The sequence below is a fragment of the Paraburkholderia monticola genome (assembly GCF_001580545.1).
GTDB classification, from domain to species: domain Bacteria; phylum Pseudomonadota; class Gammaproteobacteria; order Burkholderiales; family Burkholderiaceae; genus Paraburkholderia; species Paraburkholderia monticola.
In genome coordinates, this window is the sequence record NZ_LRBG01000036.1 from 57,672 (window position 1) to 115,342 (window position 57,671).

48 protein-coding genes (2 of these 48 cut by a window edge) are annotated in these 57,671 nt (G+C 62.3%); 30 read left to right on the forward strand and 18 right to left on the reverse strand.

What is annotated here, in order from left to right; all coding sequences use genetic code 11:
- The 5 genes from ptsP to CI15_RS23385 form a co-directional block, all read left to right on the forward strand.
- Positions 1-2,429 carry the 3' portion of a phosphoenolpyruvate--protein phosphotransferase gene (gene ptsP / locus CI15_RS23365; RefSeq protein ID WP_062131822.1) on the forward strand. 118 nt of this gene lie to the left of the window's left edge, so 2,429 of the gene's 2,547 nt are visible here — the last part of the coding sequence; its start codon lies off the left edge, out of view; the stop codon is at positions 2,427-2,429.
- 22 nt (positions 2,430-2,451) lie between these two features.
- Entirely contained in the window at positions 2,452-4,242 is a 1,791-nt protein-coding gene (ptsG, locus tag CI15_RS23370) for a PTS glucose transporter subunit IIBC (protein WP_062131825.1), read from the forward strand.
- A 164-nt stretch (positions 4,243-4,406) separates the two neighbouring features.
- A complete protein-coding gene (locus CI15_RS23375; protein WP_420915875.1) occupies positions 4,407-6,503 on the forward strand; it encodes a glycogen debranching protein in 2,097 nt (698 codons plus the stop codon).
- A gap of 88 nt (positions 6,504-6,591) precedes the next feature.
- Entirely contained in the window at positions 6,592-8,181 is a 1,590-nt protein-coding gene (locus CI15_RS23380) for an aspartate:alanine exchanger family transporter (RefSeq protein ID WP_062131831.1), read from the forward strand.
- Between the two features lie 57 nt (positions 8,182-8,238).
- A complete protein-coding gene (locus CI15_RS23385) occupies positions 8,239-9,234 on the forward strand; it encodes a 2-hydroxyacid dehydrogenase (protein ID WP_062131833.1) in 996 nt (331 codons plus the stop codon).
- Between the two features lie 8 nt (positions 9,235-9,242).
- On the opposite strand, the gene CI15_RS23390 is transcribed toward CI15_RS23385, so the two are convergent.
- Positions 9,243-9,839: a hypothetical protein gene (locus tag CI15_RS23390; protein ID WP_241495899.1), complete on the reverse strand. Its 597-nt coding sequence runs from the start codon at positions 9,837-9,839 to the stop codon at positions 9,243-9,245.
- A gap of 260 nt (positions 9,840-10,099) precedes the next feature.
- On the opposite strand from CI15_RS23390, the gene CI15_RS23395 reads away from it, so the two are divergent.
- The 3 genes from CI15_RS23395 (at position 10,100) to CI15_RS23405 (ending at position 12,150) form a co-directional block, all read left to right on the forward strand.
- Positions 10,100-10,612 (forward strand): hypothetical protein, encoded by a 513-nt coding sequence (locus CI15_RS23395; protein ID WP_062131836.1) that lies wholly within the window; start codon positions 10,100-10,102, stop codon positions 10,610-10,612.
- A gap of 89 nt (positions 10,613-10,701) precedes the next feature.
- A complete protein-coding gene (locus tag CI15_RS23400; protein WP_062131839.1) occupies positions 10,702-11,649 on the forward strand; it encodes a pseudouridine-5'-phosphate glycosidase in 948 nt (315 codons plus the stop codon).
- Between the two features lie 81 nt (positions 11,650-11,730).
- Complete coding sequence (locus CI15_RS23405) at positions 11,731-12,150, forward strand: amino acid-binding protein (RefSeq protein WP_062131842.1); 420 nt, start codon at positions 11,731-11,733, stop codon at positions 12,148-12,150.
- Between the two features lie 49 nt (positions 12,151-12,199).
- Here CI15_RS23405 and CI15_RS23410 read toward each other — a convergent pair whose 3' ends face one another.
- The 3 genes from CI15_RS23410 to CI15_RS23420 form a co-directional block, all read right to left on the reverse strand.
- Complete coding sequence (locus CI15_RS23410) at positions 12,200-12,625, reverse strand: c-type cytochrome (RefSeq protein WP_062131845.1); 426 nt, start codon at positions 12,623-12,625, stop codon at positions 12,200-12,202.
- Positions 12,618-14,186: an NAD(P)/FAD-dependent oxidoreductase gene (locus CI15_RS23415; RefSeq protein ID WP_241495900.1), complete on the reverse strand. Its 1,569-nt coding sequence runs from the start codon at positions 14,184-14,186 to the stop codon at positions 12,618-12,620. The genes CI15_RS23410 and CI15_RS23415 overlap by 8 nt, the downstream gene beginning before the upstream one ends.
- Before the next feature lie 108 nt (positions 14,187-14,294).
- Positions 14,295-15,110, reverse strand: coding sequence for a class I SAM-dependent methyltransferase (locus tag CI15_RS23420; protein WP_062131851.1), 816 nt, complete (start codon positions 15,108-15,110; stop codon positions 14,295-14,297).
- 369 nt (positions 15,111-15,479) lie between these two features.
- Between CI15_RS23420 and CI15_RS35620 the strand changes: the two genes are divergently transcribed.
- The gene (locus CI15_RS35620) at positions 15,480-15,734 is read left to right on the forward strand and encodes a hypothetical protein (RefSeq protein WP_075643759.1); all 255 of its coding nucleotides are present in this window, start codon (positions 15,480-15,482) and stop codon (positions 15,732-15,734) included.
- Positions 15,735-15,797: 63 nt separating this feature from the next.
- Here CI15_RS35620 and CI15_RS23425 read toward each other — a convergent pair whose 3' ends face one another.
- The gene (locus tag CI15_RS23425; RefSeq protein ID WP_063910566.1) at positions 15,798-16,688 is read right to left on the reverse strand and encodes a LysR family transcriptional regulator; all 891 of its coding nucleotides are present in this window, start codon (positions 16,686-16,688) and stop codon (positions 15,798-15,800) included.
- Positions 16,689-16,792: 104 nt separating this feature from the next.
- On the opposite strand from CI15_RS23425, the gene CI15_RS23430 reads away from it, so the two are divergent.
- Together CI15_RS23430 and CI15_RS23435 are read left to right on the forward strand one after the other, a co-directional pair.
- Positions 16,793-18,070, forward strand: coding sequence for an enolase C-terminal domain-like protein (locus CI15_RS23430; RefSeq protein WP_062131854.1), 1,278 nt, complete (start codon positions 16,793-16,795; stop codon positions 18,068-18,070).
- Between the two features lie 36 nt (positions 18,071-18,106).
- Positions 18,107-19,510, forward strand: a complete 1,404-nt coding sequence (locus tag CI15_RS23435) for a glycoside-pentoside-hexuronide (GPH):cation symporter (protein WP_062131857.1) — start codon at positions 18,107-18,109, stop codon at positions 19,508-19,510.
- On the opposite strand, the gene CI15_RS23440 is transcribed toward CI15_RS23435, so the two are convergent.
- Positions 19,507-20,199: a TetR/AcrR family transcriptional regulator gene (locus tag CI15_RS23440; protein ID WP_174543261.1), complete on the reverse strand. Its 693-nt coding sequence runs from the start codon at positions 20,197-20,199 to the stop codon at positions 19,507-19,509. The two genes, CI15_RS23435 and CI15_RS23440, sit on opposite strands and share 4 nt — an antisense overlap.
- Before the next feature lie 409 nt (positions 20,200-20,608).
- Between CI15_RS23440 and CI15_RS23445 the strand changes: the two genes are divergently transcribed.
- The 5 genes from CI15_RS23445 (at position 20,609) to hydA (ending at position 27,776) form a co-directional block, all read left to right on the forward strand.
- A complete protein-coding gene (locus CI15_RS23445) occupies positions 20,609-21,886 on the forward strand; it encodes a Zn-dependent hydrolase (protein ID WP_062131863.1) in 1,278 nt (425 codons plus the stop codon).
- Positions 21,887-22,001: 115 nt separating this feature from the next.
- Complete coding sequence (locus tag CI15_RS23450) at positions 22,002-23,351, forward strand: NAD(P)-dependent oxidoreductase (RefSeq protein WP_062131866.1); 1,350 nt, start codon at positions 22,002-22,004, stop codon at positions 23,349-23,351.
- A gap of 62 nt (positions 23,352-23,413) precedes the next feature.
- Positions 23,414-24,724: an NAD-dependent dihydropyrimidine dehydrogenase subunit PreA gene (gene preA / locus CI15_RS23455; protein ID WP_062131868.1), complete on the forward strand. Its 1,311-nt coding sequence runs from the start codon at positions 23,414-23,416 to the stop codon at positions 24,722-24,724.
- A 47-nt stretch (positions 24,725-24,771) separates the two neighbouring features.
- On the forward strand, positions 24,772-26,292 hold the full coding sequence (locus tag CI15_RS23460; RefSeq protein WP_062131871.1) for an NCS1 family nucleobase:cation symporter-1: 1,521 nt from the start codon (positions 24,772-24,774) through the stop codon (positions 26,290-26,292).
- Positions 26,293-26,324: 32 nt separating this feature from the next.
- A complete protein-coding gene (gene hydA / locus CI15_RS23465; RefSeq protein ID WP_062131874.1) occupies positions 26,325-27,776 on the forward strand; it encodes a dihydropyrimidinase in 1,452 nt (483 codons plus the stop codon).
- A 6-nt stretch (positions 27,777-27,782) separates the two neighbouring features.
- Here hydA and CI15_RS23470 read toward each other — a convergent pair whose 3' ends face one another.
- The 5 genes from CI15_RS23470 to CI15_RS23490 all read right to left on the reverse strand — a co-directional run bounded on the left by CI15_RS23470 (position 27,783) and on the right by CI15_RS23490 (position 33,620).
- Positions 27,783-29,045 carry a DUF3734 domain-containing protein gene (locus CI15_RS23470; protein WP_062131877.1) on the reverse strand — a complete coding sequence of 421 codons (1,263 nt, stop codon included), beginning with the start codon at positions 29,043-29,045 and terminating at the stop codon, positions 27,783-27,785.
- 22 nt (positions 29,046-29,067) lie between these two features.
- A complete protein-coding gene (locus CI15_RS23475; protein ID WP_062131880.1) occupies positions 29,068-29,850 on the reverse strand; it encodes a 3-hydroxybutyrate dehydrogenase in 783 nt (260 codons plus the stop codon).
- 35 nt (positions 29,851-29,885) lie between these two features.
- Positions 29,886-30,683 carry an acetoacetate decarboxylase gene (locus CI15_RS23480; protein WP_062131883.1) on the reverse strand — a complete coding sequence of 266 codons (798 nt, stop codon included), beginning with the start codon at positions 30,681-30,683 and terminating at the stop codon, positions 29,886-29,888.
- Between the two features lie 364 nt (positions 30,684-31,047).
- Positions 31,048-31,899 (reverse strand): glycosyltransferase family 2 protein, encoded by an 852-nt coding sequence (locus CI15_RS23485; protein ID WP_062131886.1) that lies wholly within the window; start codon positions 31,897-31,899, stop codon positions 31,048-31,050.
- 401 nt (positions 31,900-32,300) lie between these two features.
- The gene (locus tag CI15_RS23490; RefSeq protein WP_062131889.1) at positions 32,301-33,620 is read right to left on the reverse strand and encodes an epoxide hydrolase family protein; all 1,320 of its coding nucleotides are present in this window, start codon (positions 33,618-33,620) and stop codon (positions 32,301-32,303) included.
- A gap of 193 nt (positions 33,621-33,813) precedes the next feature.
- On the opposite strand from CI15_RS23490, the gene CI15_RS23495 reads away from it, so the two are divergent.
- Positions 33,814-34,758, forward strand: coding sequence for a GlxA family transcriptional regulator (locus CI15_RS23495; RefSeq protein WP_062131891.1), 945 nt, complete (start codon positions 33,814-33,816; stop codon positions 34,756-34,758).
- 80 nt (positions 34,759-34,838) lie between these two features.
- Here the strand turns inward: CI15_RS23495 and CI15_RS23500 are convergent, their stop codons facing one another.
- Positions 34,839-36,176, reverse strand: coding sequence for an MFS transporter (locus CI15_RS23500; RefSeq protein WP_062131894.1), 1,338 nt, complete (start codon positions 36,174-36,176; stop codon positions 34,839-34,841).
- 194 nt (positions 36,177-36,370) lie between these two features.
- Positions 36,371-37,702: an aminotransferase-like domain-containing protein gene (locus CI15_RS23505; protein WP_062131897.1), complete on the reverse strand. Its 1,332-nt coding sequence runs from the start codon at positions 37,700-37,702 to the stop codon at positions 36,371-36,373.
- An 87-nt stretch (positions 37,703-37,789) separates the two neighbouring features.
- Between CI15_RS23505 and CI15_RS23510 the strand changes: the two genes are divergently transcribed.
- The 5 genes from CI15_RS23510 to CI15_RS23530 all read left to right on the forward strand — a co-directional run bounded on the left by CI15_RS23510 (position 37,790) and on the right by CI15_RS23530 (position 41,511).
- Positions 37,790-38,386, forward strand: coding sequence for a DJ-1/PfpI family protein (locus CI15_RS23510; RefSeq protein WP_062131900.1), 597 nt, complete (start codon positions 37,790-37,792; stop codon positions 38,384-38,386).
- Between the two features lie 408 nt (positions 38,387-38,794).
- Entirely contained in the window at positions 38,795-39,133 is a 339-nt protein-coding gene (locus CI15_RS23515; RefSeq protein ID WP_062131903.1) for a P-II family nitrogen regulator, read from the forward strand.
- A gap of 26 nt (positions 39,134-39,159) precedes the next feature.
- The gene (locus CI15_RS23520) at positions 39,160-40,575 is read left to right on the forward strand and encodes an ammonium transporter (RefSeq protein WP_062131906.1); all 1,416 of its coding nucleotides are present in this window, start codon (positions 39,160-39,162) and stop codon (positions 40,573-40,575) included.
- Positions 40,576-40,707: 132 nt separating this feature from the next.
- Entirely contained in the window at positions 40,708-41,052 is a 345-nt protein-coding gene (locus tag CI15_RS23525) for a hypothetical protein (RefSeq protein ID WP_241495902.1), read from the forward strand.
- A 75-nt stretch (positions 41,053-41,127) separates the two neighbouring features.
- The gene (locus tag CI15_RS23530) at positions 41,128-41,511 is read left to right on the forward strand and encodes a DUF1428 domain-containing protein (RefSeq protein WP_062131909.1); all 384 of its coding nucleotides are present in this window, start codon (positions 41,128-41,130) and stop codon (positions 41,509-41,511) included.
- 246 nt (positions 41,512-41,757) lie between these two features.
- Here CI15_RS23530 and CI15_RS23535 read toward each other — a convergent pair whose 3' ends face one another.
- Positions 41,758-42,114 (reverse strand): SpoIIAA family protein, encoded by a 357-nt coding sequence (locus CI15_RS23535; RefSeq protein WP_062131912.1) that lies wholly within the window; start codon positions 42,112-42,114, stop codon positions 41,758-41,760.
- A gap of 887 nt (positions 42,115-43,001) precedes the next feature.
- Between CI15_RS23535 and CI15_RS23545 the strand changes: the two genes are divergently transcribed.
- The 4 genes from CI15_RS23545 to CI15_RS23555 all read left to right on the forward strand — a co-directional run bounded on the left by CI15_RS23545 (position 43,002) and on the right by CI15_RS23555 (position 46,847).
- Entirely contained in the window at positions 43,002-43,529 is a 528-nt protein-coding gene (locus CI15_RS23545) for a CPBP family glutamic-type intramembrane protease (protein WP_082814274.1), read from the forward strand.
- A 713-nt stretch (positions 43,530-44,242) separates the two neighbouring features.
- The gene (locus tag CI15_RS36665; protein ID WP_153041174.1) at positions 44,243-44,848 is read left to right on the forward strand and encodes a hypothetical protein; all 606 of its coding nucleotides are present in this window, start codon (positions 44,243-44,245) and stop codon (positions 44,846-44,848) included.
- A gap of 42 nt (positions 44,849-44,890) precedes the next feature.
- Positions 44,891-46,231: a hypothetical protein gene (locus tag CI15_RS23550; protein ID WP_062131921.1), complete on the forward strand. Its 1,341-nt coding sequence runs from the start codon at positions 44,891-44,893 to the stop codon at positions 46,229-46,231.
- Positions 46,232-46,250: 19 nt separating this feature from the next.
- Positions 46,251-46,847 carry a hypothetical protein gene (locus CI15_RS23555; protein ID WP_062131923.1) on the forward strand — a complete coding sequence of 199 codons (597 nt, stop codon included), beginning with the start codon at positions 46,251-46,253 and terminating at the stop codon, positions 46,845-46,847.
- A 903-nt stretch (positions 46,848-47,750) separates the two neighbouring features.
- On the opposite strand, the gene CI15_RS23560 is transcribed toward CI15_RS23555, so the two are convergent.
- Both CI15_RS23560 and CI15_RS23565 read right to left on the reverse strand, forming a co-directional pair.
- Positions 47,751-49,061, reverse strand: coding sequence for an Nramp family divalent metal transporter (locus tag CI15_RS23560; RefSeq protein WP_062132148.1), 1,311 nt, complete (start codon positions 49,059-49,061; stop codon positions 47,751-47,753).
- 146 nt (positions 49,062-49,207) lie between these two features.
- Positions 49,208-50,146 (reverse strand): SMP-30/gluconolactonase/LRE family protein, encoded by a 939-nt coding sequence (locus CI15_RS23565; protein ID WP_062131926.1) that lies wholly within the window; start codon positions 50,144-50,146, stop codon positions 49,208-49,210.
- Between the two features lie 236 nt (positions 50,147-50,382).
- On the opposite strand from CI15_RS23565, the gene CI15_RS23570 reads away from it, so the two are divergent.
- The 4 genes from CI15_RS23570 (at position 50,383) to CI15_RS23585 (ending at position 55,928) form a co-directional block, all read left to right on the forward strand.
- Entirely contained in the window at positions 50,383-51,930 is a 1,548-nt protein-coding gene (locus CI15_RS23570) for a UxaA family hydrolase (protein ID WP_062131929.1), read from the forward strand.
- A gap of 101 nt (positions 51,931-52,031) precedes the next feature.
- Positions 52,032-53,339: an MFS transporter gene (locus CI15_RS23575; RefSeq protein WP_062131932.1), complete on the forward strand. Its 1,308-nt coding sequence runs from the start codon at positions 52,032-52,034 to the stop codon at positions 53,337-53,339.
- A gap of 72 nt (positions 53,340-53,411) precedes the next feature.
- The gene (locus CI15_RS23580; RefSeq protein WP_062131935.1) at positions 53,412-54,704 is read left to right on the forward strand and encodes an MFS transporter; all 1,293 of its coding nucleotides are present in this window, start codon (positions 53,412-53,414) and stop codon (positions 54,702-54,704) included.
- A 57-nt stretch (positions 54,705-54,761) separates the two neighbouring features.
- A complete protein-coding gene (locus tag CI15_RS23585) occupies positions 54,762-55,928 on the forward strand; it encodes a mandelate racemase/muconate lactonizing enzyme family protein (protein ID WP_082814275.1) in 1,167 nt (388 codons plus the stop codon).
- A gap of 72 nt (positions 55,929-56,000) precedes the next feature.
- Here the strand turns inward: CI15_RS23585 and CI15_RS23590 are convergent, their stop codons facing one another.
- Together CI15_RS23590 and CI15_RS23595 are read right to left on the reverse strand one after the other, a co-directional pair.
- Positions 56,001-56,930: a dihydrodipicolinate synthase family protein gene (locus tag CI15_RS23590; RefSeq protein WP_062131938.1), complete on the reverse strand. Its 930-nt coding sequence runs from the start codon at positions 56,928-56,930 to the stop codon at positions 56,001-56,003.
- Between the two features lie 41 nt (positions 56,931-56,971).
- On the reverse strand, positions 56,972-57,671 hold the 3' portion of the coding sequence (locus CI15_RS23595; RefSeq protein ID WP_062131942.1) for a 2-hydroxyacid dehydrogenase. 299 nt of this gene lie beyond the right edge of the window; 700 of the gene's 999 nt are visible here — the last part of the coding sequence; its start codon lies beyond the right edge, outside the window — the gene reads right to left on this strand; it ends in the stop codon at positions 56,972-56,974.

Below are 57,671 nucleotides of genomic sequence, written 5' to 3' on the forward strand. Positions count from 1 at the left end.
TATCGATCGACCCGACCTCGGATGAACTGCTGGCGCCGCTGGCCGGCAAGGTCACGCAACTGCACAGCTCCAACCACGCGGTGACGATCACCAGCGACAACGGTCTGGAAGTGCTGTTGCACATCGGGCTCGACACCGTGTTGCTGCGCGGCGAGGGCTTCATGCCGCTGGTCAAGCAGGGCGACGCCGTCGCGGTGGGCACGCCGCTGATCCGCTTCGATCCGATCGCGGTCGGCGCAAAGGCAGCCAGCCTGCTCACGCAAATGGTGATCGCCAATGGCGATCTCGTCACGCGCTACATTCCCGCGCAGGGCCTCGTCCACGCCGGCACCGACGTCGCGCTGTACGTCGAACTGGTCGGCAACATCGCGGACAAGGAGACGGCTAGCGTCGCCGGGACGATCCTCTCCGGCGAGATCACGCTGCCGAATCCGGCGGGCCTGCATGCGCGGCCCGCCGCGGTCGTCGCCGCCGAAGCGAAGAAGTTCAAGTCCGAAATCCGGCTGCTGCGCGGCGACGCAAGCGCCAATGCCAAATCCGTCGTCGCGCTGATGGGGCTCTCCACCAGCTTTGGCGACAAGCTGCGCGTCGAGGCCCGAGGCCCGGACGCCGCCGAAGCGGCGAGCGCGCTCGCGCGTCTCCTGGCCGAGGGCTCGGGCGAAAAGCCGGGCGCCGCGCCTGCCCCCGCGGCGGACGGCGCGCCGCCACCGGCCGCGCCGGCGCCAGCGCCGGCCCGCGCGGCTGCCGCCGACGCCAACGAATTCAGCGGCGTATCCGCCTCGCCAGGGCTGGCGGTTGGCAAGATCGTGCAGTTCCGCCAGCAAGTCATCGAGGTGAAAGAAGCGGGCGAGTCGCCGCAACGCGAGCGGGCCCAACTCGAAGCGGCCCAGCACCAGGCGCACCTGCAGATCGAGGGGCTCAAAGGGACGCTGATCGATCCGTCGAAGGCGCAGATCCTCGATGCGCATCTCGAACTGCTCGAAGATCCCGACCTGAACGACATCGCGATCGGCAAAATCAGCGAAGGCAAGAGCGCGGGGTTCGCGTGGCGCGATGCGTTCCAGACTCAGGCCGGCATGCTCGAAAAGCTCGACAATCCACTGCTGCGGGAACGCGCCGGCGATATCCGCGATGTCGGCCGGCGGGTGCTCGCGCTGCTCGCGGGCGTGAAGCAGGCGCAGATCGACGTGCCGGAAGAGTCGATCCTGATCGCCGAAGAACTCTCGCCATCCGACACCACCTCGCTCGATCGCAGCAAGGTGCTCGGCTTTTGCACGACTAGCGGCGGCGCGACGAGCCACGTTGCGATCCTTGCGCGCTCGCTCGGCATCCCGGCGATTTGCGGCATCGACGAACGCGCGCTCGATCTCGCCGACGGCACGCCCGTCGTGCTCGACGGCTCGCGCGGCAGCTTGCGGCGCAACCCGAGCGCCGAGGAACTCGAAAAGGCGCGCGAACGCATCAAACGCCAGGCCGCCAAACGCGAAGACGACAAGCTCGCGGCGAGCAAGCTCGCGATGACGGCCGACGGCCACCGCATCGAAGTCGTCGCCAACATTCGCAACGCGCAGGAAGCGCGCGACGCGGTGGCGGCCGGCGCCGAAGGCGTGGGTCTGCTGCGCTCCGAGTTCCTGTTCGACGCACGCGACACCGCACCGACCGAAGACGAACAGGCCGCCGAATATTGCGCGGTGGCCGAAGCGCTGGGCCGCGAACGCACGCTGGTGGTGCGCACGCTCGACGTCGGCGGCGACAAGCCGCTCGCCTATCTGCCGCTGCCGAAGGAAGACAATCCGTTCCTCGGTCTGCGCGGTGTGCGCGTGAGTCTGGCGCGCCCCGACATCTTCCGCACGCAGTTGCGCGCGATCCTGCGCGCGGCGCCGCTCGGCAATCTGCACGTGATGTTCCCGATGATCACCACGGTCGAGGAAGTACTGGAGGCGCGCAAGCTGCTGCTCGAAGAAGCCGGCGATCGCGCGGCCAGCGTCAAGGTCGGGGTGATGATCGAAGTGCCGGCGGCCGCGCTGATTGCCGAGCCGCTCGCCCGCGAAGTCGATTTCTTTTCGATCGGCACGAACGATCTGACGCAGTACACGCTCGCGATGGACCGCGGCCATCCGCAGCTCGCGAAACAGGCCGACGCGCTGCATCCGGCGGTGCTGCGGCTGATCGGCATGACGGTCGATGGCGCGCATCAGCATGGCAAATGGGTCGGCATTTGCGGCGGGATCGCCTCGGATGCGATGGCCGTGCCGGTGCTCGCGGGCCTCGGCATCGACGAGCTGTCGGTCAGCATTCCCGCGGTCGGTTCGATCAAGGCCCAGCTCGCCCGGCTGACGATGGACGAAGCCCGCACGCTCGCCGCCGAAGTGCTGCGGATGGGCACCGCCGCCGAAGTTCGCGCGCGTCTGTCACGCTTTGCCGACTAAGCGGAACAACAGGAGACCAGCCATGTTCTCGCATGCCTTCGGAGTCTTGCAGAAAGTCGGCAAATCGTTGATGTTGCCGGTCGCCGTGCTACCCGTGGCCGGCCTGTTGCTCGGGCTCGGCGCGACCGACTTTCACGGTTACGTGCCGGCCGTCATACTCGAGCTGATGAAGAACGCGGGCGACGTGATCTTCGGCAACCTGCCACTGATCTTCGCAATCGGCGTCGCGCTTGGCTTCACCGAGAACGATGGCGTCTCGGGCGTCGCCGCGACGATTGGGTATCTCGTGATGACGGCGACGCTCGGCGTGATCGCCAAAGTGGAAGGCATCGAAACATCCGCGATCATGGGCATTCCATCCATCCAGACCGGCGTGTTCGGCGGTATCCTCGCCGGCGGCCTCGCGGCGTGGATGTTCAACCGCTACTACAGGATCGCGTTGCCGCCATATCTCGGCTTCTTCGCCGGCAAGCGCTTCGTGCCCATCGTGACGGCGATCGGCGCGATCGTGCTCGGCGGGCTCCTGTCCTTCGTGTGGCCGCCGATCGGCAACGGGATCAAGGCCTTCTCCGAGTGGGCGGCGGTTTCTGATCCGCGCACCGCGGCGACCGTGTACGGATTCGTCGAGCGTCTGCTGATCCCGTTCGGGTTGCATCACATCTGGAACGTGCCGTTCTTCTTCGAAATGGGCAGCTTTGTCGATCCGACCACCGGCAAGACGGTTCACGGCGACATCGCCCGTTACTTCGCGGGCGACCCGACCGCGGGCATTCTGGCGGGCGCGTTCCTGTTCAAGATGTTCGGCCTGCCTGCCGCGGCGATCGCGATCTGGCACTGCGCGAAGCCGGAGAAGAAAGTGGCGGTCGGCGGCATGATGGTGTCGGCCGCGCTCACCTCGTTTCTGACCGGCATCACCGAGCCGATCGAATTCGCGTTCCTGTTCGTCGCGCCGGTGCTTTACTTCATTCACGCGTGCCTCGCGGCGTCAGCGCAGTTCGTGGCGAACACGCTGGGCATGCGCATGGGCTTCACGTTCTCGCAAGGCGGCATCGACTTTCTGATGTTCAACCTGATCGGCGGCAAGGCCACGCATGCGTGGTACGTGTTCATCCTCGGCCCGATCTACGCGGTGATCTATTACAGCGTGTTCCGCTTCGTCATCACGCGCTTCAACCTCAAGACGCCGGGCCGCGAGGACGACACCGCCGAAACCGCTACGGTCGCCGCGAGCGGCACGGGCGGTCGCTCGCGCGAACTCGTGCTGGCCTTTGGCGGGCGCTCGAATATCACCAGTCTCGACGCCTGTATCACGCGTTTGCGGATTTCCGTGAAAGACCCGGCGCGCGTCGACGAGCCCAAGCTCAAGGCGCTCGGCGCCGCGGGCGTGGTGCGGGTGGGTAACGGCGTGCAGGCGATCTTCGGGCCGCTGTCGGAGAACATGAAGACCGACATGCAGGAGTATCTGAAGACGGCGGGCAGCGACGCCGATCTGCCGGTGGCCGACGCGCCAGGCGTGGCAGCGGCGGCCACGGCTGCGGCTCCAGCGGCTGCCGCCGCCGCTGCCGCGCCAGGCGAGCCGCAGGAGGCAGCGCGCGCGCAACAGATTCGCGCGGCGTTGGGCGGCGCGGCGAACATCAGGAAGCTCGACGCGCTGGCCGCCACGCGCCTGCGGGTCGAACTGGCGGACGCGTCGCGGATCGACCCGGCCGCGCTGAAAGCAGCGGGGGTCGCCGCGACACAAACGTTGCAGAACGGCGCGCTCGATCTGATCGTCGGCCTCGGCGCGCCGAACCTCGCAGGCGCGATGCGATAGAAACCAGCAGGCATCGGCTCCGGCTACCCGCCGGCACGAGGCCGAGCCAGACGGGAGAACGGGCGTGAGCGATGTCCCTACGATCGCTGCAGTCGGGAACCACAGAGCCGCCGCAAGCGAGGCGTATTGCGAGCGCATCTGGCGTACGCGCCCCGTGAGGATCGATCTTGCTCAGCCCTGAAACACCTCTTCAGACCCGCTATCGCACCCAGCCTGGGTCGCGCTTTCCGCCCGGTGCGTCGGTCGTGCCAGGCGGTGTGAACTTTTGCGTGTTCTGCCGGCGGGCGACGCAAGTCGATCTGCTGCTATACGCATCGGAAGACAGCGTCGAGCCGTTTCAGGTCGTGTCGCTCACGAGCGAGGCCAACCACACGTATTTCTACTGGCATGTGTTCGTCGAGGATCTTCCGCTGCGCTGTTGCTATACGTGGCGCGCGTACGGCCCGCTCGGCGTGCCGCAGATGAGCGACGAAGCCGCCAGTCGTGTGGAACTGCTCGACCCCCAGGCGCGGGGCGTGAACGACCGCTTCTATTGTCGCGAGCATGCCGCGCAGGAACAGGCTGTCGAGCGCGGGGCGCTCAGAGGCATCGTCACGGAACCGCTGTCACGTCGCGAGGACGACGTCGACATCCGCACGCTCGACGACGCGATCATCTACGAGCTCCACGTCGGCGGCTTTACGCGGCATCCGTCGAGTGGTGTGCGACATCCGGGCACCTTCGCGGGCCTGATCGAGAAAATCCCTTACCTGCAGGCGCTCGGCGTCACGCATGTCGAACTGCTGCCGGTGATGGCCTTCGACGAACAGGACCTGCCCGCGTTCGCGGCCGCGCGCGGCCTCTCCAACTACTGGGGCTACAGCACGCATAGCTTCTACAGCGCGCATCCGCGCTATTGCGTCGACCCGGCGTGCGGGCCGCAGGAGTTCCGCGAGTTCGTCGATGCCTTGCACTCGGCAGGCATTCGCGTGCTGCTTGACGTGGTGTTCAATCACACCTCCGAAGCGGGCCTGAACGGGCCGGTGATCCATTTCAAGGTATTCGGCAACGACGCCTTCTATCAGGTCGATCTGAGCCACCCCCAGCACTACCTCGATTACACGGGCTGCGGCAACACGGTCAACTGCAACCATCCGCTCGTGACCGCGTTCATCGTGCGCTGCCTCGAATATTGGGTGCGCGATCTCGGTGTGGACGGTTTTCGCTTCGATCTCGCGAGCGTGTTCGCGCGCGGTGAGAATGGCGAACTGCTGCGCAAGCCACCGTTGCCATGGGTCATGGAGGCCTCGCTGGTGCTCGCGCGCGTGCCGTTGATTGCCGAAGCATGGGACGCCGGCGGTCTGTATCAGGTCGGCGCGTTTCCGGGCATGGCATGGGCAGAATGGAACGGGCGCTACCGCGACGTGATCCGTCGCTACGTGCGCGGCGATCCGGGCCTCATCGGCGAGGTGTGCACCTGCATGGCGGGCAGCGCGGATCTCTATCAGGACGATGGCCGGCTGCCCGCGAACAGCGTCAACTTCGTCACCTGCCATGACGGCTTCACGCTGAACGATCTCGTGAGCTACAACGGCAAGCACAACGAGGCGAACGGCGAGGACAACCGCGACGGCAGCAATGACAATCTGTCGTGGAATTGCGGCGCCGAAGGCCACACGGACGACCGTGCGATCGTCGATCTGCGGCTTCGCCAGGCGCGCAATCTGATGGCGATCCTGTTGCTGAGCCGCGGCGTGCCGATGCTGCTGGCGGGCGACGAAACCTTGCGCAGCCAGCGCGGCAACAACAACGCGTACTGCCAGGACAACGCGATTTCATGGCTCGACTGGGATTTTTCCGCCGATGCGCTCGCCATGCTGCGTTTCGTGCGCGAGATGATCGCGCTGCGCAAGCGTCACGCGAGCCTGCGCGGCCGGCGTTTTCTGACGGGCCGTCCCGCGCCCGGGCACCTGCATGCCGATGTGACGTGGCACGGCGAACGGCTCGGCGCGCCGGCATGGCACGACTCGAACGCGCGCTTCGTCGCGTTCACGCTCGCGGGACTCGCGCCCGACGAGCCGCTGTTGCACGTGATCCTCAACATGAACGCAGAGACGCGCGACGCGGCGCTGCCGCCTCTGGGCGACGCGAGTTGGCGGCGCGTCGTCGATACGGCCGCGGCACCACCGTCGGACATCGTTGCGGAGCTTGAACTTGCGCGCGTCGAACGCGGCGCCTGCCGGGTGGAAGCGCGCAGCGTCGTGGTGCTCGAATCGGGGTGAATGTGCCGGTGATGCTGGAAGGTGCGCGACATGGCGTCTTTGATGGTCGTGTGCCGCCGGGTTGCTTTGTCCATCTAGAGGGGGCGGTATGGATGCAGTCAGAACTTTCCTCGACAGTCAGCCGCTGTTCGCGCTCTTTCTGACCATTGCGATCGGCTACCTGATCGGCGAGATCAACATCAAGGGCGTGGCGCTGGGCTCCGGGGCCGTGTTGTTCGTGGGACTGGCGATCGGCGCGTTTGCGCCGAAATCCGCGCCGCCGGCGTTGCTCGGCACGCTCGGATTGCTGCTGTTCCTGTATGGCATCGGCATTCAGTACGGTGCGCAATTCTTCCGCGGGCTCACCAGCCGGGAAGGCATGAAGGCCAATGCGGCCGCCTTTATCGGTGTGATCGCGTCGGGTCTGGTGGCGTGCGCGTTCATCCGTTTCGGCATCACGCTCGCCGATTCGCTCGGGATGTTCGCGGGCAGCGGCACCAGCACGGCGAGCCTGCAGGTCGCGATCGCATCGATGAAGAGCAACGATGCCGCCGTCGGCTACAGCATCGCGTATCCGTTCGGCGTGGCCGGGCCGATTCTATTTATCTATGCGCTAAACGCGACGCTGAGAGTGAAGATACCCAAGCCGCCGGCGAAGTTGCTGGAGACCGCGGAAATCGCGCTGAGCAATGCGAGTCTGTTCGGTCTGCGGCTCTCGGAGCTCGCGACCCGCCTGCCGGCCGGCGTGGCGATCGCGGCCGTGCGGCGCGCGCATCACAATCAGCTGCCCACCGACGACTTCATACTGCGCGCCGACGACGTGCTGCTCGCCACCGCCACCGACCGCCGCCTGCTCGACGAAACCACGGCGCTGTGCGGCGAGTTGCAGCCGGGGCGCATGGCGATTCATCGGGAAGACCTCGACTACATGCGCGTGTTCGCGTCGAATCCGTCGGTCGTCGGCATGGCGCTCGGCAATCTGCGCTTTCCCGACGGCGTGGACTGCTCGATCGCGCACGTGCGGCGCGGCGACGCCGATCTGCTGTCGAGCCCGGATCTGATTCTCGAAGCGGGCGACCGCGTCGGCTTGCTCGTCAATCGTGCGCATCAGGCGACGGTCCGCGCGTTCTTCGGCGATTCGATCAAGACGACGGCCGACCTCAGTTTCATCTGCCTCGGCATCGGCGCGGCCGCGGGGCTGCTGGTCGGCGCGATCCCGCTGCGCCTGCCCGGGCTCGGTGCCTTCAGCCTGGGTCTCGCGGCCTTGCTGCTGGTCGCGCTGTGCCTCGGCAAGGCGCGCCGCAGCGGACCGTTCGTCTGGGTGATGCCGCTATCGGCGAATCTCGTGCTGCGCAATATCGGGCTGACGATTTTTCTCGCGCAGGTCGGCATCTCCTGCGGACCGAAATTCGTCGACACCGTGGGCACCGCCGGGCCGATGCTGCTGATCTTTGGCGTGGTCACGCTGCTGGTGCTGGTCGGTGCCACCGCGGTATGCTGCCTGTGGATCTTCAGGCTGCCTTTCGATACGTCGATCGGCGTGATCTGCGGCGCGACCGGCAATCCGGCCATTCTTGCCTTCGCCAATCGCGTCGCGCCGACGGATCAGCCCGACATCATGTACGCGATGATTTTTCCGTCGATGACCATCGTCAAGGTGCTGTTCGTGCAGATCGCCATAGCGATCGCGGCGGGCTAGACGCGGCTGCGCCGCACGTGAACGGAACTCGAATTGCGGATTCAGGAGGAGCACATCATGAAAGTGGCGATATTCAGCTCGACGCGCTATGAACGGGACTATCTCGACGAGGCCAACAAGGTCGAGCAGCACCAGCTGCATAACTTCGACGTTTCGCTGAACATGGACAGCGTCGGTCTCGCCGCGGGCTTCGGCGCGGTCTGCATCTTCGTCAACGACGAGGCCGACGCGCAGGTGCTGGAGACACTGCATCAGGGCGGCACGCAGCTGCTCGCGTTGCGCTGCACGGGCTTCAACAATGTCGATCTGGAAGCCGCGGCGAGGCTCGGGATCAAGGTGGTGCGCGTCGTCACGTACCCGCCGTACTCCGTGGCGGAGCACGCGGTTGCGCTGCTGCTCGCGGTCAACCGCAAGGTGCATCGCGCCTATAACCGCACCCGCGACTCGAATTTTTCGCTCGACGGCCTGGTCGGCTTCGACCTTCACGGCAAGACGGTTGCGGTGGTCGGAACCGGCAAGATCGGCTGCGTGTTCGCGAGGATCATGCTCGGCTTCGGCTGCGAGGTGATCGGTTTCGATCCCTACCCGTCGGCGGAATTCCAGGCGCTCGGGCTGAGCTATGCGAAGACCGGCGAGATCGGCGAGAAAGCCGACATCATTTCGCTGCATTGTCCGCTCACGCCCGAGACCCATCACATCATCAATTCGAAGACACTCGAGCGGGCAAAGGGAGGCGCGATACTGATCAATACGAGCCGGGGCGGGCTGATCGATACCGAAGCCGCGATCGAGGCCTTGAAGAGCGGGCTGCTCGGCGGACTCGGGATCGACGTCTATGAACAGGAGGCGGATCTGTTCTTTCGCGATCTCTCCAGCGAAATCATTACCGACGACGTGTTCCAGCGCCTCGTATCGTTTCCCAATGTGATCGTCACCGGGCATCAGGCCTACCTGACACGCGAGGCCTTGACGACCATCTGCGAAACGACGTTGCAGAGCATCACGGCCTTCGAAAAGAATCAGCCTTTGGAGAACGAGGTCAAGGTCGGATAGAGGCGCTGCTACTGGTCTGGAACCGACTCGTCCCCCTGTTCGGGCGGCGGTTCGACGTCAGTCTGCGGCGCCGCCTGGAGTCGCTGTTCTGGAAGCGGCTCGACGCTTTGCACGGTGTCCGGCTGAACGCTCCTGATTTCGACGGGCGGTTCGGCGGCGCGCGTCGATACGCTGTGCTGGCCGGGGCCCAGGCCGCTGCTCAGGCCCGTGCCGATATTCGAGGTGGTGGTGTTGGCGCTCTTGAGGACGCCGCGCGGATTGAACAGGAAAACGGCCGCGGAGGTGCGCGTGTCGCCGCCGCCGACCAGCGACCCAATGAACGGAAGAAAGCTTTCAGGGTGGGGCCGCGATGTCACGTACGTGTAGACGAGGAGCGTCGAACCGTCGTCCAGCGCGCTCTCTACCGTTGCAGGGCCGAGCACGGCTATCACCTGTTGCAACGTCGTCACGCCAGGCTTGAAGTGCGACATCTCTTCGGGTTTCACTTCGACGCCGGCCGACAGGCAACCGGCAAGCATTACGCTGCATAGCAGTCCAGCCACGTGTGCGCGCTTCATGTTGTCCCCCTCGACGTACACGAAGCCCGGGCTTGCGATCCGCGGCATGCCCGGTCTTCCAAATAGGGGCGCCGTCGGCATTGTCCGGCTTGTCGCTGACGGCCATCGCATCGTCGGGTGTTCTGGCTGCGCTACGTCCCTTCGAATTTAAGTGTAGATCGATTGAAACGTTCCTACACGGGGACGGTTTTGTCGGAGCGGGCAGCCGTCACTTTTCCGCACGTGCAGGCAGGCGTTATGAACGCCTGAAGCGCGTAAAGTAGGACTTGCAGGTGAAAGCGGACTAAGAAACTCCGCGGGAGAGACCAATGAGAAAGCCCATTGCATTTTCGTTGGCGCATGGCGCGTGCGCCGTTGCACTCGTGCTCTGCGCTTGCGCACAGCCGCAGCAGCGCGTGCAAATCGGCATGGACCAGCAGGCGATCGTCGCGAAGCTCGGTCCGCCGAAGGAGACCTACGATCTGCCCAACGGCGGCAAGCGTCTCATGTGGCCCACGCAGCCGATGGGATCGACGACCGTCGCCGTCGACCTCGATGCGTCGGGCAAGACGACCAGTGTGCGGCAAGTGCTTCAGGACACCGAGTTTTATCGCGCCGAGGTCAACAAGTGGACGCGCGACGACGTGCTGGTCGCGTTCGGGCGGCCGTTCGAGACCGTGTACTTCAAGATGATGGATCGCGAGGTGTGGTCGTATCGATACATGGAAAGCAACATCTACCACATGCTCTTCAATTTCTATTTCGACCAGCAGGGCGTGCTCAGGAATACGCAGAAGCAGCCGGACCCGCAGTTCGATCCGAGCCAGCGCAACATGTTCTGAATGGCGAAAGACGCCCCGCGCTCCACGATGTGCCGTGAAGCGCGCCCTTGCTGCATACACAGGTTCACGATACTGGAAGACCCCAAGACATGGTTGCAGACCTCGCACACCACTGGTTGGCATTCAGTCCGTCCGTAGCCACTGCAAAGGCGGCGGGCCGCCCGCTCGTCGCGCTGGAGTCGAGCATCATCGCTCACGGCATGCCCTACCCGGAGAACATACGCACGGCGCGCGAAGTGGAGGCCTTGATCCGCGAGGCGAGAGCCGAGCCCGCGACGATTGCGCTGATCGGTGGGCGAATCCGCATCGGCCTGTCCGACGACGAGCTGGAACTGCTGGGCCGCTCGGGCAACGTACACAAGGTGAGCCGCCGCGATCTGCCCGCCGTGCTGGCCGGTGGCGGGCTCGGTGCCACCACAGTGGCGGGCACGATGATCTGTGCCGCGCTGGCCGGCATCGAGGTCTTCGTCACCGGAGGTATCGGCGGCGTGCACCGTGGCGCGCAGGAAACCTTCGATATCTCGGCGGACCTGCAGGAATTGGCGAAGACCTCGGTGGCGGTCGTCTGCGCCGGTGCGAAGTCGATCCTGGACATCGGGCTCACGCTGGAATATCTGGAAACGCACGGGGTGCCGGTGCTCAGTTGCGAGCAGGACAATTTCGCCGCGTTCTACACGCGCGACAGCGGCTTTCGCGCGGACCTCAGGCTCGACGACGCGGCGGACCAGGCGCGCTTCATCCGCACCAAGTGGGACCTGGGTCTCGAGGGCGGCGTCTTGATCAGCACGCCGGTGCCGGAAGCGGCAGCGATGCCGTCCGACGAGATCGATGCGCTGACCAGCCAGGCCCTCACCGATGCCGCGGCGCAAGGCGTTGCCGGCAAGGCAGTGACGCCTTTCCTGCTGGCTCGCATCAAGGCGCTGACTGGCGGGCGCAGCCTCGCGACGAACATCGCGATCGTGAAACACAACGCCGAGGTCGGGGCACGGCTGGCGCTGGCGTTGACACGCGCGGAGCGCGGGACAGCCGCGGCCTAGCCGCCGCAACGTCGCGCCTTGCCCGAGGGCCGTTCGTGAAGTAGATTTTTTCTAATGAAATCCGAAGCGGGAGCGACGGCCATGGAACTGAGCGTAGAACGTGTCGATGTCTGGGCAGCGACCATCGACGACAAACCGGGCGGCCTTGCGAAGGTATTAAGCGTCTTGCGGGAGGCGGGTGTCGACTTGCAATTCGTCGTGGCACGTCGCACGGAGGCAGCGGGCAAGGGGGTCGTGTTCGTCGCGCCGATCCAGGGAGACAGTGCGATCCGTGCCGCCACGCAGGCAGGGTTCAGCATCACGCCGAGCCTTCACTCCATCCGGGTGATGGGTCTGGACCAACTGGGCATCATCGGGCAATTGACCGAAATGCTGGCGGATGGCGGCATCAACCTCCGAGGCGTCTCGGCCGCTGTACTCGGCACGCAGTTCATTGCCTATGTCGCGCTCGACTCGTTGAGCGATGCCGACAAGGCGATCGACATTCTGCAAAGGGCCTGAAGCGCCCGTACCGGACCGCAGAACCCGGCGACAGCCATGCCAGGTGAGCTCAGCGCAAACACTTAACCTGGCTCGGTGTGACGCTGCCGGTAAATCGATTGCCGAAATGGGTTCGCGTGTAGTTGACGACAGCGGCGACCTGATCGTCATCCATCGTATCGCCAAACGGTGGCATTGCCGCTCGGCCGTGCAATACGTTGGTGATGACGTAGGGCGCTGCTTCGAGTGCCGGGTTGCCGGCGAGCGCCGGATAGTGACCCGCGCCCTGTGCGCCTTTTCCATCCAGCATATGGCATCCCGCGCAAGTCGCGTTGTAGAGCGCTTCGCCGGTCGTTTCGGTGAAGCGGTAGCCTGGCGAAATCGTGAAAGTGCGCGGGCTGTCCTGGGCCACATCCCGAGCCGACACCGGTGCCGTTGCCGTAGCCATCAGCAAGGCCATCAGCATCGCTTTGAGACTCAGCGTCGACCTAGCCATTGACGATTCTCCGATGCAACCGGGTGATCGCATCCAGAGACGACAGCACGGCGCCTTCCTGCCATGCCGGCAGATGGGAAGCATGCTCTCCGGCAAGGACGATTCGTCCGTCGATCTGACACAGATTCGTGTAATGCGCTTGTCTCAATTCATCCGTCCACGCGGCGAAGCAGCCATTCGTGAACGGTGATCGGCTCCAGCTCATCGCGAAGCCGTTCTGATACTCGAGCGCGTACTGCGGATGAATCTGGCTGCCCTGACTCAATGCCACCGCGATCCGTTCCGCAGGCGGCAACGCGCCCGTCTCATAGCTGGCGGGCCCCCACATGTAGGCGCCGAGCAGCACCGCGGGACCGGACGATCCGTAACCTGTCGCCGGATAGCCGATCGCCGAGATCGGCAGGTCCGTGCGCGTGATGCCGCCGTAGATCTGCTCGTCTTCCTCCCAGAATCGCCGGCCGAATTGCAGGCCGATTTTCACCGATGTCTCGTAGGGCACGGCATCGATCGCTGCGCGCATGGGTGGGCTGACCGCCATGTCGATCTGACTCAGAATCGAGAGCGGGATCGTGCACACCAGCCAATCCGCGTGCGCGTTGCGCTCGCTCCGGGTGGTCGTATCGGTATAGCGCACCGTGACGCCTTGCCCGTCCTGCAAGATGGCCGTGACCCTGGCATTGAACACGACGGCGCTCGCGACCTGCGCATGAAGCGCATGGGCAATCCGGTCCATGCCGCCGACGGGTTGGAATAGGGTGCCCTGGTAGTCCAGCTCGTTTCCGGACGACAGCCATTGCCACAAATGCGAAGCAAGCAAGGGCTCGCGCGGCAAGAGATCCGACGGCACGGCTTCGGGCATCAGCCCGCCGCCGCGCGCGGTCGCGAAGCCGCGACGGTCACTGCTTCGCTCGCCCGCCTGATAGCGACCATCGCGGTCGAGCGCGCCCCATCGGCGCAGGGATTCGAGCAGCAGCTGCGCGTCGTCGGCTGACAACGCATCGTCGAGTGCGTCTTTGCGGATCGCTTTGGAAAGCAGCTCGGCGACATAGCCTTGATAGTCGGTCTGCACCGTCCGGAATCGTTGCGGCTTGCCGCCGAAAGCCTCGGTCGAATGAAAGTAGGCGTTGTGGTTGACCTGGATGAACGGCTCGAGCGGCACCTTCAGGCGCTTTGCATAGTCGAGTACGCCCTGGTGATGGTATGGAATGCGCCACGGCCCTGGGTTCAGATAAAGGCCGTCAGCGAAATCGCAGTACTGGGTTGCGCCGCCGAGTTCCGTATATCGATCGCCGCCCCTGACCGTCCAGGACCGGCCACCCGGGCGGTCGTTGTACTCGAGCACCTGAACCTGGTAGCCCGCGTTCCTCAACTCGAAGGCCGCGACAAGGCCGGCCATGCCCGCGCCGAGCACGAGAATCCGCGTTCCTTTGGGTGCACCTTCGAGTCTGATCGGTCCGGCGTAGGTCGAGGCAGCGGCGAATCCCAACGTGTCCATGCCTTGCATCATGGCGGCCGCGCCGAGGTTCTTGCCGATCAGCGTCAGCAGGTGCCGGCGGCTCATTTTATTTGTAGTCATTCCCGACATAAGTACATGCAACCCCGACTGGAGGGAAACGATGTCGAACGAAATCAGATGGCACCCGTCCCCGTGCGGGTCAATCCGTCTCGCTCAAGTCTTGAGCGCGGAAGCCAGAACGCAGCTCATCGGCAGCCTCAGGTCCCCGGCATCGCCCCGATACGCCTCCGCATCGCGTGCGACAGCCCCTTCGATCGACGCGAGCGCGGCCGGCGTCTGGGCGTTCAGCAACGCGGCAAATCGCACGCCACCACGCAGGAGCGCATGAAAAGGTGTATCGGGAGCATGAAGCACGAGGGTGAGGTCCAGCTCCCGCACGTCCGGTTGAACGAATCCGGCATCGAGCAATACGCGCCTCGATTCCTGCCAATCGCTGAACCGGAAGAACGGTGGTCCCGGCGGGATGGCAACCTCGGTTGTCCCGTGCTGCTCGACTGCCTTCAACACCATCCCGAAACCCACCGCTTTATCCGGCGTCGCCCATACCGTGAAGGCGATTCTGCCATTGGGCTGCAGGACACGAAACGCTTCCGCGAGCGCGCGCTCGGGGTGCGGGAAATGCAACAATGCGAAGCTGATGCCCACGGCCGCGAAGCTTTCATCGGGAAATGGCAAATTCTCCGCGTCGCCGACGCGGAACTCGAGCCCTGGAAAGACGCGTCTCGCCTTGTCGACCATCGCAACCGAGAAATCCACACCAGCCACGTTCGCGCCGCGCCGCGCGGCCGCGGCAGCGAGGTAGCCAGGACCGCATGCGACGTCGAGAAAACGCGCACCCCGCCCAACGCAGAGTGACTCGAGCATTGCGTGGTTCGACTGGGCGGTCAAATCGCCGAAATACGCGTGATAGGCCTGCGCGACCCGCTCCCAACCTTCGTGCTCGAAGGCGCTGAAGTCCAGTTGTCCCATGCTTACCCCCACCGGTTCGACACGTTGGCAAGTTGTAGCGCTGGCCTATGTTCCACGTAAACAATAAGTCTGCCTATCGGGAAAACAATCCAGGCCGGCGACACAAAGAACAAACGAACATGTGATGCGGCGCATCAACAAGCATCTCCCGAAGCCGCCGAACGGGCGCTTGTGGGCTAGGTTGTTTGTGATTCCGTCTCGCTCGAACAAATACCAATGCCGACTTTTAGCACTATAGTTGAAGAGGTTTCCTGCCTTTCGATGCAGCGCGACAAACGCGCCACATCTCGAAGGCGGCCGGTGCATCGCGGCGTGTTTGCCCATCGGGCGAACGAGACTGCAAAAAGCGCCGGTGCAAGGGAGCGGCAGATGAAACACACAAAAACACCGTCACTTCGATATCAGGTCGAAAAATGGCTGGCCCCCACCGCAGCGGTGCACGTCACCGCGTTCGGGCACAGCGGCTTGGGCGGAGGGCGCTACGTCCGCGTGGAAACCTTGCTGGCGTCGGGTCCACACGCGCTGTTCTTCTTTGAACACGACGACGGCTACTGGGACGTGTTTCCACCCGCTGGTGACGCGGGGCGATGGCGCGGAAGGGGCGGGATTGCGCGCGGCGGTTAGCTTTAGCGCGGACGACGCTCGCGGCGCTCAACCACCGCCGTCGACCTTCACCTCGAACTCCGCCTAACCAATTGACGCATCCCGCGGATCTCCCCACACGCGAATCATCTCGTCGACAAATCGTTGAATGGCGAGATGGCGGCTGTGCCGCGGCTTCTGTACGACGCCGATCTCACGATAAAACGTATGAGCGCCGAGATCCAGCGAGACGACCCCCGGCGGCCATTCGCGCAACCCGGTCGTTCTTGGAACGAGCGCAACACCCGCGCCGCTCGCGACCATCTGGGCGATACCGTGCAGGTCGACGATTTCGATCGCATCATGCACGGCGATGCGCTCGCGCGACAGAAACTGTTCGACCAGTTGCCCGCCAAATGAGCTTCGCGCGTAACGAATGAACGGGGCACGCTGTAACAGCGTTCGCCACCGCGGACCCGCCATCGACTCAGGGACCAACAGCACGAACGGCTCCAACGCCAGGCGTCGCCATTCGAAACTGGCAGGCAGCGTGAACTGCGGCTGGCTCAGTACTGCGAGGTCGATGTCGCCCGCATCGAGCTGGCCGAGCAACGAGAGGCCGCCGCTCGTCACGATCTGAACCCGCCATGCCGGAAACACCTCGCGGAACGCAGCGACCGGTCGGGCCAGTACCGACTCCTGAGCTGAAGCGACCGCGCCGACCCGCAGCGTGCCGGTGTTCTCAGCAATGCTGGGCTGTTTCAGCAACCTCGCGTACACGCCCATCATCTCCTCGGCCAGCGTGAGTGCTTCCTCGCCGGCCTTTGTCAGATACGGCGTTCGACCGGACCGGTCGAATAGCGTGACGCCGAGTTCCTCTTCGAGCCGCTGGATTTGCGAGCTGACTGCCGATTGCGTCAGGCCGATGCGCGCCGCGGCCGCCGAGAAGGTGCCGTGTTCGACCACAGCCATGAAAGTCTTCAGTTCACGCAACATTTCAACACATCGAATTTTTCGATAGATCGCATAGAAATATATCGTTTTACTCAGAAATTCGATAGCTCTAACCTAGCCGGCGAGACAACCCCCGGAGCACCCGAATGAAAATCAGGCAGGTCAGAGTCACGCCGGTCGCCGTCAGGAATCCGCCTTTGCTGAACAACGGCGGCCTGTACAACCCCTATACGGTGCGATCGATCATCGAGGTCGAGGCGGACAATGGACTCATCGGCCTTGGCGAAACCTTCGGCGACAAGCTGGTGCTGGACCGCCTGAGTTCGGTTCGGGAGCATCTCGTGGGACTGAGCCCGTTCGATCTGAATGCGCTGCGGCGACTCACGCAAACGCAGGCGCCGCATCCCGGATCGGAGGCATTTCGCTTCCTGCCTGGTTCTTGGAATGGCAACCCCACCGATGCCAAGATCTTCGGCGCATTCGAGGTCGCCTTCCTCGACCTTCAGGCGCGGCACCTGGGCATCCCTCTGTGTGAGCTGCTCGGCGGCGCGGTGCGCCAGGAGGTGCCGTTTTCCGCCTACCTGTTTTTCAAGTACGGCACCGACTATGCCCGCAAGGTCGACGCGGACTATGCCGAGCACGATCCGTGGGGCGAGGTGCTGAACGTCGAACAGCTTGTCGGCGAAGCGCGACGCATGATCGACCTGTACGGGTTTCGCAGCATCAAGGTCAAGGCGGGCATCCTCACGCCGGATCAGGACGTGGCCTGCATCAAGGCGCTGAGAAAGGCATTCCCCGATCATCCGTTGCGCCTCGATACGAATGGCGGATGGTCGCAGGACACCGCGCGCCGGATGGCGGAGCAGCTCGCCGGAGACCTCGAGTATTACGAAGACCCCACTCCGGGTCTAGGCGGCATGGCGGACCTGCATCTCGCGACCGGTCTGCCTCTCGCGACCAACATGGTGGTCACGGACTTCGACGAATTCCGCCGCAACATCACCGTGAATGGCGTCCAGGTGATCCTGTCTGATCACCACTATTGGGGCGGCTTGCGCGCAACCCAGCAGCTCGCGCATCTATGCGAGATGTTCGACATCGGCCTGTCGATGCATTCGAACTGCCACCTCGGGATCAGCCTGATGGTGATGACGCACATCGCGGCCGCGACGCCGAATCTGAGCTACGCATGCGATACGCACTACCCGTGGTTCACGGAAGACTTGCTGCTCGATGGCCGGGTGCCAATCAAGGATGGTAATGTCGCCGTTCGCGATCTGCCGGGCATCGGCGTGGAGCTGGATCGACGCGCGCTGGCCGAGTTGCATCAGCAGTATTTGCGCTGCGGCTCGCACGGCCGTGACGACGCCGCGCAGATGCGTAAGTTCAAGCCCGACTGGGAGCGAAAAAAACCGCGGTTCTGATCACGCCTTGAAGCGCTGACGGAGGAGACAATCGCAATGAATAGACAGGTTTGGGCATCGGTTGCCTTTTACGGGTCGGGTGAAATCGCCAACAACTTCATCTACGCGATGGGGGCGATGTTCCTGCTGAACTACTACACGGATGTGGCCGGTATTCCGGCCGTCGCCGTGGGTACGCTACTACTCGTGATTCGCATCTTCGACGCGGGCGCGGACATCTGGGCAGGTCGGGTGGTCGACCGCACCAACACGCGATGGGGGCGCTTTCGCCCCTATCTGCTATGGTGCGCAATCCCGCTCGCTGCCGCGAACGTGCTGGTGTTCTCGGTGCCGCGCCACTGGTCAGGTGATCTCAAGCTGGTGTATGCGTACGTCAGTTACGCTCTGCTCGGCCTTCTGTTCTCGTTTGTCAGCATCCCCTATGGATCGCTATCGGCTGCAATCAGTCAGAACGCGCGGGTGAGGGCGATGCTTGGCGTGTCGCGCGAAGTGGTGGCCTCGCTGACGGCGATTTTTCTTGCGGTCGTGATTGCGCCGAAGATTCATGGCGCGGCGCATGGCGGCGAGTCGATGCACGCGATCTATACGCGCTACCTGATCGTATTCGGACTGATCGGCGTGGTGTCGTACGCGGTCTGCTTCGCCGGCACGAAAGAGACCGTCGAATACCAGAAGGAATCGCGAACGCTTGCGAGCAGCCTGCGGACCGTCTTCAGGAATCGCGCGCTGCTGTTCATCTGCTTCGCGCAGATCTGTATCGTGGCGGCGTATTTCTCGATGAACGCCACCATCATCTACTTCGCCCGCTACGTGCTGAAGAACACCGAAGTACTGGTCGAGATCGTGGTCGCGCGAAAGCTGCTCGGGCTGCTCGTCGCGGTTCCGCTGACGGCCTGGCTGGTCAGGCGTTTCGGGCGAAAGGGCGCGTTCATCACGGGACTGGGCGTATACGTGGTCGGCTTCCTGTTGCTGTATTGCTTTCGCACGACGGACGTTTCTCTGATTCTCGCGTTCTTCAGCGTGATATCGGTCGGCCAGATGCTGACTTCATCGATGGCCTTCGCACTGCAGTCCGACACCGTGGAGTACGGCGAGTACGTGAGCGGCGAACGTATCGAGGGGATGAGCTATGCGTTCTTCTCGTTTGCGCGCAAGAGCGGACAGGCTTTCGGCGGCGCGATTCCCGCGTTTGTTCTCGCGATGTCGGGGTATGTGCCCAACCTGGCCAATCAGGGCGCTGACAGTGTGTCTGGGATCTATACCGCATTGACGCTGATACCTGCATCGTTGCTGGGCCTGACGATGCTCGTGTTCGTCTTTTATCCGCTGACCGAACGGCGATATGCGCAGATCGTGGCGGAGATCCAGGCGCGACGCAAGCCGGATGAGCGGACGCCCGAACCCGTCCATGAAACCCAGCTTGCGCGGGACCTGAGCTAGGTCTTCGCGATGGGAGATTTCGCGCCGCACGCGCGAATCACAAGCTGCACGACCTGTTCGGTCGCCGCATCGAAGGCCTTTTGCGACAGCGCGCGCTTACCGCTGAGCGCGCGTATCTGCGCATCGAAATCCGCGTAGTGCTGCGTGGTGGCCCAGATCATGTACATCAGCGTTTGTGCATCCACGTTCGCGAGCAGGCCGCGCGCAACCCAGTCGTCGATGACGGTCACGCGCGTGTCGAGCCACGGCTTCACGCGATGCGCGAGGATGTCCTGCATGTGCTCGGCGCCGTGGATGATTTCGTTCGCCCATACCTTCGATCCGAGCGGCCGCCGCCGCGACAATTCCATCTTCGCGCGCACATAGCCGCCGATCGCATCGACGGGATCGTCACTGCCTTCGAACGTGTTCGCCGCGCGATGCCAGTCTTCGAACAGATCTTCGAGCACGCGCCGATAGAGCGCGAGCTTCGTCGGGAAGTAGTAATGGACGTTGGCTTTCGGTAAGCCCGCGCGTTCGGCGATCATCGCCGTGCTCGCGCCTTCGAAGCCGCGCTCCGCGAACACGGCCTCCGCGCACGCCAGAAGATGGGCTTCGTTGCTCTCGCGAATGTGCGCCTTGCGACGCCGCAAAGGCGGCGCTGCTTCGTCGTTGTCCGTCGCGCTCAACATTGTGTCGTCGTGTTTCATCGTGGGCCTCGGTGCCGCTTCGCGCTTTATTCTAGCCGCTCGTGTCCGTGTCGACATAGCCATTCGCGCCGCCTTGTCATCCGGGCAAAAACACATGCTGCATCGCAATGGCATGCTTCTCGCTCTGAGGGAGAACTGTATCGGCCCGCACAAAAGACGTTGATTTGATGATTTTAATCGGCTACAACCTGTCCAATCGGACAGGATTCGCAGTGGGCAGCATGGTCAGGGTTTACCAAGGCCGTTGATCGGATGTTGCGGGCATCGCACCACGCACGCCTGCGGTGCATCGATGCCCAACGGCGAGGCCGGTTGCGCCGCCGCTGCACCATTTTCACTTCGTCGCGAGGCCCTGCACAGTGTCTCGCGGTTGGACTGCAAAGCGTGTTGATCCAGAGGAGCACGACGAATGAATGCGGTATCCGAAGCGTTGAAGCAAGGACTCGATACGTCGATCACGGTGAACGGCAAACGCCTGTGGGATAGCCTCATGACGATGGCGAAGATCGGCGCGACGAAGAAGGGCGGCGTCTGCCGTCTCGCGCTCACCGATCTCGACAAGCAAGGGCGCGACCTCATCGTCAGTTGGGCGAAAGAGGCGGGTTGCACGGTGAGCGTCGATCAGATGGGCAATGTGTTCATGCGGCGCGCGGGTACGAACCCGAACGCGTTGCCCGTGCTGACGGGCTCGCACGCGGACTCGCAACCCACGGGCGGGCGCTTCGACGGCATCTACGGCGTGCTCGGCGGGCTCGAAGTGATTCGCAGCCTCAACGACCGCAACATCGAAACCGAGCATCCGATCGAAGTCGTGATCTGGACCAACGAGGAAGGCTCGCGCTTTGCGCCCGCGATGGTGGCATCGGGCGTGTTCGCGGGTGTCTTTACGCTCGACTATGGCCTGTCGCGCAAGGACGTCGACGGCAAGACGATCGGCGCCGAGCTCGAACGGATCGGCTATGCGGGCGATGTGCCGTGCGGCGGCCATCCGCTGCACGCGGCGTTCGAATTGCATATCGAGCAGGGTCCGATACTCGAAGCCGAACAGAAGACGATCGGTGTCGTCACCGATGCGCAAGGACAGCGCTGGTACGAAATCACACTGACGGGCCAGGAAGCGCATGCGGGCCCGACACCGATGCCGCGCCGCAAGGACGCGTTGCTCGGCGCGGCGCGCGTCGTCGATCTGGTCAACCGGATCGGCCTCGCGCACGCCCCGCTTGCGTGCGCGACGGTCGGCATGATGCAGGTGCATCCCAACTCGCGCAACGTGATTCCCGGCCGCGTGTTCTTCACGGTCGATTTCCGTCATCCGGACGATGCCGTGCTCGCGAAGATGGACGCCGAATTGCGCGAGGGGGTGGCGAAGATCGCCGGCGGCATCGGCCTCGAAACGGAACTCGAACAGATCTTTTACTACGAGCCCGTCAAGTTCGATGCGGCGTGCGTGAAGTCCGTGCGCGCCGCTGCCGAACGCTTTGGTTATTCGCATCGCGACATGGTGTCGGGCGCGGGTCATGACGCGTGCTATCTCGCGCAGGTCGCGCCGACATCGATGGTGTTCGTGCCTTGTGTCGATGGGATCAGTCACAACGAAATCGAAGACGCGACGCCCGAATGGATCGAGGCCGGCGCGAACGTATTGCTGCACGCGATGCTGGAGCGCGCCTGCGAGAGTGCGCCGTAAGCGCCCGATGATGCCGTAGCACTGCAACGCTTCACCGATAAAACATGCCGTCCCGGCTTCGTTCACGCGAAGCCGGCGGGCACGGCTACGTCCTCACTTTGACGAAGGAACGTGTATGGCCATCAAGCAAACCGGCGACATCGCCGCGCACCGCCTGTCGTCCGAACAGCTGTCGTGCGAATTTGCCGATATTGCGCCGCTGCTCGACCCGACGGCTGCCGCCGCGGCTGCGAGCCGCTGTCACTACTGTTACGACGCGCCGTGCGTGCAGGCCTGTCCGACACAGATCGACATTCCGGGCTTCATCCGCAAGATCGGCAACGGCAATCTGAAGGGCGCCGCCACCGATATTCTTTCTGCAAATCCATTGGGCGGCATGTGCGCGCGCGTGTGCCCGACGGAGATCCTTTGCGAAGGCGCCTGCGTGCGCAATCATCAGGACGCGCAGCCGGTGGCGATCGGCGCGTTGCAACGTCATGCAACCGATTGGGCGATGGCGCGCGATGCCGTGCAATTCAAACGCGCGGCGGCAAGCGGGCGGCACGTGGCCGTCGTCGGCGCGGGACCGGCGGGACTTGCGTGCGCGCATCGTCTTGCAGTGGCGGGTCATCGCGTGACGATCTACGACGCGCGCGCCCAAGGCGGCGGCCTCAACGAGTATGGAATCGCCGCCTACAAGACCGTCGATGACTTCGCGCAGCGGGAAGTGCAGTGGCTGTTGTCGGTAGGTGGAATCGAGTTGAAGACTGGCGTCGCGTTGGGCCGCGATATCACACTCGATACGCTGCGGCAGCAACACGACGCCGTGTTTCTTGCGGTCGGACTCGCTGGTGTGCGCGCTTTGGAACTCGAAGGCGAGACGCTCGACGGCGTGATGAACGCCGTCGATTTCATCGAACAGGTGCGTCAGGCAAAAGACCTGTCGACGGTGCCGGTCGGGCGCCGCGTGGTCGTGATCGGCGGCGGCAATACGGCTGTCGATGCAGCCGTGCAAAGCCGCAAGCTCGGCGCGACGAGCGTGACGATGGTGTATCGGCGCGGCGTCGAATCGATGAGCGCGACATGGGCCGAGCGCGAATTCGCGCAGAAGCAGGGCGTGACGCTGATCACGCATGCGAAGCCGGTGCGCCTGGTCGGTAGTGATGGATCCGTGACGGGCGTCGAATTCGAGCGCGCCGTAGATGGTCGCGGCGTGGAGCGCTTCACAGTGGAAGCCGACATGGTGCTCAAGGCAATCGGTCAGACGCTGGTATCCGTCGGGCTCGATCATGAACTGTTGACGCTCGATCAAAGCCGCATTGCGGTCGATGCGGACATGCGTACGTCGTTGGACAAGGTCTGGGCGGGCGGCGATTGTGCGGCATCGGGCGGCGTCGATCTGACCGTCCAGGCCGTGCAGGACGGCAAGCTCGCGGCGGCATCGATCGATGCGGCTTTCGCGCTCGCGGCCGTCAAGGCGGCCTGAAACCCCAACGCGAGCGAACGCACTCGACGTCACACAAAAATCGAATCCCCACGGAGCCGAACATGGCCGATCTACGTTGCACGATTGCCGGCATTACTTCGCCGAATCCTTTCTGGCTCGCCTCCGCGCCGCCGACCGACAAAGCCTATAACGTGAACCGCGCATTCGAGGCGGGCTGGGGCGGGGTCGTGTGGAAGACGCTCGGGCTCGATCCGCATGTGGTCAACGTCAGTTCGCGTTACGGCGCGGTGCAATGGAACGGTCAGCGCATCGCCGGCCTGAACAACATCGAACTGATCACCGACCGTCCGCTCGACGTCAATCTGCGCGAAATCAGGGAGGTCAAGCGCGACTGGCCCGACCGTGCGCTGATCGTCTCGCTGATGGTGCCTTGCAATGAGCACGACTGGAAATGGATTCTGCCGCTCGTCGAGGATACCGGCGCCGATGCGGTCGAACTGAACTTTGGTTGTCCGCACGGGATGAGCGAGCGCGGCATGGGTTCGGCGGTCGGCCAGGTGCCCGAGTATGTCGAGATGGTCACGCGCTGGGTGAAGGAAGGCACGAAGCTGCCGTGTCTCGTGAAGCTCACGCCGAACATCAGCGACATCCGCATGGGCTCGCGTGCCGCGTACAAGGGCGGCGCGGACGGCGTGTCGCTGATCAATACGATCAACTCGATCGTCGCGGTCGATCTCGACCAGATGGCGCCGATGCCGACCGTCGACGGCAAGGGCACGCACGGCGGCTATTGCGGTCCCGCCGTGAAGCCGATTGCGCTGAACATGGTCGCTGAAATCGCGCGCGACCCGGAAACACCGAATCTGCCGATCTCTGGCATCGGCGGCATTTCGTCGTGGCGCGATGCGGCCGAGTTCATGGTGCTGGGCGCCGGCAGCGTGCAGGTGTGCACGGCGGCGATGCACTATGGCTTTCGCATCGTCTCCGATCTCGCGGACGGCCTGTCGAACTGGATGGACGAAAAAGGCTACGCGACGCTCGACGATATCCGCGGCCGCGCCGTGCAGAACGTCACCGACTGGAAGTATCTGAATCTCAAGTACGACATCAAGGCGCGCATCGATCAGGACAAGTGCATCCAGTGCGGCCTCTGCCATATTGCCTGCGAGGACACCTCGCACCAGGCGATCACGCGTGAGAAAGACGGCAAGCGGCATTTCGAAGTGATCGATGCGGAATGCGTCGGGTGCAATCTTTGCATGCATGTCTGCCCGGTCGAGCAATGCATCACGATGGAGCGTGTCGATAGCGGCGAATATGCGAACTGGACCACGCATCCGAACAATCCGGCGCGGGTCATAGCGGACGCACCAGAATCGACCGATGCACAACAGACGGCCAAAGCAGCCTGAAAAAGGCGGCACCCACAGTCAACGAGCGTTCAAGTGGAGATCCATCGATGAAGCAGACAGCGCAATCCGCCGACGCGTCTCACGCACCCCCCGCGGCCGGCGCGCACGGCAGCAGTCTCTATAACGAAGACCTCGCACCGACGGGTCCGGCGCAGCGCACATGGAGGTGGTATCACTTCGCCGCGTTGTGGGTCGGCATGGTGATGAACATCGCGTCGTACATGCTCGCGGCCGGTTTGACGGAGCAGGGCATGTCGCCGTGGCAGGCGGTGTTGACGGTGTTGCTCGGCAATATGATCGTGCTGGTGCCGATGCTTCTGATCGGACACGCGGGCGCCAAGCACGGCATTCCGTACGCGGTGCTCGTGCGTTCGTCGTTCGGCACGCAGGGCGCGAAGCTGCCCGCGCTGCTGCGCGCGATCGTCGCGTGCGGCTGGTATGGCATCCAGACGTGGCTCGGCGGCAGCGCGATCTTTACGCTGCTCAACATCCTGACGGGTAATGCGTTGCATGGCCCGGCGCTGCCGTTCCTCGATATCTCGATCGGTCAGCTCGCGTGCTTCCTCGCGTTCTGGGCGTTGCAGATCTACTTCATCGTGCATGGCACCGATTCGATCCGCAGGCTCGAAAGCTGGTCCGCGCCGATCAAGGTCGTGATGTGCATTGCGCTGGTGTGGTGGGCAACTTCGAAAGCGGGCGGCCTCGGCTCGATGCTGTCGGCGCCGTCGCAGTTCGCGCCCGGGGGCAAGAAAGAGGGGCTGTTCTGGTTGACGTTCTGGCCGAGCCTGACCGCGATGGTCGGCTTCTGGGCGACGCTCGCGCTGAATATCCCTGATTTCACGCGCTTTGCGAAGACACAGCGCGATCAGGTCGTCGGCCAGACGATCGGCTTGCCCGTGCCGATGGCGCTGCTGTCGATGATTTCGGTCGTGGTCACGTCGGCCACCGTCGTGATCTACGGCAAGGCGATCTGGGACCCGATCGATCTGACGAGCCGGATGACGGGGATCGGCGTCGGCGTTGCGCTGATCATCCTCACGCTCGATACGATGGGCTGCAATCTCGCCGCGAATCTCGTGGGCCCTGCCTACGACTTTTCGAGCCTGTGGCCGAAGCGCGTTTCGTATCGCACCGGCGGCCTGATGACGGCGAGCCTTGCGATCGTGATGATGCCGTGGAAGATTCTCGCGACGACACAGGGCTACATCTTCGTTTGGCTCGTCGGCTATTCGGCGCTGCTGGGTCCTGTCGCGGGCATCCTGATGGTCGACTACTTCTTCATTCGCGGCACGCGGCTCAACTCGCGCGAACTGTTCGACGAGAGCGGCGAATACAGCTATACGGGCGGCTGGAACATGGCCGCCGTCGTCGCGCTCGCGATCGGCGTGCTGCCCAATCTGCCGGGCTTTCTGCACACGGCGTTTCCCGCATCGTTCCCGAACGTGCCGGGGTTCTTCAACACGCTCTACACATACGCGTGGTTCGTGGGACTGGCGCTCGCATCGATCGTGTACGGCACATGGATGAAGCTGCGCCGCAGTCCGGGCGCGAGCATGGCGAACGCGTGAATGACGTGATCTGACGAAGGAGGAGGCAACAGATGACAACCCTGATTCGCGGCGGCACGGTGATCGATTCCGACCGCATGTACAGAGCCGACGTGTTGATCGCGGACCCGCAGGACGGCGGCACGATCCTGCAGATCGAGCGCACGATCGATCCGCCCGCGGGCGCGAAGGTCGTCGATGCGCACGACCAGTACGTGATGCCCGGCGGCATCGATCCGCACACGCACATGGAGCTGCCGTTCATGGGCACGACGGCCAGCGACGATTTCTATACGGGCACGGCCGCGGGCCTGTCGGGCGGCACGACGAGCATCATCGACTTCGTGATTCCGAGCCCGAAGCAGCCGTTGATGGACGCATTCAAGGAGTGGCGCGGCTGGGCGGAGAAGGCCTCGGCCGATTACGGCTTTCACGTGGCCGTGACCTGGTGGGACGACTCGGTCTATCGCGACATGGGCACGCTGGTGCAAGAGCACGGCGTGTCGAGCTTCAAGCACTTCATGGCCTACAAGAACGCGATCATGGCCGATGACGAAGTGCTCGTGAACAGCTTCTCGCGATCGCTCGAACTCGGCGCGCTGCCGACCGTGCATGCGGAGAACGGCGAGCTCGTGTTCCAGTTGCAAAAGCAGCTATTGGCGAAAGGCTTCAGGGGACCGGAGGCGCATCCGCTGTCGCGTCCGCCCGAAGTGGAGGGCGAGGCGGCCAATCGCGCGATCCGCATCGCGCAGGTGCTCGGCGTGCCTGTGTACATCGTGCATGTCTCCTCGAAAGAGGCGGTCGAAGCGATATCGCGCGCGCGCAACGAAGGGCAGCGCGTGTTCGGTGAAGTGCTGCCGGGGCATCTGGTGATCGATGAATCCGTGTATCGCGACCCCGACTGGACGCGTGCCGCCGCGCATGTGATGAGCCCGCCGTTTCGCACCAGCGAGCATCGCGAGGCGCTGTGGCGTGGCCTGCAAGCGGGCCAGTTGCACACGACGGCCACCGACCACTGCGTATTCTGCGCATCGCAGAAGGCGATGGGACGCGAGGACTTCACGAAGATCCCGAACGGCTGTGGTGGCGTCGAAGACCGGATGTCGGTGCTATGGCACGAGGGCGTAAATCACGGACGCATCACGCCGAACGAGTTCGTGCGCATCACGTCGACGAATGCCGCGCAGATTTTCAATCTGTATCCGCGCAAAGGGGCTGTGCAGGTGGGCGCCGACGCGGATCTCGTGATCTGGGACCCGGCGGCGACGAAGACGATCTCGGTGAAGACGCATCATCAGAAGGTCGACTTCAACGTCTTCGAAGGGATGACGGTGCAGGGCGTGGCGATGCACACGTTCACACGCGGCGCGCATGCGTGGGCGGACGGCGATCTGCGCGCGCAGCGTGGCGCGGGACAGTACCTGAAGCGCCCGCCGAACGCTGCCTACTACGACGCGGTGCGGGTCGCGAACAAACTGAAGGAGCCGCACCCCGTCGAACGCTGAGCAGGCCTACGCGACCTTGCGAGGCAATTCCACTTGACCCGAAGCGCCGGCGCTCAGCCCGGCGCGATCCGACTCAGGCACCTCGCCCGCCCGGCGATGGATGTCGTGGGTGACGAAGCCTTGCTCGCGGCTCGGCACCGCGAACCAGTCGGGATGAGAAAACGAGGCGCGAATGTCGTCGAGACCGCTCGACCAGTGCTCCTTCATGGTGTCGGCGCTGAACTCGTAGTCCTTGTAATGCCCTTCGTAGGGCTTGTTCTTGTAGATCAGGTGCACCACGTTGATCGACGATCCATCGGCCACGGTCTCCGCGAGCTGGAACAGGGGATCGCTGCGGCGCGCCTCGGCCGGTACGCGCTCGAGTAGCTCCTTGATGAAGCGCGCATGTTTCTGCCGGTCGGCCAGCATATTGGTGACGGCGCGCGTGCGGCTCGAATATTGAATGTCCTTGGCACGTTCGGCCACGTCCATGAAATTGGCCGGCGCCTGTCCGCTGGCGCTCCATAGATCGACCTGGAATACGAGTGTGTCTTTGTGGTCTGCGTCGCGAAGCACCTCGGTGAGCGGTGTGTTCGACACGAGGCCGCCGTCCCAGTAGTACTCGCCGTCGATCTCCACCGCCGGGAAGCCGGGCGGCAGCGCGCCCGAGGCCATGAAATGCTCGGGCTCGAGCCGCATTTTCGCGTTGTCGAAATACACGAGATTGCCGCTGCGCACGTTCACGGCACCGACCGAAACGCGGATCGGGCCATCGTTGATGCGATCGAAATCGGCGAAGCGTTGCAGCGTCGCTTTCAGGGCGGCGGTGTCATAGTAGCTGACCGAGGTCGGCAGCTCCCGGTGCCAGCCCGCGATGGGCAGGGGTCTGCGCGGCGCGAAGAAACCCGGCTGGCCCTCGACGAGCGCCCGGCCCGCGGCCCACATGCTGGCCCAACGGCGGGACAGCTCGTGATGGCCGAGCAGTGGCAGCGCAAGCGAGCCGAGGTTGCCGAACCAGTCGACCGGATGGCAGATCGACTCCCAGAAGCCGCGCAGCGCTTCGACACGCCGCGCCGGCTCGTTGCCCGCGATGATCGCCGTATTGAGCGCGCCGATCGACACGCCCGCGATGCGATGCGGTTCCACGCCCGCGTGCGCGAGCCCCTCGAACACGCCGGCCTGATAGGAGCCGAGCGCGCCGCCGCCCTGCAGGACGAGAGCGATCTCGTCGTAGCGCGGCAGATCAAACGGCTTGCGCTCCGTGCGTACGATCGTATTGCTGCTGCGCATACGTTCTCCTTTTTTTCTTTGGTTAGTGCATCGACCAGCCGTGCGTGACGAGCACCGATTGACCCGTCAACGCCGTCGATCCGAAGCCCGCGAGGAACGCGACCGTGTTCGCCACGTCGTCGAGCGAGGTGAACTCGCCGTCGACGGTCTCCCTGAGCATCACGTTCTTGATGACGTCGGCTTCCGAAATGCCGAGCGCCTTGGCCTGCTCCGGAATCTGCCGGTCGACGAGCGGCGTGCGCACGAAGCCCGGGCACACGACGTTGGCGCGCACGCCGCGCGGGCCGCCTTCCTTCGCGACCACGCGCGCGAGGCCGAGCAGGCCATGCTTCGCGGTCACATAAGCGGCCTTCAGTTTCGACGCCTCATGCGAATGCACTGAGCCCATATAGACGATCGAGCCGCCCTTGCCGCTGGCATACATATGCTTCAGCGCGGCCTTGGTGGTGAGAAACGCGCCATCGAGATGGATCGCGAGCATCTTCTTCCAGTCGGCGAACGGAAACGCCTCGATGGGGCTGATGATCTGGATGCCGGCGTTCGAGACGAGCACGTCGATCCCGCCCAAAACTTCCGCCGCTTCGTTGATGCCGGCGTTCACGGCTTCTTCGTTGGTCACGTCCATCTCCACCGCGAGCGCTTTACCGCCCGCGGCCACAATGCTGTCAGCGACCTGTTTCGCGTTCGCGAGATTGAGGTCCGCGATCACGACCGCCGCACCCTGGCTCGCAAATGTGCGCGCGCAATGTTCGCCAATGCCGCTCGCGGCACCCGTGATAACTGCAACTTTACCGTTCAACGACATGGGTACTCCTTATGAATCTGGAAAACATAAATCGATCAGGCGAGCGCGGCCTCGGATTCGTCCAACGCGGTGCGGTTGCGCGGTACCTCGGCGAGATAGTCGAAAGCGACTTCGCCGATATCGAGCGTGAGGTCGGCGATCACGTGACGCGCGCCCACCACGCGGCGTACCGGCAGATCGGCGACGGGTGCAAGCGCGTGCGGATGCAATTCGAGTGCGGCCGGCCCGCTCCATGCGCCATGCACCGTCACGTCGCGCAGATAGAAACGCACGAGTTCGCAAACGCGCGCCGTGCCATCGACATGCGGAATGATCTTGAGCAGATAGTTGGGTGTGTCGGCGAGCTTGTGGCGCTCGTCCTCGCTGTTGAGAACGTGATGCTTGTAGCCCATCGTGCCCGTGGCGATACGCTGCGTGCCGTAGTCGAGTGTGCCAAGCAGCGTGTCGTTGCCATCGACGGCGAGCACGGGGCGCGCGAGCTTCTTCGGAAAGCCCCAGATTTCGCGGCCACCTGCGATCGGGCCTTCGTCGTCGAGATACATCGAATGCGTGTAATTGCCGAGGCGCCCTTGCGGATCGCGCACGGAGATCACCTGACCGCTTTCGGTGTAATCGCCGAAACCCGATGAATCGGGCATGCGGATAAATTCGTAGTGGACGAGATTGTTTTCAGGCCGAAGCGGCGCTGGCACGATAGCGCGCAAAGCATCGGGATCGGTCTCGTACGAAATGATGAAATATTCGCGATTGACGAAGCGAAACGGGGGCCGCGGGTACGCGGGATTGTGCATCGGCATCGCGAACGCTTCGCGACGGATTTTTGCCAGATCCATACGACTGTCCTCCAGGCTGAACTGCGTAAATGCGTCGGGACAGATCTTAGAGGTAAACCATGAGTGGTGGAATTTTTGAGATGCAACACACTGTTTCCGATTCGTTAACTGAAAATCAGTTTGAAAGGAATGGGGTGGTTTTTCTCGGGTTTCATTCGCTTGATCTTCAGACGCGAATGCGGAATTTCCTCGAATAATCGAGGGATTAACGTCGATGAGGGAGCAGACGTCGAGAAATGAAACTCAAAATGCGCAATAGACTCGTGCGCCGGATGGGGCGAGGAGCCTGAGTTATTGCACTGCCAATTGCAAAGGGGACGCAAAGCCGGCTGTCGCCGATCGCGACAGCACAGGAATCGCTTTTCTAGCCCGCCGCGATGAGCAGCGCGATTACACCCACCAGGCCCAAAACGACAATGCCATATCCGACGTGAAGGTAACGGGCCTGCCGCTTGTAGCGCGCGGTGTACATCGGCGCGAAATCCTTCATACGCTGGCCAAAGACGCTGATTGGGTTTGCCGCATGTTCGGCGTACCGGTCGCGGTTGCGCTCATAGATGAGGCGTTGCGACTCCGCGACCTTGTCCTGTTCCACCCGGTCGGTCGAGCGCGAGCTTTTCTTGATGCGGTGGAGGTAGAGCGGCTCCTTGATGTACTGGACATGGGACTCTGGGCGCAACATGCGCACATAGAATTCCCAGTCTTCGAAGCCGTAGAACATTTCAGGCGAGTAGCCGCCCGCGCGCAGGAACGCCTCGCGGCGGTACATCGTCGTGTTGACGAGCATGTTTTGCCACAGCAGCTTCTCATAGCTGTATTCGGGCAAGCGCTCCACCTTGCGACTCTCCCCAAAGCGCTGCGTGCCGGTATGCACGAGCACGGTGTCGGGGAACGCCTCGAAGCACTCCACCGCGAGTCGGAGATAATCGGAGTGAATCTTGTCGTCGCCATCGAGAGGCACAAAGAGCGTGCCGCGCGCCTGGGCGAAACCGACGTTGCGCGCTGCCGCGACGCCACCGTTTTCCTTGGAAAGCGACGAGAACCGGCGATCTTTCTTCACGTATTCCTGGATGATGGCTTGCGAGCCGTCAGTAGAGCCGTCATTAACGACGATGCATTCCCAGTCGCTATAGGATTGGGCGAGCACCGATTCGAGCGCGTCAGCAATGAAGGCTTCCTGATTGAAGCAGGGGACAACGATGGAGACTGTAGGCATTGGGCAATGGAATTTTTTCCGGCCGCTTTGCTGCGGCTTGAGAGGATGCCACGAAGTTTAACCGATCGACACCTTGGGGCTTGCCCCGGGGCGATGTGAGGGGTTGAGACCCACTTGCTAACGGCTCTGATGCAACCAGGTCCACCGGAGGAGTTTGGTTCAACCAGAAGGAATTGCTCATCGGGCAGACAGGGCCGAACGGTGTGTCCGCAGTCCTGCAGGCGCGGGGCCCATTAATGAGTGCTGGGGCAGCCTTGCATGCCGCATCGGTGAGGGCGCCGCACTGGTCCTTCCGGTAGTCCGACAGCGCTCCATGCTGAGCGCGTCGCTTGCCAGAAGGCGCCGACGGCGCCTGTCGATTTCACTGGACATGGGAGTCACTCCGCATGCGACACGCGACATCAACGCTGGGCGGTTTGCACAGGCGAGCGCAAAGTCCTGAACGCGGCCCTGATCTCTTGCGAAAAGAGTTGAGGCTGTTCCCATGCCGCGAAGTGACCGCCCTTGTTCACTTCGTTGAAGTAGATGAGCTTGTGGTAGCTTCGCTCGGTCCAGCTGCGCGGCGCCTGATAAATCTCGCCGGGGAACACGGTGACCGCCGCGGGAATCGAGATGTCGACGGCATTGAAGTTATTCGCGTTGTTGGTCCAGTAGAGCTGCGCCGCCGACGTCGACGTGTTGGTCAGCCAGTACAACGTGATGTCGTCGAGCATCTCGTCTTTAGTCAACGCGCGCTCGGGATCGCCACCGCTATAGGTCCAGTCGGCGAACTTGTCGTACATCCACGCGGCCTGGCCGACCGGCGAATCGGCAAGCGCGTAGCCGACGGTCTGCGGCCGCGTCACCATCATCGCAGCGTAACCGCCGCCCCGCGTGTAGAGATTGTCGAGCGATCGATAGGCCGCCGTTTCCTTTGCGTTGAGCCCGGCCGGCGGGGGATCACCCGCCTTCAACGATTTCGCGATTTCCGGCGGCACCGTCGCCGGCATGTTGACGTGAATGCCGAGCAATCCCGGCAGTTTCTGTTCCGCCATCTTGTCGGCGATCACCGAGCCCCAGTCGCCGCCTTGCGCCACATAGTGTTGATAGCCGAGCCGATGCATCAGCTCATCCCACGCGCGTGCAATGTGATCAGGTGTCCAGTCGGAAGTCTTTGGCTTGCCGGAGAAGCCGTAGCCGGGCATAGACGGCAGCACGAGATCGAACGAATCGTCGGCGCGTCCGCCGTAGGCCGCGGGATCCGTCAGCGGCCCGATCACCTTCAATTCCTCGAGCACCGATCCCGGCCAGCCATGCGTCATGATCAGCGGCAGCGCGTTCGGGTTCTTTGAGCGCACCCAGATGAAATGAATATCGACGCCGTCGATGGTGGTGACGTATTGCGGTAACGCGTTCAGCTTCGCCTCCGCGCGTCGCCAGTCATAGCCATTGCCCCAATAGCTGACGAGGGCCTGCAACCGCGCGAGTTGCGCGCCTTGCGATCGGTCCGTGACCGTTTCGGCGTCCGGCCAGCGCGTCGCGGCGATCCGCTGGCGTAGATCGGCGAGTTGCGCGTCGGAGATGTGTGCCTTGAACGGGCGAATGGACGCATCCTCGGCGGTCGCGGTCGCGGGTGCGGTCGCAGTAGCAGGGGCGTCGGCGGCACGGGTGGGCGCAATGGTGTTGGCGAGCGCTGCCCCCGCAACGGCGGCGGTGATGACGGTGAATTTCAAGCCTTTCATGATGATGATTTCCTGACCTGAGAACGAATGAACGAGAACTAGAATGGAGATGGATGGCTCAATCGATGTACTAACGATGTTGCTTGAACGCTCGATCGGGTTCCGCGTTTCCATAGTGCAGTTATATGGCCCGCCGCCGATGTCGCAAAGGACGTAGAACCTACGTTTTCAGGACGTGATCAAAGGAGTCGCCATGCCGGCAATCGCATTCGTCGTTTTCGACGGGTTCAACGCGATGGCGCTCGCCGCACAACCGGTGTTCTCGTCCGCCAATGCGAAGGTTGGCGACGCGTACTACGAGACCCTCACGCTGTCCGAACATGGCGCGCCGGTTCGACCGATCGGCGGTCCCACGGTCATGACCGAGCCGTTCGGCGATCGCACGTTCGACACGGTCATCTTCGCGGGCGGTGAACCGGATGAGATGCACGCGTCGCCGGGCCTGCTCGCCTTCGTGCGCCATAGCGCGGCAACGGCACGGCGGGTCGCGTCGATCTGCACCGGCGCGTTCGTGCTCGGGGAGGCGGGCTTGCTGGATGGCCGTCGTGTGACCACCCACTGGCGGTACGCGCGTAGTCTGGGTGAGCGCTATCCGAAGGTGCGCGTCGAAGAGGACCGGATCTTTGTGATCGATGGCCCGGTGTGGACATCGGCTGGAATGACAGCGGGAATCGACCTCGCGCTCGCGATGGTCGAAGCGGATCTCGGTATGGATCTCGCGCGAGCGGTGGCGCAAGCGCTCGTCGTTTCTTATCGCCGCGCGGGTGGACAATCGCAGCATTCCGCGCTGCTCGAAATGGACGCGAAGTCGGACCGCATTCAATCCGCGCTGAGCTACGCGAAGAAGAATCTTGCGCAGCCGCTATCGGTGGAGCACCTGGCCGAGGTCGCGCGGCTCAGTCCGCGCCAGTTCAGCCGCGCGTTTCGTGCGGAGACGGGACAGTCGCCCGCGAAGGCCATCGAACGATTGCGTCTGGAGGCCGCGCGGCTGATGCTCGAACGAAGCCGCCATTCGGTCGAACAGATCGCGCAACAGACTGGCTTTTCCGACTCGAGACGGATGCGCGAGGCTTTCACCCGTGCGTTCGGTCAGCCGCCTCAGGCGATTCGCCGAATCGGCCGCGCGCTGGCGGCGTGACAGCGCGGTCGCACGGTTTGTCGGCGGATCTGCTCTCCCCGCAACTCACGCGCGATGCGCTCGGAGCGACGGCCGCCATATCACGATCGCCCGGCGACCCCAGCGGACACCTGATGCAGCGAAGCAATCCTGATGCGCGAGACGAGCCACGCTGCCAGCACGAACCAACCGGCCGCGATGACGAACGCTGCGATGTAGGCGGGCGCGGCACCAGCAAACCCCTTGATCCATGACAGCAGCCATCCGGTCATGGCAGGGCCAAGGATCTGCGGGAGCACCATCGACACTTGCCAGATGCCCATGTCCTTGCCGCTGGACGCATCGTCTGGCAGGACTTGCAGCGCCAGGGCCCAGTCGACGGCCTGGTAGCTTCCGTAAGCGGTGCAGAAAACCAGCCCGACCGCGATCACGAGCCATAGATTCGGATGCAACGCCAGCAGGACAAAACCGATTGCCGCACCGGCCAGAATCCAGCTTGAAAAGCGGACGACGGGAACGACGCCATGGCGGTCGGCGAGCCGTGCACCCAGCAGGCTGGCCGGGATCGCCAGCACCACGCCGACACCAAGCAGCGCATTCAACAGATTGGTCGGATGACGAATGCCGATCACGTCCTGCAGGTAGTACAACAGGAACGTGAAAATCGACCAGATTCCCATGTTGCCGAACAGCCGGGTGACCAGCACCCAGTAGAAGTTCTGATGAAGTCGTGGATCGAGATAGAACGAGCGGATGAACGCGAAAAGCTCGAACGGATCGCGGGGTTTGGCGGGCGTCGGCTCGCGCGCACCGCGAATCGTCAGCCAAAGGCAGAGCACCATGATCCCGATGAACGTGGCCACCGTGGGATACAGGTGACCCGGAGAAAAGAGCACAACGAGCACCAGATTGCCAGCGATGGTGCCGAGCACGGTCATCACGTTGAGCCACGCGCTCGCGCGGTTGGCTTCCTGTTTCGGCACGACATCGGGCACGAGCCCGGCGTACGGACCCGCCGCCCAGTTCCACCAGAATTGCAGATGCAGGAACGCGAGGGCATACAGCCATACGCTCCCCGCGCCGTTGAATGAAGCAAGCCATACCAGCGCGGCCGAGATGCCGAACACACCGGTGATCAGAAACGGTCGCCGACGTCCCCGTTTTGCAGAGCAGCGATCCGACAGCGCGCCGGCCAGCGGCGCCATGACCATCGCAACGAAAGCGCCGGATGCAATGACCGAGCCGGTAATGCCTTCCTTTAATGCGGCATCGCGTCCGAGCATGTCGGCGACCTGGGCGGGCACGAGCACCGGAACGACCGTCATCCATTGGGTGAAGAGCGCAAACCACAACGACGCGATCTGTATGTGACTGAGCGTCGACAGGCGAGGGGTCGGCGCACCGGTCGACGCATTCACGATTGGACTGGATACGGTCATGTCAGAAGTCCATGAGCGTCAGACAGCCATCCCGACACCTCCTGGAGGAGGCAAGCGCGGCGCCCGCTGTACGCTGGTCAAAGACAATGGGGCGTCGTGCGTTTTGCCCCGCTCAATGCTTCGTTCTTCGCGAACCTGTCGAGAAATCAATAAAACACTGGTCTGGCTTATGCAAGCGAGCGTCGGTCAGGCGATCAGTAGGTCTGGTCTGCAATCACCGCGGCCACCTTCGCCAAAGAGTGCTCGATCGTCGACAGGCTGACTGAACCCAGCGCGAGCCGGAGCGCGTGAGGAGCCTGCGTCGACACGGAAAACGCGTGCGCCGTCGACACCGCGATCCGTTCGTTTCTCAGCGCCATCGCGATTGCATCGGCACGAACCTCTTGCGGCAGCGGAAGCCAGAGAAAGTACGACGCGGGATGTCCGATGCGTTTCAGACGGCCCAGCACACGCGCCGCGATCGCCTGGCGCTGCATGGCATCGCGGCGCTTGTCGGCTTCGAGCCTGGCGACCGTGCCGTCCTCGATCCAGCCACACGCAATCGACGTCAGCATCGCGGGAGTATTCCACGTCGTCGCACGGATGGCTCGCTCGATTTTGGGAATCCATTCGATCGGCGCGTGAACGAAGCCCACGCGCAGCCCCGTCGCCACGCTCTTCGAAAAGCTCGATACGTAGGCCGTCGTTTCCGGCGCAAGCGCGGCGAGCGGCGGTGGCGCGTTTTCCACGAGAAATGCGTAAGCCGCGTCCTCGATGATGACGAGTCCGTGTTGCCGTGCGATGGCGACGAGTTCGCGGCGTTGCGCCAGGCTCATTACCCAGCCGAGCGGATTGTGCATCGTCGGCATTGCATAGACGGCGCGCACCTTGCGTCGCTTGCACAGAGTCTCCAGCGCATTCAGATCGGGACCGTTGCGGCCGGCCGGAATCGGCACCAGTTCGAGCCGGCTCGCTTCGGCGGCCAGCTTGAAACCTGGATAGGTCAGCGCGTCGACGGCGATCACGTCGCCGGGCTCGAACAATGCCATGGCCGTCGTCGTCAGCCCGTGCTGCGCGCCGCTCACGAGCAGCACGGTCTGCGCCTGCGCTTGCAGGCCACGCACGGCCAGGTGTCGCGCGACCGTTTCGCGCTGATGGTCGCGTCCGCCATGTGGCTGGTAGCGGAGCAGCGATTCGAGGTCACCCGTGGCCGCGAGTTGGCGCAGCGCCACGCGGAAAAGATTGGCCTGCTCGGGCGAGGACGGATAGTTGAAAGTCATGTCGACCGTGTCCGCGCCCGACTCAAGCAGGTCGATGCCCTCGGCGGGCGGCAACCGCTCCTTGACGAACGTGCCTCGGCCCGTTTCGCCGCTGACGAGACCCATGGCCTGCAACTCGGCATAGACGCGTGTCGCAGTGACCAGCGCCAGACCCTCGCGCGCAGCCAATTGCCGATGCGTTGGCAGACGCGTTCCAGGACGCAGCCGTCCCGCCCTGATATCGGCGGCAATGCGGTCCACCAGGCGTTTGTAGAGAAGCTCGGGCATGGCAATGTATCCATGACAATTATTTGATTGTACTGCTTGCCAGTCCTACCATGGCGCAACACGAGTTTCTAACCGCGCGAGGACGCCATGAACATCGCCATCCTGACATTCGACGGATTCAACGAAATCGATTCGCTGCTCGCATTCAATATTTTGAACCGGATCAGGAAGCCTGCGTGGCGCGTGTCGATTGCTAGTCCCACGCCGCGCGTGCGCTCGATGAACGGTTTGGAGATCGACGCGCAAGCGTCATTGCAGGACGCCTGCGAGGCGGACGCCGTACTAGTCGGCAGTGGCATATGGACACGCGAAGTCGCAGCCGATGAGGCTCTGATGGCACAGCTCAAATTCGACCCGGAGCGCCAGTTGATCGGCGCGCAATGCTCGGGCGCGCTCGTGCTCGCGCGGTTGGGCCTGCTCGACGACGTTCCGGCATGCACGGATACGACGACTAAGCCGTGGGTCCAGGCGGCGGGTGTCGCGGTGCTCGAGCAGCCATTTGTGGCCCACCAAAACGTGGCGACGGCAGGTGGCTGCCTGTCGTCGCAGTATCTGGCGGCATGGGTGATTGCTCGCCTCGAAGGGGTTGAGGCGGCGAGCAGCGCGCTTCGCTACGTTGCGCCAGTAGGAGAAAAGGACGCGTATGTCGAACGCGCCCTCGCCAACATCAGGCCGTATCTTTGAGCGCGGGTAACTTTGATGCTGTCGATGCGGCGGCGGTCCGTGCTGTTGCCAAGCGGTGCGCCGTGTCTAAAACAGTCCTTTTATGAGCGTGTAGTGGCGTGACAGAACCGAGCAGGCATGCACAGTCTTGGACGGATTAACGGAGACATGCCCGCACATGGTGCGTGCCCGCGGATCAAGATGTCTGCCGGCATTTGTCTGCGGAAGACTCTCACGGCCTTTGCACCGAGTCCTGCTTACTGCTCACCAGTCCTTCTCCCGAAGCTAGCGGCCGAAACCGCAGCGTCCAATATGTGGACGTTTCCGTACCCTGGCTACAGATTGGCACGACTGATGCTTTGGATGGCCGGCGCCCGCCGATGATCATTCACGGCCGGCATTCAGGTGTCCATCAACAGGGGAGGCAACTTGAAACTGATAAGTGCAGTCATCAAGCCATTCAAGCTCGATGAGGCTCGTGAAGCCCTCTCATCGCTCGGCGTTTCCGGAATCACGGTGACGGAGGTCAAGGGTTTCGGGCGTCAGAAGGGGCACACCGAACTCTATCGGGGCGCAGAGTACGTCGTCGATTTCCTGCCGAAAGTGAAGATCGAGGTCGCCGTTCCCGATGACATCGTCGATCAGGCCATTGAAGCGCTCGAGCGTTCGGCGCGGACCGGCAAGATCGGTGACGGGAAGATCTTCGTGACGCCAATCGAACAGGTGATTCGAATTCGTACCGGCGAGACCGGTGCGGACGCCCTATAACGAACCCGCGACAAGAGGAAAGAGTGATGCGCAAACTGTTGATGTCATTGCTGATGGCTGGATCGTTACTCGCGTGCGGGACTGGCGCCGCACTCGCGGACGATGCCTCGGCTCCTGCGGCAGCCTCGGTGCCGGTGGCGCAGGCAGCCGCCGCGCCGGCGGCGTCGGATGCTGCCGCGGCGGCGCCGGCCGCGCCAACTGCGCCGTTCTCGGTCGATTCGTCGAAGATCAACTCCGGCGACACCGCGTGGATGCTGACCTCCACCGCGCTCGTGCTGTTCATGACGATCCCCGGTCTCGCGTTGTTCTACGGCGGCATGGTCCGCAAGAAGAACGTGCTCGCGACGCTGATGCAAAGCTTCGCGATTACCTGCGTCGTGACGATCGTCTGGACCGTGATCGGCTACAGCCTCGCGTTCACGCCAGGCGGGTCATTCATCGGCGGTCTTTCGCGCGTGATGATGCATGGCATGAACTACATCAAGGGCGACAAGGCCACGACGCTGACCGTCAGCCACCTCGCGCCGACGATCCCCGAGACGGTCTACTTCGTCTATCAGATGACCTTCGCGATCATCACGCCGGCGCTGATCACCGGTGCGTTCGCGGACCGCATGAAGTTCTCGGCGATGCTGGTGTTCATGACGCTGTGGTCGATCATCGTCTACTCGCCGATCGCGCACATGGTGTGGGAGCCGAGCGGCTGGCTGGCTAGCGCGGGCATCCTCGACTTCGCGGGCGGCACGGTGGTGCACATCAACGCCGGTATCGCGGGCCTCGTGTGCTGTCTGGTGCTCGGCAAGCGGGTCGGCTACGGCAAGGAAGCGATGGCGCCGCACAACCTGACGCTCACGCTGATCGGTGGCGCGATGCTGTGGGTGGGCTGGTTCGGCTTCAACGCAGGTTCGGCAGTGGCAGCAGACGGCCGTGCCGGTTTCGCGATGTTCGCGACGCAGGTGGCGACCGCTGCCGCCGCACTCGCCTGGATGTTCGCCGAGTGGATCGCGAAGGGCAAACCGTCGGTGCTCGGCATCGTGTCGGGTGCGGTGGCGGGTCTGGTGGCGATCACTCCGGCATCGGGTTTCGTCGGTGTGACGGGTGCACTCGTGATCGGCGTTGCAGCGGGCGTGATCTGCTGCTGGTCGGCCACATGGCTCAAGCACAAGATGGGTTACGACGATTCGCTCGATGCGTTCGGCGTGCACTGCATCGGCGGTATCGTCGGCGCGATCCTGACGGGTGTGTTCGCGGTCAAGGACATCGGCGGCGCGGACGGCGACGTGATGCTGCAGCTCAAGGGTGTCGCGACCACGCTGGTCTACAGCGGGGTGGTCTCGTTCGTCCTGCTCAAGGCGATCGACGTGGTCATGGGTCTGCGTGTCGCCGAGGAAGAAGAGCGCGAGGGGCTGGACCTGGTCCTGCATGGCGAGGCAGTCGAATAGCGGTTGCTCCGAACCTGGAACGGGTACGACGGTTGGGGTAACCCGTACCCGCAGTCATCTGTGTGACGAGGACGCGCACCTGCGTGCAGTTTGCTGCCGATGCGCGTCCGCAATGCAGAAGTCTGGAGCCAAATGATTGAGGAGGTCGTAGCCGGTTCGAGCAATCACATTTGCGCCAGCCAGCCAATGGAAAAGAATAATCCGCAGCATCTTGCCGTATTGGTTGTTCTCATTGCTCAAGTCACCCTTCTGGCGACGATCGCGTTCGCCGAGCATCTCGTCAGGCATAACCGGTTGGTCGAGGCGGGATTCGGATTCAGCTTCCTGTTTGGCCTGATCGTGTCGGTCGGTTTTCTTGGTATGTATCGGACACGCGTCGTGGAGCCGGGCTTTTGGGGCTTTCTTCTCGCTAATCCACTGCATATGGCGGTCGTCATTGCGACTGCTGGTCAGATTGTCACTATCCTGCTTGTTTAGGGTTGCCAGTGAGTCGGCCAACTCGACAGCTTGCGTTCGGTGTGATCCTTCGGTTCGGCGAGGTGGTCGACAGATCTGCGGCGTCAGGGGTCGGTCGACCATGAACGGCCCTTCCCAGATGGATTTGTTGTCCCCGTGCCTACAGCGAACCGCGAAGTCTACAGACAGTTCGCAGAAAGAGCGGCGGCCGTCTTCAAGGAGTACGGCGCGTTGAAGGTGGTCGAATGCTGGGGAGATGACGTGCCGGAGGGCAAGGTGACGTCGTTTCCAATGGCGATCAAGCGCAAGGATGATGAGACGGTGGTGTTCTCCTGGGTTGTCTGGCCGTCGCGTCAGTCGCGAGACGAAGGAATGAAAGCGGTATTGGCCGACCCGCGGCTGCAACCAGATAAAGATCCGATGCCTTTTGATGGCCAGCGGCTAATCTATGGCGGTTTCGAAGTGATTGTCGACGCGTGATGGCAGAAAAACATGGCGCCGGCTCGCGTTGAGGCGCTAGCCGACGCCGCAGCCTGGCATTGAACATCCGCGATGCAACGCGTGAATCTCCTGTCGGACTTACGCGACTCAGGGCAAGCTGTGAAGTCAGGTGTCTGGTTAGCAGCGAACGGTCGCGCGCGATGTATGAGTGAACCCAACGGGTCGGTTAGAGGCGCACGGGTTCTGACGAGCAGTCGGACTGCCACGAGAGTCGCGAGGCGGCGCTCACGCGTTGATCCAGATGCGAGCCTGCTCCAACTCGTTGACTTGGAACGCCTTGACTTCGGCCTTCGTAAAGAATCGCGCCAGATGCATCGAGGCGCGGATCCAACCCGCGTCGGCCACCACCGCGGCGCGCGTGACCTTGCGGGCCAAGGAAACACCGAGCGTAATGTCGGTCCACAGCGCCTTCGGCTCGATACCGGCGAAATGCTCTATGCGTTCCAGCACGCGGGTCTTGCCGTTCAATTCGAGATCGCCACGCATACGCTCGATGGCTTCGCGCAGGTCGTGGTCGGTGACCTTACCATCGACGGAAATTTCGATAACCGGGGAATCGGGCTCGGTGTGATACAGGATCATGGCAAGAGCACCTTAGCTGGCAGACATTACACGCTCAGGCGCGAATGAGCCTAGCGTTCGATAACGCTCTAATGCTACCGCTTTTCAGACGGCTCGGTTAGCTGGTGGCACGGCGTTCAGAGTAGCCGACGGGTGCGCTCCCGTTGGCGTCATTCCTTCCGTGCGACGTGGGCCTCCGCCTGGTCAGCCGTTCGGTTGTGGCGGGAGGAGAGACGTGCGGGGCCTCGCGGCCAGCTTGAGACATTCGACTCCGGCACATGAATCGTCGACAATTGGGGGCCGTCTACCAAGATAGACTTTGATTCATTCCTGCCAGCCTCGCGGTGCGTGCAGGCCGCGCTTATTCCAACGGAAAGTCAATCAGAACAAATGCTCCAACCGCTCCATGGACACAGTATTGTCACTCGCTGCGCGCGTATTACAGCTCATTTTACCGACCCTCGTTCTCGCAGGGATCGCTCGCCTCTCGCTAAAACTCCTGACACTCGGTCGCTATCCGAAGACTGTCCGCTGGTTGCCGGGTTGGGATGACATTGGCGTACTCGCGTTCATCGGAGCCACTGAGTGTCTCTTGGCGCTAGCCGTAGCAGTCTGGGTCTTTCATCTTTGATGGCGCTGACGTTCCTGTTGCTAATGGCGGCAGACCACAAGCGGCCCTCCGTAGGGCCGTTTTATACATTTCGCATTAGCGGCAGTGCCCGAGGAGATTGCCCCACCCAATTGTCGGGCGCTTGCCGGCCAATCGGCCGTCCAGACAATTACAATAGCGGCCGTTCAGAAATGTCCACTTTCGACACAGCGTCACCAAGGTGATGAGTATCGGCAAACTACAGTGCTACTATTGCCCAGCTTACTTAGAAAATAAAAACCAACATTGAGAGTCCGGCATGTCAACGACTTACCCACGGCTATCTCAGCAAGTGATCGAACGATGGTTAGCCCGGCCGTTCAGCGCTGAAAGCTGGGCGATAGCTATGGGAACGAGAGTTGTGATGCTCGCAGCATTTATATGCTTGTCGCTCTCTTCGCAAATCGCGTTTAGCAACATCATATTCGCTCTCACAGGGGAAAGGACGGTCGCCCATCACCCCTTAGCTGAATATTCAGCTGCAAGGCAGTTATTAGGTGGTTCCATCTTGGCACCTTTGCTCGAGACGCTCTTGGTTCAGGTAATCGGCATCTACGTATTTCGAAAAATAGTGCGGGCTAATTGGACTATCTCCTGCGTGGCAGTGGGATGCATTTTCGGGGCGATGCATGGCTATATTGACTCAGCTTTGGTGAAGCTTTCGATAACCGGAATTTTTTTGACAGCTTTATACGTGATCGAAAAAAGGAAAGAAGGGAGACCGATTATGATGACATTCGCCGCGCACAGCATCTACAACACCATCTTGTGGCTGGCCCGAAACTGAGGCCTTTACTCGATGCCAGTCACGCGGTTCCGCCCACTACAACGTCGCCAGAGATACAGCTAGCAACATCGTCCGGAACCGAGCGTCGCGGGATGACAGCAAGGAAGGTCAGGCTTGGCTTGCAGATTCAACCGGTCGGATCCGGCCTACGGCGTCGGGCGCCAGTCGGCCAGCTGCGGTCACTCGCCCGCCCCCAGAGTCGTCACTCGAAGGGCTGGTCCGCGTTGAAACCGGCCAGATACTGAAGCCATCCGCTTCTGCGTCAGAAAGGTGGCGGACCCACCTCCCAATACCGCGTCAGCGGTTTAATACAGGGCCGATTACATGCCTGAGTGGTTTGTGGGCGGATCTGAGAGGTCGATTTTCACGCAGCAGTCGCAACAGTGCAACGGAGCCGCTCCAAAAGCGACATGTGCAGATCTTATTTAAGTGAACACCGCGACGGCACATGATGACAACATTTCGCGCCAGCCAATTTATACCGTACGCTAGCGCACATATGCATAAACGCAGACCTCCAATTTTCCTGATGTTGGACTAGCGTTAACCTTCGGTATAGCGAACGAGTTTGTTCCCAGTTGGGGTTTTTGATAAAGGCAAAAATGCTCTGATTTTCTTTTGCAGAGCACCAGGTTTTTATATCGTAGGATTCTGCGTCTGGCGGCATTTACGTTATCAGAAACATCGGACTATGCGGTGCTATCGGAGGGTTTGTGGACGATAAGGACGCCTCTGAGTTAAGCGCTGCTGCCAAGCCATTTGTAACGAGTGACGATCATCCCACGAACGCCTTTCACGCCGGTGCCGATCGAATTGAGACATCGCTCCAAACCAGCACTGGCGCATTAGAACAAAGGACGGGGACGGAAAGCACCGACAGCCGAACCACGTTTTTTGCCGGCGTTAGTGGGAATGTAGATACGCCCTCCGGCGGTGTTGACAGAGGGATCGGAGTTTTCGTGAACAGTGCCGGGGCAGTCGGGACATATGAGTCAAGTGGTATGGCACTCGGCTACCTAGGTGCGAGCGGATGTCTAGGTGCAGGCTATAGCGAAAGCTTTGCCGGCGATTCTTTGAACTTATCTGTCAGCGCCGGAGAAGGGGTTTCAGGGGCAGTAACCATGAGCCTGAATCCAGAAACGTTGCACTTCACGGGCGTCAGCGTTTCCCTTTGTGTTTCGGTGGGCACCGTCGTAGGTGTTTCTGGGTCTTCGACGAAGACAACAACCACAGAGTCCGATGCCGCGCCTCGGATCTACCAAGATTTTCTGAATTCGGTTGGCTATCCTTCACCGTCTTTAATGCAGTCGTTGCCTTGATGAGTATACCTAAGCCTAAAACTATGGTCTTCGGAGGAATCGATGGAAACGGTGCGTTCGAATGCATGGGCGGAGAAGAAGCGTTCACTCGTTTCGCGGGGACTGATGCCCGCGGCGTTCCTCAACGCTGACAAATTATCGATAAGGCTCGCGGACTCCACATTGGAGTACGAGCCGCTCCTGTTAGCGCGCCACGCGAGCCGACTTGCCGAGCTGGTGGATAAGTGTCTCGCGCTGAGGAAAGACATTAGAGAACTCGAGGTTCTCTCCGTGAAGTCATTAACAGATTACGAGCTATTCGAAAGCACGTCGGGACTAGACGAACAACTGGAGGTTCTTCGTCTGCAAACCAATTCAAAAAACGTCGAAGCATCTGGCTTCGAAAAGGCGATAGCCATTTTCGGAGATACTAGCGTCGAAAAAGGGCTTACGGAAATATCGCGTGGCAAACAACTTGGATTGCAGGCTGATGTCGATGACTGTACGAAAATGGAGAAACTAATTACTCAGCGTTGGGCCAATCTACGGCAGTATCAGGAGGCGTATCATGCGCGTTATACAGAACCGGGGAATGCGCACAATTTCGGTCAACGGGCAGAACTCCTGCTGCGCGTACTCATCGTCCAGATGCACGAGGCTGTCGCGAGAGCGGCCGCGATCTCGTCCGGCGTTCACGTAATTTACGGCCAAGCACTCGAGGAGTTCCCCCACGAACTGACCATGCAGAGCCTAGACGATTTTGCGCTATGGGCGCTGCGCGCGCTCCGGGAACTCGGAAGGGCGGCCGATGACGAGGAATCAGCCGAGATCGTCTTGCCGCTCGTTCAGCCGTGGTTCGGGCCAAATGGCAGTCTCATTGACATGCAAACGTTCAAAGATGCGATTAGCGGCGCGAAAGGCAAGCCTATTTCACTGCCTTTCGAGATTCGCGACGATGGTATGTTAGACGCGCGGACAAGGATACGAGCTATTAGTTTGTCATTCGGTAACGAGTATAACCCCTCTTCGAGCGGTATAGACAGGAACCAGACAACTGATGCCTTTTCACGCATGTTCGTGAAGATTACAACTCCCGAGCAGATTGCCGAGGACGGCACCAGTTATCGCCGTTCCCCGGTGGTCCTAGGCAATGTATGTCTACACGCGGCGGGGAGCCCATTGGCGACAGCCGACGGGGCGACCGTCGAAAACCTTCGACCGTTCGGCAAATGGACGGTCGACGTTCATCCGCTCGCTGTCTGGAAAGATTCATCAATTAAAACGGTTAGCGCGAACCGCGATGATGAAGCCAAAATGCTAGAGGTCCGCGACTTCAAATTGACGCTACGCACCTATGTGCCGGGAAAAATCGTGCCATTGCCGAAGCTACTTCAGTCCCAGTAATTTACATCGGGAGCGAACAATGGATCGCACGCACGTCATCGAAGGTCAACCGGTTAGTTTCGAGGCCGTCACGCCAAGTCTTGTCGGATTCTTGTTTGGCACAAACGCCTATTTGTTCAACCTTACATTGGATCAAACGCAGCAGGACAAAACCAAGATCAAACAGCAAAGTGTTGCCATTCGCCTAGACACGTTTTTGCGGTGCCCGAGCTTAGAAAATTTCCATGTCGAAGTTACAGGAAGCTTTGATAAAGACGAGATATTTCGGGCACAATATGTGGACGTGAAAGATACAGGCATAAGACTTCGCGGTGCTCTCCGCCTTAGTCCAGCACTCGCGTGTCTCCTGTTGGTGGCGATTCCGGTTACTGTTGTAGCGACCTTTTATGTTTATTGGGGCTTTCTGGTTTACAACTTGACCTCGCTTGCCGAGTCAGTGCTGCCAGGCTGGAACGTTCCTGTTTGGGAAAAGAAAGTGCATTTTGTGGCGATTTTGGGTTTCTTTCTTCTTTTCGTGCTAGTGCTTCCAGCCTTGATATTTTTAAGCCGAACCGTGCTGCCCTCTTTACTTGAACCGATAGTCCGTCTGCTCGATAGAATTTCTAGCTATTATTAAAGCGCAGCGAAAGTTCTAGCTTTCGATTCTTATCGATGCACTCCTTCCGGCTGGAAGATGCTCCGAAGATCCGCCCTTGGACGCTGTAAGGAGGTATCGAAGGACCGCTTGGGGGCGTCAAGCGCATCTCACGCTTTTAAAAAATCACGCTTGATCAGAGCGTTGCTGGGACCCGACTGCGTCACGACAGTCGTTTGAATTTTTCGCTCACCCGGCAGTCCAGCCGATTCCGCGCTCTCGAATCTAGCTAAGTGCGCGCTAGTCCAACAAATTCTGTTTGCCGACAGCAACTTAGCCGCCCTGTTCCCTTTTGCTCACGGCCCTGAGCGCATTAGATTCAATAAGCGCCCGTCGCGACTCAACGTCATCACCATGGGCGCATTAGAGATCCCGGCGGCAGCAACAGTATTCTCGATCTGCCGCCGAACGGTCGCCGACCGTACGCGCCAAGCCCGCTTCATTACAAGCCGCCGGTTCAAACGATTCCTCCTACGCCAGCGGCAGGTTTTCGGCGGCATATCTCGGCGGGTGCGCCCGGCCAATTGTCACGGCTCATCAATCCCGCGATAGACGTCATCTTAATGGCTGGTCCGCCATCCACAAGCGGTCATTGCCGTCATGTCTGTGCGAGTGGCCGGAGTGGGTCGACTACGGTCCCTCGCATGCGACGATTTGCCAAAACTTTGGCGGGCACATTGGCTAGAAGAGGTGCCAACCCTATCGCACTCGGCTAGGCCTATGTGACACGCCTACTCCTGAGGCCATGATTTTCGATGCGTCCGTTGCAAAAGTCGTGTCGCCCTACGCCCGCAGATGAGACGATCAATACCGCTCGCCGTCATCGACAGGCGCGCAGGTGTTAGTCACAGTGAGCCTTCGACATCAATTCTTCACGTGCCCGCCTCATACACCCTGCAACCCCGGCAATGCCCCCCCAAAAGTCTGCACAAGCAGAACCACATTGAGCACGAGAATCGCGGCCGTGCCGAGCACGGCGACGGAAGTCATGAGGCGACTGTTCACGAACGCTCCCATGACATCGCGCCGGCTGGTGAGAACAACCAGCGCGATCATCGGCACCGGCAGAGCGAAGCTCAAGACGACCTGGCTGTAAAGCAGCGCATCCGTTGCGTTGACACCGAGCGCCACGACCGCGAAGGCCGGCGCCATCGTCACGAGGCGGCGCGCCCAAACGGGCATGCGAAAGCCTGTGAAACCCTGCATGATCATTTGTCCGGCCATCGTGCCGACCACCGAACTCGACACGCCCGAGGCCAGCAGCGACACCAGGAAGATGCCCGCCGCGCCAACGCCGAAGAGCGGGGTCAGCGTATGAAACGCGGTCTCGATCTCCGCCACCTCCTGGTGCCCGGCATGGAACGCGCCGGAGGCCACGACGATCATCGCCATGTTCACGAGGCCGGCAAGCGACAGCGTAACGATGACCTCGCGGTTCGAGAAATCCACGAGCTTGCGGCGAGCGGAGTCCGTGTCCGCCGGCGCGCGCTTTTGCGTGAGGCCAGAGTGCAGATAGATGGCATGCGGCATCACGGTGGCGCCAAGTATGGCCACCGCAACCGCGAGCGCGCCCGAATCGGCCAGATGAGGCACGAGTGAGCCGCGCGCGGCAGCCCCGAAGTCGACGGGCACGATCAGCAGTTCGGCCGCGAACGCGAGTGCAATTGCCGCGATGAGACCGCCGATGATCAGCTCGAGCGGGCGGAATCCCTGCCGTTCGGCAGCCAGGATCGCATAGGTGACGATGCCAGTCACCACCATGCTGGCAAGCAGCGGCAGATGGAACAGCAGCGACAGTCCGATCGCGGCGCCGAGGAACTCGGCGAGATCGGTGGCCATGGCCGAGATCTCGCTCACGCCCCACATCGCGTACACGACCGGCGTCGAGAAATGCTCGCGCGACAATTCGGCAAGATTGCGGTTCGTGACGATGCCAAGCCTTGCCGAGAGCGCCTGGAACAACATCGCGACGACGTTGGCGGCCACCACGACCCACAGCAGCGAATAGCCGTACTTCGCTCCCGCCTGGAGGTTGGTGACGAAGTTGCCCGGGTCCATGTAAGCGATGGAAGCCACCACGGCGGGACCGGCGAACAGCAGCAGGGATCGCGGCCCCTTGCCGCGCCCGGCAAGCACCTCGCCCATCTCAAACCTCGTCCTTGCTGTCATGCCCAATCGTGCGGCTGGCGTGCTCATGAGCATCAACCTCTGTTTGAGTCGCGTGCCGCTCGCGGTGCCGAGCGGACATGCGGTCATCATGAGGGCCGCTGCACAAAAAGAAAAATTGAACGTTCCGATCGACGCGATAAGTAAAACCGGAACGGGTCGCCCGGCGAAGCGGCTTATCCCCCCAGCGCGCCCTGCGTATTGACGTGCACCGCATAAATGGATTGCGACGACGCCATGAACAGCCGGTTACGCGCGCGACCGCCAAAACACAGATTCGCGCAGCGCTCGGGCAGGGCGATTCGGCCGATCAACTTGCCTTGCGGCGAAATCACCATGACGCCATCGAGTTCGTCATTGCCCATGCCCCAGCCGCACCACAAATTGCCGTCGATGTCCGCGCGCATTCCGTCGATCGTGCCGGCGCCCGCGTCATAGAACATTCGGCCGCGGCCGATCCGGCGGCCGTCCGATTCCATTTCATAAACGTGAATCATCCGGTTCGGTACGCCGCGCGATTCGATGATGTAGAGCAGCTTCTCGTCGGGTGAAAAGCACAGGCCGTTCGGTCCTTTCAGATCGCGAGTGATGACGCTCGCTTCGCCCGTCACGCCGTCGATCCGATACACGGAGTGCGGCAGCTCCTGTTCCGCCTTGATGCCTTCGTAGTGTCCGGCGATGCCCATCGGCGGATCGGTGAACCAGATCGAGCCGTCCGACTTCACGACCAGATCGTTGGGGGAATTGAGCCGCTTGCCTTCGAACGAATCGAGAAGGACGGTGATGCTGCCGTCGTATTCGGTGCGTGTGACGCGGCGCCCGTGCTCGCAGGTGACGAGCCGTCCCTGGCGGTCGCGGGTATTCCCGTTCGCGTAGTTCGAAGGTTTGCGGAACACGCTGACTACGCCCGTTTCCTCCTCCCATTTCAGCATCTGGTTGTTGGGGATGTCGCTCCACAGCAGGTAGCGTCCATCGCCGAACCAGACCGGACCTTCGGTCCACCGGTAGCCGGTCGCCAGGCGTTCGACAGCCGAAAAAGCCACGCGGTATCTGTCGAAGGAAGGATCCAGCGAAATGACCCGGGGATCGGGGTATCGCTCAGCTTGTTGCCACATCTGAATCTCCTGTTCGGGTGCCCAGCGGTGCCGCCTGTGCGACTGCGTGAGCCGGAGTATAACGCGAAATGAGTAAGCGCTTTCTCTTGAATCCCAGGCGGAAGTGCCATACCATGCCTGAAATTCCTGGATTTATAAAATGGCGCATCGGCCGTAGAACTTATGTAAGAAAGCGATTACCCGTCGAGCGGCTATTTTGACCGCCCGGCGCCCCATTTCTCGAAGGGCAATGTCTGATGACTGAGACGACCAGCAAGAACGTAACGGGCCCGGTGATCCGGCTGCATCCCAACGACAACGTGGTGATTGCGCGCATCGACGTCGCGATCGGTACGCCGGTTTCATCGGAAGACTTCGTTTGCCGCAGTCAGGTGGCCGCGGGCTACAAGATCGCGGCGACGTCGATCAAGCAAGGCGAGCCGGTTCGCAAATACAACGTGGTGATCGGTTTCGCGGCGACGGACATCGCACCGGGCACGATGGTCCATAGCCATAACGTCGAGTTTCGCGAGTTCGACCGGGACTATGCCTTTGGCGCGGACTACCGCCCGGTCGAGATGGTGCCCGAGGCCGCGCGCGCCACCTTCCAGGGCATCGTGCGGGAGAACGGCGAGGTCGCGACGCGCAATTACATCGGTGTGCTGTCCACGGTCAATTGCTCGGCCACGGTCGCTCATAAGATCGCCGAATGGTTTACGCCGGAACGGCTGGCGGACTATCCGAACGTGGATGGTGTGGTCGCCTTTACGCACTCGATCGGTTGCGGCATGGAAATGAGCGGCGAGCCGATGGCGCTGCTGCGCCGGACGATGGCGGGTTATGCGCGCCACCCGAATCTCGCCGCGGCGCTGATCGTCGGGCTCGGATGCGAGCGCAACCAGCTAGCCGGACTGATGGATCAGGAAGGCCTGCAGGCCGACTCGCGGCTGCACACGTTCATCATGCAGGAGAACGGCGGCACGCGCCGGACCATCGAGGCCGGCGTAGCGGCGGTCCAGGCGCTGTTACCGGCTGCCAATCGCGTCGAGCGCACGACGGTTCCCGCGAGCCACCTGAAGATCGGTTTGCAATGCGGCGGCTCGGACGGCTTCTCGTCGATCACCGCCAATCCTTCGCTCGGCGCGGCGATGGACCTGCTGGTCCGTCATGGCGGCACGGCGATCCTGTCCGAAACACCCGAAATCTACGGCGTCGAACATACGCTGACGCGGCGTGCGGTCAGCCGCGAAGTGGGCGAAAAGCTGATCGAGCGGATCCGCTGGTGGAAGGACGAGTATTCGGTCGGCCGGGACGTTCAGATCAATGGCAAGGTCAGCCCGGGCAATCAGGTGGGGGGCCTCGCGAACATCTTCGAAAAGTCGATCGGATCCGCGATGAAAGGCGGCACCGGTCCGCTGATGCAGGTGTATCGATACGCCGAGCCGGTGAAGCAACATGGACTCGTGTTCATGGACACGCCCGGTTTCGATCCCGTCTCCGCGACGGGGCAGATTGCAGGCGGCGCGAATCTGATCGCGTTCACCACGGGGCGCGGTTCGATGTTCGGCGCGAAGCCGGTGCCATCGCTGAAGCTCGCCACCAATACGCCGATGTACAGCCGTCTGACCGAAGACATGGATCTGAATTGCGGCGGGATCCTGGATGGTATTGCGTCGATTCAAAGCACGGGCCAGAAGATCTTCGATGCCATTCTTGCGGCCGCTTCCGGCGAGCGCACAAAGAGCGAGATGCTCGGACTAGGGAACCACGAATTCGTGCCGTGGCAGATCGGCATCATGAGTTGAGTCGACAGTGGCTCAACGCGTCGCGAGGGCGATCGGCCATTTACAACAACAAGCAAAGCCCTCGCCCTGTAGCGATTGAATCCAATGGTGGAGACAGCCCCTTGAGTACTCAAAGCACGGCAATACCAATCACCGACAGCGCGGCAAGCAACTCGATCTATTCGCGAGTGACCTGGCGCTTCATGCCTTTGCTGTTCGTCTGCTACGTGGTCGCCTATCTGGACCGGGTCAACGTGGGCTTCGCCAAGCTCCAGATGCTCAGCGATCTGAACTTCAGCGAGGCGATCTACGGCTTCGGCGCCGGCATCTTCTTCATCGGGTATTTCTTCTTCGAGGTGCCGAGCAACCTGCTTTTGCATCGGCTTGGCGCGCGTCGCTGGATCGCCCGGATCATGCTCACCTGGGCCGTGCTTTCGGCCGCGACGGCGTGGGTCACGACGCCTTCGATGTTTTACGTGTTGCGGTTCTTTCTGGGCGTCGCGGAAGCGGGCTTTTTCCCGGGGCTGGTGCTGTATCTGACCTATTGGTTTCCGTCGCATCGGCGCGGCAAGATGATCGCTTTCCTGATGGCGGGCAACCCGGTGGCGGGCATCGTCGGCGGCCCGATCTCGGGTTTCATCATGCAGCGCCTGGCGGGCAGCGCAGGGCTGGCCGGCTGGCAGTGGCTGTTCATTCTGGAGGCCATCCCGGCGTTGATTCTCGGCGCCGTGATTTTCTGGTTCCTCGACGATCGCGTAAAGGACGCAAAGTGGCTGTCGGTCGAAGACCGCGATTTCATCGCGGCGGAAATCGATGCGGAAGCGCGCACCAAGAGTCACGGGTCCATACGCGAAGTCTTCACGTCGCTCAAAGTGTGGACCTTGTGCGCGATTCTGTTCGGCATCGTGATGGGCTCTTATGCCGTCGGCTTCTGGCAGCCGACCATCATCAAGAGCTCCGGTATCACGGACCCGTTCACCATCGGCCTGCTCACGGTCGTGCCGTATCTTGCCGCCTTGATTCTGATGACGATGGTCGGCCGCAGCGCGGACCGCATGCGTGAGCGACGCTGGCACGTGGTGGTGCCGCAATGCATGGCGGCCGCGGGTTTCGTGACGTGCGCCTACGCGGGCAACAATACCTATATCGCGATGCTTGGTCTGACGCTTGCCGCTTCGGGCGTGATCACGGCGTTACCGATGTTCTGGGCGCTGCCTACGTCCTTTCTTGGCGGCACCGGTGCGGCCGCCGGCATTGCCTTGATCAATTCGACGGGCAATCTCGCGGGCTTCGCGAGTCCTGCGCTCGTCGGCTGGCTAAAGACGCTCACCCATTCACTTGATTCGAGCCTGTTCCTGATTGCGGGGTCGCTGATGGTCTCCGCCTGTCTGATCCTGACCCAGCTTCCCGCGAAGCTCGTCAATAAGTAGCGCCCGTGTGACATCCGAGCGACAAGCCGGGCCACAAGATTCGGCGTCCTCTATTCAATGGAGTCGAGACAAATGAAGACTGGGAAGTATCGCTACGTCATCGCCTTGCTGCTATTCATCGCGGGCGCGATCAACTACATGGACCGCGCGGCGCTCGGCGTAGTCGCGCCTGTCCTCAACAAGGAGCTGGATCTTTCACCATCGCAACTCGGTGTGGTATTCAGCAGCTTTTTCTTCGGCTATTCCATTTTCGCGTTCGTCGGCGGTCAGCTCGCCGACCGGTACGGTCCGCGCAGGGTGTTTTCGTGGGCGATGGGGACATGGTCCGTCCTCTGCGGGTTGACCGCGGCCGCGACGGGCTTCGGCACGCTGCTGATATCGAGGGCGCTGTTCGGTTTCGGCGAAGGTCCGATGAATTCGACGACCAACCGGACCATCACCAACTGGTTCCCCCGGCATGAAACCGCGACGATGGTCGGCTTTACGTTTTCGGGCCAGACGGTAGGCAGCGCGATTGCTGGCCCGGTGGTGGGACTGATCGCCATTGCGTATGGCTGGCGCACGTCGTTTGTGATCATCGCGGCGTTCGGACTGGTGTGGATCGTCGCCTGGCGTTTGTTCGCGACCGACAAGCCGGCGCAAAGCGCGTGGGTCGGCGCCGCCGAACGCGAGATGGTCGAAGCGAGCCGAAACGCGGCGCATCCTGCGGAAGGCGGCAACGAAAACACGCCGCTGCGCAGCTATCTGTTTCGTCCAAGCACGCTCGCACTCGGCGTCGGCCTGTTCGCGGTGAACTACACGCTGTTCGTGTTCATCTCGTGGATGCCGAGCTATTTCACCAACGCGCTGCATCTCGACATGAAGCAGATGAGCTTTCTGAGTGCCGTGCCATGGGCATGCGGCGGGATCGGATACTTCGGCGGCGGCCTCGTCGCCGATGCGTATTTCAAGCGCATGAGCAACAAGCTGCTCGCGCGCAAGATCTCGGCGATCGTGCCGCTCGCGCTGTCGGGTCTCGCTCTCGTGGGCGTCAGCCTCGTCGATTCCGTGACGCCCGCCGTGCTGCTCGTCGCGTTCGCCGTGCTGTTCCTGACGGCCTCTTCGCAAGCGTGCTGGGCCATCATGCATGAACTGGTGCCGGGCAGGCATCTCGGCGGCGTAAGCGGCTTCGTTCACCTGCTGAGCAACATCTCAGGCATCGTCGGTCCGACCATGATGGGTCTGGCGGTTCAGTACTTTGGCGGCTACAGCAGCGGCTTCATGCTCGGCGCGGCGGTCGATCTGATCGGCGTGCTGGCCATGTTGCTGGTCATCGGCCGGCGCGCGCCGGCCGAGACTGTCGGGACGCCCACCACCGCCGCATAGTGGGGCCGCACGTGCGGTCACGTGAGCATCGTTACTTTTTCGGGTCGAACTACTGCTATGAAAAGCGTCAAGCTCGAGGCTGAACAAACCGGTTATCAGGCACGTGCGCGCATCGTTTCGGTGGCGGCGCGCACCATCCGCGTGCCGCTCGATCGCCACACGGCGTTCTCGACCCGTCTCGTCGCCGCCCGCGACTTCACGGTCGTGCGCGTCACGACCGCGGATGATCACTACGGCATCGGCTTTTGCTACGGTGGCAACCGGGCCGGCATGCTGGTCACCTATGCGGTGCGCGAACTGTTTGCGCCGCTGTTGCTCGGGCGCTCCGCGCTCGACGTCGAAGGCTCGTGGCGCGCGATGTACGACGAATCCTTGCTGCAAGGACGCGCGGGCTCGGTGATGCGGGCGCTGTCCATCATCGACATCGCGTTGTGGGACCGCAATGCACGCGCGACGGGCCTGCCGTTGAGCCGCTATCTCGGTGGCACCTACAACGCCACGGTACCGGCCTATGCCAGCGGCGGTTACTACCTCGAAGGCAAGAGCCCTGAGCATCTCGGCGAGGAGATGGCGGCTTACGTCGCGCTGGGCTTTCGCGCCGTGAAGATGAAAGTGGGGCGGCTCGATCCACGCGGCGAGGAAGCGCGCATCAGGGCGGCGCGAGAAGCGATCGGCGACGACGTGCTGCTGATGCTCGATGCCAACAACGCCTGGTCCGACGTTCCCACCGCGCTCGAATACCTGCGCCGGTACGAGCCGTACAACCCGTACTGGATAGAAGAGCCCTTCAGTCCCGATGACATCGAAAGCCATGCGCAACTGAGTCGGCGCACGCCGGTGAACGTGGCGACCGGAGAGATCGAAGCGGGGCGCTGGCGCCATCAGGCGCTGCTCGACAAGCGCGCGGCCACGATCCTTCAGTCGGACGCGGCGGTATGCGGCGGAATCAGCGAGTGGCGACGAATCGCGGCGTCGGCCGCTGCCGTGGGTGTCACGATGTGTCCGCACTGGTTCCACGATCTGCACGTGCATCTGGTGGCGTCGACACCCAACGCGCGCTATGTCGAATTTTTCCCTGACGATCAGGTGCTGAACTTCCGTCGGCTGGTGGATCGGCAACTGTCGTTCGCGGATGGCGAGCTGGTCGTGCCGACCCGTCCCGGCCTCGGCTTCGACTTCGATGAAGCCGCGCTCGACGAATACGCGCTGGACGACTGGGCGTGACATCGAAGCGATAAGCGGCGCAAAGAAGAAACGCCGGTTGCAAATGCAACCGGCGCTTCTTTGCGCAAGACATCAGGCGATCACTTCCAGCCCCGGCATCGAGAAGCCGATGTCGCGCAGCGCGCTGGCGAGTGCATCGCGTTGCGCCGGCGTCAGATCGACGAGAGGCGGACGCACGACGCCCCACTCGGGTTCGTTCGAATACACGCCGATCGCTGCCTTGAGCGCGGGGATCATCGGGAACCTGGCGAACACCGCACGCGTCGCATCGAGCGCTGCCTGACGGGCATCGGCGTCGGCCGATTGCCAGTTGCGATACAACTGCACGATCGCCGCCGGATTGACGTTGCCGGTCGCCGTGATACAGCCGACCCCTCCCGCCCGCATGGTGGCCAGCAAGAAAGTTTCACTGCCGGCGAACACATCGAAGCCCTGCGGCTGGAAGCGTTCGAGCATCGCCTGGGTGTTGCTCCAGTCGCCCGAACTGTCCTTCACCCCGGCGATCACGCCCGGGAAAGCCGCGAGCAGCCGCTCGATCAGCGCGAGGCTGATCGGCACCTGCGACACCGGCGGGATGTGATACAGGTAAATGCGCAGTGCGTCCGAACCCACCCGCTCGATGATCTGCGCATAGCTGCGGAACAGGCCTTCATCGGTGACGCCCTTGTAGAAGAACGGCGGCAGCATCAGCACATGGTTTGCCCCGAGCGAAAGCGCATGGCGCGTCAGCTCGACCGTGTCGGTCAGTGCCGAGCAGCCGGTGCCGGGCATCAGACGATCGACCGGAATCTCCGAGCTCACCAGCGTGTCGAGCAGTGTCATTTTCTCGCTGACTGCGAGCGAATTGGCTTCCGAGTTGGTGCCGAACACGGCGAGCCCGACGTCCTGCTCGATCAGCCATCGGCAATGACGGATATAGCGCTCGTGATCGGGAAGAAGGTCGCTGGTGAACGGCGTGACCACGGGCGAGTAGACGCCGCGGGGCCGGTTGACTGAAGTCATCGCGTGTTCCTTGTGATGGAGGTGAGGGTGTTTCGCGCCATTCAGCCGGCGATCTGTTGCGCAGGCGAGCGGGCGTGCAGCGCTTCGGGATTGACGCAGGTCGAAGAGAGCCGGGCGTCGAATGCATCGATCAGATTGCGCACCGCGCGCATGGCCATGTTCTCGCGTGTCTGTTGGGTCGCGGAGCCGATATGCGGCACCGCCACGACGTTCGGCAACTGCAGCAGCGGCGAGTCGGGCGACACCGGTTCGCGTTCGAACACATCGAGACCGGCACCGAGGATGCGGCCTTCACGCAGATGCGCGATCAGGGCGGCTTCGTCGACGACCTGGCCGCGAGCACAATTGATCAGAATGGCCGATGGTTTCATCGCGGCGAGTTCGGCGCTGCCGATCAGGCGCTCGGTGGCGGGCGAAAGCGGCACCAGCACGCAGACGAAATCGGCCGTCGCGAGCAGTTCGGCAAGCGGCCGCCATTGCGCGCCGTAGCGCGTCTCCGCTTCGGGGTTGCGCGAGCGGTTCGAATAGATCACGTTCATGCCGAAGCCGAGCGCGGCGCGCTTCGCAACCGCGCTGCCGATGCGTCCAAGCCCGACGATTCCCAGCGTTTTGTGATGCACGTCGACGCCGAATTGCGCCTCGCCGATCGTGCGCGTCCACTGGCCGCGCCGCGTCCAGTCAGCGAGCTCGGCAATGCGCCGGGCGCTCGCGAGGATCAGGCTGAACACGAGATCGGCGGTG

Bases quoted from the DNA above. Each gene is read 5' to 3' on its own strand.
- CI15_RS23415 (WP_241495900.1), bottom strand. From the start codon at position 14,186: ATGAGCCGCCGGCACCTGCTGACGCTGATCGGCAAGAACCTCGGCGCG.
- CI15_RS23585 (WP_082814275.1), top strand. From the start codon at position 54,762: ATGAAAAGCGTCAAGCTCGAGGCTGAACAAACCGGTTATCAGGCACGT.
- CI15_RS23550 (WP_062131921.1), top strand. From the start codon at position 44,891: ATGGAAACGGTGCGTTCGAATGCATGGGCGGAGAAGAAGCGTTCACTC.
- CI15_RS23450 (WP_062131866.1), top strand. From the start codon at position 22,002: ATGGCCATCAAGCAAACCGGCGACATCGCCGCGCACCGCCTGTCGTCC.
- ptsG (WP_062131825.1), top strand. From the start codon at position 2,452: ATGTTCTCGCATGCCTTCGGAGTCTTGCAGAAAGTCGGCAAATCGTTG.
- CI15_RS23475 (WP_062131880.1), bottom strand. From the start codon at position 29,850: ATGTCGTTGAACGGTAAAGTTGCAGTTATCACGGGTGCCGCGAGCGGC.
- CI15_RS23565 (WP_062131926.1), bottom strand. From the start codon at position 50,146: ATGTGGCAACAAGCTGAGCGATACCCCGATCCCCGGGTCATTTCGCTG.
- CI15_RS23400 (WP_062131839.1), top strand. From the start codon at position 10,702: ATGGTTGCAGACCTCGCACACCACTGGTTGGCATTCAGTCCGTCCGTA.
- CI15_RS23410 (WP_062131845.1), bottom strand. From the start codon at position 12,625: ATGGCTAGGTCGACGCTGAGTCTCAAAGCGATGCTGATGGCCTTGCTG.
- CI15_RS23390 (WP_241495899.1), bottom strand. From the start codon at position 9,839: ATGCCGCGGATCGCAAGCCCGGGCTTCGTGTACGTCGAGGGGGACAAC.
- CI15_RS23535 (WP_062131912.1), bottom strand. From the start codon at position 42,114: ATGATCCTGTATCACACCGAGCCCGATTCCCCGGTTATCGAAATTTCC.
- CI15_RS23385 (WP_062131833.1), top strand. From the start codon at position 8,239: ATGAAAGTGGCGATATTCAGCTCGACGCGCTATGAACGGGACTATCTC.
- hydA (WP_062131874.1), top strand. From the start codon at position 26,325: ATGACAACCCTGATTCGCGGCGGCACGGTGATCGATTCCGACCGCATG.
- CI15_RS23580 (WP_062131935.1), top strand. From the start codon at position 53,412: ATGAAGACTGGGAAGTATCGCTACGTCATCGCCTTGCTGCTATTCATC.
- CI15_RS23520 (WP_062131906.1), top strand. From the start codon at position 39,160: ATGCGCAAACTGTTGATGTCATTGCTGATGGCTGGATCGTTACTCGCG.
- CI15_RS23395 (WP_062131836.1), top strand. From the start codon at position 10,100: ATGAGAAAGCCCATTGCATTTTCGTTGGCGCATGGCGCGTGCGCCGTT.
- CI15_RS23425 (WP_063910566.1), bottom strand. From the start codon at position 16,688: ATGTTGCGTGAACTGAAGACTTTCATGGCTGTGGTCGAACACGGCACC.
- CI15_RS23405 (WP_062131842.1), top strand. From the start codon at position 11,731: ATGGAACTGAGCGTAGAACGTGTCGATGTCTGGGCAGCGACCATCGAC.
- CI15_RS23500 (WP_062131894.1), bottom strand. From the start codon at position 36,176: ATGACCGTATCCAGTCCAATCGTGAATGCGTCGACCGGTGCGCCGACC.
- CI15_RS23460 (WP_062131871.1), top strand. From the start codon at position 24,772: ATGAAGCAGACAGCGCAATCCGCCGACGCGTCTCACGCACCCCCCGCG.
- CI15_RS23380 (WP_062131831.1), top strand. From the start codon at position 6,592: ATGGATGCAGTCAGAACTTTCCTCGACAGTCAGCCGCTGTTCGCGCTC.
- CI15_RS23510 (WP_062131900.1), top strand. From the start codon at position 37,790: ATGAACATCGCCATCCTGACATTCGACGGATTCAACGAAATCGATTCG.
- CI15_RS23440 (WP_174543261.1), bottom strand. From the start codon at position 20,199: ATGAAACACGACGACACAATGTTGAGCGCGACGGACAACGACGAAGCA.
- CI15_RS23570 (WP_062131929.1), top strand. From the start codon at position 50,383: ATGACTGAGACGACCAGCAAGAACGTAACGGGCCCGGTGATCCGGCTG.
- CI15_RS35620 (WP_075643759.1), top strand. From the start codon at position 15,480: ATGAAACACACAAAAACACCGTCACTTCGATATCAGGTCGAAAAATGG.
- CI15_RS23470 (WP_062131877.1), bottom strand. From the start codon at position 29,045: ATGCGCAGCAGCAATACGATCGTACGCACGGAGCGCAAGCCGTTTGAT.
- CI15_RS23430 (WP_062131854.1), top strand. From the start codon at position 16,793: ATGAAAATCAGGCAGGTCAGAGTCACGCCGGTCGCCGTCAGGAATCCG.
- CI15_RS23420 (WP_062131851.1), bottom strand. From the start codon at position 15,110: ATGGGACAACTGGACTTCAGCGCCTTCGAGCACGAAGGTTGGGAGCGG.
- CI15_RS23435 (WP_062131857.1), top strand. From the start codon at position 18,107: ATGAATAGACAGGTTTGGGCATCGGTTGCCTTTTACGGGTCGGGTGAA.
- CI15_RS23495 (WP_062131891.1), top strand. From the start codon at position 33,814: ATGCCGGCAATCGCATTCGTCGTTTTCGACGGGTTCAACGCGATGGCG.
- CI15_RS23485 (WP_062131886.1), bottom strand. From the start codon at position 31,899: ATGCCTACAGTCTCCATCGTTGTCCCCTGCTTCAATCAGGAAGCCTTC.
- CI15_RS23480 (WP_062131883.1), bottom strand. From the start codon at position 30,683: ATGGATCTGGCAAAAATCCGTCGCGAAGCGTTCGCGATGCCGATGCAC.
- CI15_RS23525 (WP_241495902.1), top strand. From the start codon at position 40,708: ATGATTGAGGAGGTCGTAGCCGGTTCGAGCAATCACATTTGCGCCAGC.
- preA (WP_062131868.1), top strand. From the start codon at position 23,414: ATGGCCGATCTACGTTGCACGATTGCCGGCATTACTTCGCCGAATCCT.
- CI15_RS23490 (WP_062131889.1), bottom strand. From the start codon at position 33,620: ATGAAAGGCTTGAAATTCACCGTCATCACCGCCGCCGTTGCGGGGGCA.
- CI15_RS23560 (WP_062132148.1), bottom strand. From the start codon at position 49,061: ATGAGCACGCCAGCCGCACGATTGGGCATGACAGCAAGGACGAGGTTT.
- CI15_RS23505 (WP_062131897.1), bottom strand. From the start codon at position 37,702: ATGCCCGAGCTTCTCTACAAACGCCTGGTGGACCGCATTGCCGCCGAT.
- CI15_RS23555 (WP_062131923.1), top strand. From the start codon at position 46,251: ATGGATCGCACGCACGTCATCGAAGGTCAACCGGTTAGTTTCGAGGCC.
- CI15_RS23545 (WP_082814274.1), top strand. From the start codon at position 43,002: ATGTCAACGACTTACCCACGGCTATCTCAGCAAGTGATCGAACGATGG.
- CI15_RS23590 (WP_062131938.1), bottom strand. From the start codon at position 56,930: ATGACTTCAGTCAACCGGCCCCGCGGCGTCTACTCGCCCGTGGTCACG.
- CI15_RS23445 (WP_062131863.1), top strand. From the start codon at position 20,609: ATGAATGCGGTATCCGAAGCGTTGAAGCAAGGACTCGATACGTCGATC.